At 63.5% G+C, this 43,163-nt stretch carries 36 protein-coding genes and 1 tRNA gene; 18 read left to right on the forward strand and 19 right to left on the reverse strand.

Annotation, left to right across the window (positions count from 1 at the left end; all coding sequences use genetic code 11):
• The first annotated feature begins 93 nt into the window (after positions 1-93).
• Both fdhD and L981_RS10100 read left to right on the forward strand, forming a co-directional pair.
• A complete protein-coding gene (gene fdhD / locus L981_RS10095; protein ID WP_043614756.1) occupies positions 94-933 on the forward strand; it encodes a formate dehydrogenase accessory sulfurtransferase FdhD in 840 nt (279 codons plus the stop codon).
• On the forward strand, positions 923-1,156 hold the full coding sequence (locus tag L981_RS10100) for a formate dehydrogenase subunit delta (protein ID WP_043614759.1): 234 nt from the start codon (positions 923-925) through the stop codon (positions 1,154-1,156). Before fdhD ends, L981_RS10100 begins: the two co-directional genes overlap by 11 nt.
• A gap of 146 nt (positions 1,157-1,302) precedes the next feature.
• Here the strand turns inward: L981_RS10100 and L981_RS10105 are convergent, their stop codons facing one another.
• The 4 genes from L981_RS10105 to rocF all read right to left on the reverse strand — a co-directional run bounded on the left by L981_RS10105 (position 1,303) and on the right by rocF (position 6,441).
• Positions 1,303-3,087, reverse strand: a complete 1,785-nt coding sequence (locus L981_RS10105; RefSeq protein ID WP_043614762.1) for a PAS domain-containing methyl-accepting chemotaxis protein — start codon at positions 3,085-3,087, stop codon at positions 1,303-1,305.
• Positions 3,088-3,508: 421 nt separating this feature from the next.
• On the reverse strand, positions 3,509-3,988 hold the full coding sequence (locus L981_RS10110; protein WP_034803080.1) for a chemotaxis protein CheW: 480 nt from the start codon (positions 3,986-3,988) through the stop codon (positions 3,509-3,511).
• Positions 3,989-4,284: 296 nt separating this feature from the next.
• Positions 4,285-5,490: an ornithine--oxo-acid transaminase gene (gene rocD / locus L981_RS10115; RefSeq protein ID WP_043614764.1), complete on the reverse strand. Its 1,206-nt coding sequence runs from the start codon at positions 5,488-5,490 to the stop codon at positions 4,285-4,287.
• A gap of 27 nt (positions 5,491-5,517) precedes the next feature.
• Positions 5,518-6,441 (reverse strand): arginase, encoded by a 924-nt coding sequence (gene rocF, locus L981_RS10120; protein ID WP_043614767.1) that lies wholly within the window; start codon positions 6,439-6,441, stop codon positions 5,518-5,520.
• 155 nt (positions 6,442-6,596) lie between these two features.
• On the opposite strand from rocF, the gene L981_RS10125 reads away from it, so the two are divergent.
• Together L981_RS10125 and L981_RS10130 are read left to right on the forward strand one after the other, a co-directional pair.
• Positions 6,597-7,031: an Lrp/AsnC family transcriptional regulator gene (locus L981_RS10125; protein WP_043614769.1), complete on the forward strand. Its 435-nt coding sequence runs from the start codon at positions 6,597-6,599 to the stop codon at positions 7,029-7,031.
• Between the two features lie 111 nt (positions 7,032-7,142).
• Positions 7,143-7,625 (forward strand): VOC family protein, encoded by a 483-nt coding sequence (locus tag L981_RS10130; RefSeq protein ID WP_043614772.1) that lies wholly within the window; start codon positions 7,143-7,145, stop codon positions 7,623-7,625.
• A 38-nt stretch (positions 7,626-7,663) separates the two neighbouring features.
• Here the strand turns inward: L981_RS10130 and L981_RS10135 are convergent, their stop codons facing one another.
• Complete coding sequence (locus L981_RS10135; RefSeq protein ID WP_052201711.1) at positions 7,664-8,455, reverse strand: APH(3') family aminoglycoside O-phosphotransferase; 792 nt, start codon at positions 8,453-8,455, stop codon at positions 7,664-7,666.
• 233 nt (positions 8,456-8,688) lie between these two features.
• Here L981_RS10135 and L981_RS10140 point away from each other — a divergent pair, with 233 nt between their 5' ends.
• Entirely contained in the window at positions 8,689-9,183 is a 495-nt protein-coding gene (locus L981_RS10140) for a MerR family transcriptional regulator (protein ID WP_052201710.1), read from the forward strand.
• 212 nt (positions 9,184-9,395) lie between these two features.
• On the opposite strand, the gene L981_RS10145 is transcribed toward L981_RS10140, so the two are convergent.
• The 4 genes from L981_RS10145 to L981_RS10160 form a co-directional block, all read right to left on the reverse strand.
• On the reverse strand, positions 9,396-13,574 hold the full coding sequence (locus L981_RS10145; RefSeq protein WP_043614775.1) for a translocation/assembly module TamB domain-containing protein: 4,179 nt from the start codon (positions 13,572-13,574) through the stop codon (positions 9,396-9,398).
• A 103-nt stretch (positions 13,575-13,677) separates the two neighbouring features.
• Positions 13,678-15,591 (reverse strand): autotransporter assembly complex family protein, encoded by a 1,914-nt coding sequence (locus L981_RS10150; protein ID WP_082005962.1) that lies wholly within the window; start codon positions 15,589-15,591, stop codon positions 13,678-13,680.
• Positions 15,592-15,855: 264 nt separating this feature from the next.
• A complete protein-coding gene (locus tag L981_RS10155; RefSeq protein WP_043614781.1) occupies positions 15,856-17,085 on the reverse strand; it encodes an MFS transporter in 1,230 nt (409 codons plus the stop codon).
• A 214-nt stretch (positions 17,086-17,299) separates the two neighbouring features.
• Positions 17,300-17,557 carry a glycine zipper domain-containing protein gene (locus L981_RS10160; RefSeq protein WP_034802400.1) on the reverse strand — a complete coding sequence of 86 codons (258 nt, stop codon included), beginning with the start codon at positions 17,555-17,557 and terminating at the stop codon, positions 17,300-17,302.
• A gap of 431 nt (positions 17,558-17,988) precedes the next feature.
• Between L981_RS10160 and L981_RS10165 the strand changes: the two genes are divergently transcribed.
• The 4 genes from L981_RS10165 to hemA all read left to right on the forward strand — a co-directional run bounded on the left by L981_RS10165 (position 17,989) and on the right by hemA (position 23,279).
• Positions 17,989-18,477, forward strand: a complete 489-nt coding sequence (locus L981_RS10165; RefSeq protein WP_043614785.1) for a (2Fe-2S)-binding protein — start codon at positions 17,989-17,991, stop codon at positions 18,475-18,477.
• A 100-nt stretch (positions 18,478-18,577) separates the two neighbouring features.
• A complete protein-coding gene (locus tag L981_RS10170; RefSeq protein WP_043614787.1) occupies positions 18,578-20,923 on the forward strand; it encodes a xanthine dehydrogenase family protein molybdopterin-binding subunit in 2,346 nt (781 codons plus the stop codon).
• 15 nt (positions 20,924-20,938) lie between these two features.
• Positions 20,939-21,736, forward strand: coding sequence for a xanthine dehydrogenase family protein subunit M (locus L981_RS10175; RefSeq protein WP_043614790.1), 798 nt, complete (start codon positions 20,939-20,941; stop codon positions 21,734-21,736).
• Positions 21,737-22,064: 328 nt separating this feature from the next.
• Positions 22,065-23,279, forward strand: a complete 1,215-nt coding sequence (hemA, locus tag L981_RS10180; protein ID WP_043614792.1) for a 5-aminolevulinate synthase — start codon at positions 22,065-22,067, stop codon at positions 23,277-23,279.
• 45 nt (positions 23,280-23,324) lie between these two features.
• On the opposite strand, the gene dxr is transcribed toward hemA, so the two are convergent.
• Complete coding sequence (dxr, locus tag L981_RS10185; protein WP_043614843.1) at positions 23,325-24,500, reverse strand: 1-deoxy-D-xylulose-5-phosphate reductoisomerase; 1,176 nt, start codon at positions 24,498-24,500, stop codon at positions 23,325-23,327.
• A gap of 207 nt (positions 24,501-24,707) precedes the next feature.
• On the opposite strand from dxr, the gene L981_RS10190 reads away from it, so the two are divergent.
• The 3 genes from L981_RS10190 to L981_RS10195 all read left to right on the forward strand — a co-directional run bounded on the left by L981_RS10190 (position 24,708) and on the right by L981_RS10195 (position 26,241).
• On the forward strand, positions 24,708-25,430 hold the full coding sequence (locus tag L981_RS10190; protein ID WP_043614794.1) for an META domain-containing protein: 723 nt from the start codon (positions 24,708-24,710) through the stop codon (positions 25,428-25,430).
• A 155-nt stretch (positions 25,431-25,585) separates the two neighbouring features.
• Positions 25,586-25,747 carry a Thivi_2564 family membrane protein gene (locus tag L981_RS34450; protein WP_089044368.1) on the forward strand — a complete coding sequence of 54 codons (162 nt, stop codon included), beginning with the start codon at positions 25,586-25,588 and terminating at the stop codon, positions 25,745-25,747.
• A 125-nt stretch (positions 25,748-25,872) separates the two neighbouring features.
• Positions 25,873-26,241 (forward strand): VOC family protein, encoded by a 369-nt coding sequence (locus L981_RS10195; protein WP_043614796.1) that lies wholly within the window; start codon positions 25,873-25,875, stop codon positions 26,239-26,241.
• A 41-nt stretch (positions 26,242-26,282) separates the two neighbouring features.
• Here L981_RS10195 and L981_RS10200 read toward each other — a convergent pair whose 3' ends face one another.
• On the reverse strand, positions 26,283-26,552 hold the full coding sequence (locus tag L981_RS10200; protein WP_043614800.1) for a hypothetical protein: 270 nt from the start codon (positions 26,550-26,552) through the stop codon (positions 26,283-26,285).
• Between the two features lie 284 nt (positions 26,553-26,836).
• Entirely contained in the window at positions 26,837-27,559 is a 723-nt protein-coding gene (locus tag L981_RS10205; protein ID WP_043614802.1) for an SDR family NAD(P)-dependent oxidoreductase, read from the reverse strand.
• A gap of 112 nt (positions 27,560-27,671) precedes the next feature.
• Here L981_RS10205 and L981_RS10210 point away from each other — a divergent pair, with 112 nt between their 5' ends.
• Complete coding sequence (locus L981_RS10210) at positions 27,672-28,574, forward strand: LysR family transcriptional regulator (protein WP_043614805.1); 903 nt, start codon at positions 27,672-27,674, stop codon at positions 28,572-28,574.
• 7 nt (positions 28,575-28,581) lie between these two features.
• On the opposite strand, the gene L981_RS10215 is transcribed toward L981_RS10210, so the two are convergent.
• Both L981_RS10215 and L981_RS10220 read right to left on the reverse strand, forming a co-directional pair.
• Positions 28,582-29,118 carry a GNAT family N-acetyltransferase gene (locus L981_RS10215; protein WP_245281613.1) on the reverse strand — a complete coding sequence of 179 codons (537 nt, stop codon included), beginning with the start codon at positions 29,116-29,118 and terminating at the stop codon, positions 28,582-28,584.
• A 54-nt stretch (positions 29,119-29,172) separates the two neighbouring features.
• Positions 29,173-29,249 (reverse strand) — tRNA-Arg (locus tag L981_RS10220).
• 241 nt (positions 29,250-29,490) lie between these two features.
• Between L981_RS10220 and L981_RS10225 the strand changes: the two genes are divergently transcribed.
• From L981_RS10225 to metH, 4 genes are all read left to right on the forward strand, one after another.
• Positions 29,491-30,387 (forward strand): ROK family protein, encoded by an 897-nt coding sequence (locus tag L981_RS10225; protein ID WP_043614809.1) that lies wholly within the window; start codon positions 29,491-29,493, stop codon positions 30,385-30,387.
• A gap of 5 nt (positions 30,388-30,392) precedes the next feature.
• Positions 30,393-30,887: a heme-degrading domain-containing protein gene (locus L981_RS10230; protein ID WP_043614812.1), complete on the forward strand. Its 495-nt coding sequence runs from the start codon at positions 30,393-30,395 to the stop codon at positions 30,885-30,887.
• A 9-nt stretch (positions 30,888-30,896) separates the two neighbouring features.
• Positions 30,897-32,051, forward strand: a complete 1,155-nt coding sequence (locus L981_RS10235) for an AGE family epimerase/isomerase (RefSeq protein WP_043614815.1) — start codon at positions 30,897-30,899, stop codon at positions 32,049-32,051.
• A gap of 166 nt (positions 32,052-32,217) precedes the next feature.
• Positions 32,218-35,988, forward strand: a complete 3,771-nt coding sequence (gene metH / locus L981_RS10240; protein ID WP_043614817.1) for a methionine synthase — start codon at positions 32,218-32,220, stop codon at positions 35,986-35,988.
• A 48-nt stretch (positions 35,989-36,036) separates the two neighbouring features.
• Here the strand turns inward: metH and L981_RS10245 are convergent, their stop codons facing one another.
• The 3 genes from L981_RS10245 to L981_RS10255 are packed head-to-tail and all read right to left on the reverse strand — an operon-like array spanning position 36,037 to position 39,363.
• Positions 36,037-36,864: an alpha/beta fold hydrolase gene (locus tag L981_RS10245; RefSeq protein WP_043614820.1), complete on the reverse strand. Its 828-nt coding sequence runs from the start codon at positions 36,862-36,864 to the stop codon at positions 36,037-36,039.
• Between the two features lie 38 nt (positions 36,865-36,902).
• Positions 36,903-37,928: a DUF1254 domain-containing protein gene (locus L981_RS10250; protein WP_043614823.1), complete on the reverse strand. Its 1,026-nt coding sequence runs from the start codon at positions 37,926-37,928 to the stop codon at positions 36,903-36,905.
• 16 nt (positions 37,929-37,944) lie between these two features.
• Complete coding sequence (locus tag L981_RS10255; RefSeq protein WP_082005963.1) at positions 37,945-39,363, reverse strand: DUF1254 domain-containing protein; 1,419 nt, start codon at positions 39,361-39,363, stop codon at positions 37,945-37,947.
• Between the two features lie 187 nt (positions 39,364-39,550).
• On the opposite strand from L981_RS10255, the gene L981_RS10260 reads away from it, so the two are divergent.
• Complete coding sequence (locus tag L981_RS10260; RefSeq protein ID WP_043614827.1) at positions 39,551-41,770, forward strand: adenylate/guanylate cyclase domain-containing protein; 2,220 nt, start codon at positions 39,551-39,553, stop codon at positions 41,768-41,770.
• 27 nt (positions 41,771-41,797) lie between these two features.
• Here L981_RS10260 and L981_RS10265 read toward each other — a convergent pair whose 3' ends face one another.
• Both L981_RS10265 and L981_RS10270 read right to left on the reverse strand, forming a co-directional pair.
• Positions 41,798-42,301, reverse strand: coding sequence for a YHS domain-containing (seleno)protein (locus L981_RS10265; RefSeq protein ID WP_043614829.1), 504 nt, complete (start codon positions 42,299-42,301; stop codon positions 41,798-41,800).
• A 27-nt stretch (positions 42,302-42,328) separates the two neighbouring features.
• The gene (locus L981_RS10270; RefSeq protein ID WP_043614832.1) at positions 42,329-42,919 is read right to left on the reverse strand and encodes an ankyrin repeat domain-containing protein; all 591 of its coding nucleotides are present in this window, start codon (positions 42,917-42,919) and stop codon (positions 42,329-42,331) included.
• Positions 42,920-43,163 lie beyond the last annotated feature (244 nt).

The following is a 43,163-nucleotide window of genomic DNA, read 5'->3' on the forward strand; positions in this document are numbered from 1 at the left end:
TGGCAGGTGGACTATGACGAGCAGGCCCGCCAGTCGCGCCGGATTTCCGGCAAGCTGGAGGCGGCGGAGTGATGGCCCGCACTGCGATCGATCATGGCGACATTTAAGACATCCAAGACCGTTCCCGAGGCCGCCCGCCGCAACGGCGCGCTTCGGGATGGTGCGCGCGCTGTGCCGGAGGAGACGCCGGTCGCGTTCAGCTATGGCGGCTCGACCCATGCGGTGATGATGGCGACACCCGGCGATCTAGAGGATTTCGCCGTCGGCTTCAGCCTGACCGAGGGCATTATCACCGATCCCGGCCAGATCGAAACGGTGGAGATCGTCTCGGAGACGGTCGCCGGCAATCTCGGCATCGACCTGCAGATCGTGCTTCAGGACGAAGAGAACGACATGCTGCGCCGGCGCCGACGGCACATGGCAGGGCCGGTCGGCTGCGGCCTTTGCGGCATCGAATCGATCGAACAGGCGGTACGGCCGACGCCGGACGTTTCCGGCTCCAAGCTGACTCTTTCTGAAGAGGACGTGGTCTCGGCCGTGGCGCTGCTCAACGGCCAGCAGCCGCTGCATTTCGAAACGCGCGCCGTGCACGGCGCCGCCTTCTACGTGCCGGGTCGCGGCCTGATCGCGGTGCGCGAGGATGTCGGCCGCCACAATGCGCTCGACAAGTTGATCGGTGCTTCGGCACGCGCCGGTTTTAAGGGCAGCGAGGGCGCCGTCGTCGTCACCAGCCGAGTCTCCGTCGAGATGGTGCAGAAGACGGCGGTTGTCGGCAGCCCCGTCATTATCGCCATTTCGGCGCCTACGGCCCTTGCCATCCGTACGGCGGAGGCTGCGGGCATGACGCTGATCGCCCTTGTGCGCGGCGACGAATTCGAGATCTTCACCCATGCCGAACGCATCAAGTCCGGAGCTGCCGTCGATGTCGCATGACAACACCAACGCCAAGCTGATCTACATGGCGAACCAGATCGCCACCTTCTTCAAGAGCCAGCCGTCGAGCGAGGCGGCGCAGGGCGTTGCCACCCATATCAACAGGTACTGGGAGCCGCGCATGCGGCGCAAGTTGTTCGAGCATATCGACAATGGCGGCGAGGGCCTGACGCCGCTGGTGCTGGAGGCGGCAGCGAAGATCAAACGTCCGGAAGCAGCGTAACCGGCCTTCATCACCCGCCGCAACTTCTTCGCATCTCGCGGACGGCGCGTTTCCCTAAGCAAGCATCTCTCTCAAAAAATTAAAGGGAAGGCGGCTACCGGTCGCCGCCTTCCCCATTCCCGAGCGCGGGGTGCAGGGATGTGCGCTCAGAAATTCTGCCAGCCATCCGCGGCCGGTGCCGCAGCGAGGCTCGTCCGTTGGCCGCCGCGTAAGGCGCGGGCGGTGGCGTGCAGGCGTGACGGCTGCGCGCGATCTTCGATACGGCGGTTTGCGTCGACGACCTGGACCTGCTCGCCGTAGCGGAACTGGCGGAGCAGTTCGTGCAGCGCTTCGGCCTCGCGGGCCATGGCGTGGCTGGCCGCCGTGCTTTCCTCGACCATCGCGGCGTTCTGCTGGGTCGCCTGGTCCATTGAGTTGACCGCCTGGTTGATCTCCTTGAGGCCGGTCGATTGTTCGCGGGCGGCTTCGACGATCGCCGAGACGTTGGCGTTGATCTCCTGGACCTGGACGAGGATTTCTTCGAGCGCTGCCCCCGTCTGGCCGACCAGCGACACGCCGTTCTTGACGTGTTCGGTGGAGGTGCCGATCAGCGCCTTGATGTCCTTGGCGGCACTGGCCGAGCGTTGCGCCAGTTCGCGCACCTCCTGGGCGACAACCGCGAAGCCCTTACCGGCTTCACCAGCCCGCGCCGCTTCGACGCCGGCGTTCAGCGCCAAGAGGTTCGTCTGGAAGGCGATGTCGTCGATCACGCCGATGATGTTGGAGATTTCGCGGGACGACTGTTCGATCTGGTCCATGGCGCCGATCGCGCTCTTGACCACATTGCCGGAGCGTTCGGCACCCGCCTTGGTCTTGGCGACCAGGCCTCCCGCCTCCTCGGCGCGGCGGCTGGAGTCCGAGACGGTCGTGGTAATCTCGTCGAGCGCCGCGGCGGTCTCTTCCACGGACGCGGCCTGCTGTTCGGTGCGCTTCGACAGGTCGTCGGCGGCGGCCCGGATTTCGCGGGCGCCGGAGGCGATCGCGCTGGCATTGTCGCCGACGGTTCGCATCGCCCCGCGCAGCTTGGCGGTCGCATCGTTGAAGTCGGTGCGCACCGCTTCCATGCTCGGCACGAAGGGCGTGTCGAGGTTGCGCGTCAGATCGCCTTCGGCGAGCGCCCGCAGGCCGGCTCCGAGGCTGTTGATGGCACTCATGCGCTCGCTGACATCGGTCGCGAACTTGACGACCTTGTAGACCTTGCCGCTGAAGTCGCGGATCGGGTTATAGGCTGCCTGGATCCAGATTTCCTTGCCACCCTTGCCGTAGCGCACGAACTCGTTGGAGAAGAACTCGCCGGCGGCGAGCCGCTTCCAGAAGTCGGCATATTCGGCGGTGCGGGCATAGTTCGGCTCGCAGAACATGCTGTGGTGCTTGCCCTGGATTTCCTGGAGGCTGTAGCCGAGCGCGGCGCAGAAGTTTTCGTTGGCGGTCAGGATCTCGCCCGATGGCGTGAACTCGATCACGGCCTGGGAGCGGGAGATCGCATCCAGCTTGCCGGCATCTTCCGTGGCCCTTGCCTTGGCGGCGGTGATGTCGCTGGCGAACTTGACCACCTTGTAGGGCTTGCCGCCCCGAAGCACCGGGTTGTAGGTCGCCTGGATCCAGATTTCGCGGCCGCCCTTGGCGACGCGCTTGTAGGCGTTGGCGTCGAATTCGCCGCGGCCGAGCCGGGCCCAGAAGTCGCGGTATTCCTGCGTCTGTGCGTAGTCGGCGGAGCAGAACATGCGGTGGTGCTGGCCGACGATTTCGCTGAGGCTGTAACCAAGGGCCTGGCAGAAATTCTCATTGGCAGTCAAGATCTTGCCGGTCAGGTCGAACTGGATGATGGCCTGCGACTTCGAGAGCGCGGCGATGATCTGGTTCGCGTCTGCAATTTTTCCGAGAGCGAACATTGTAACCCTCTTCTCGTTTGTTGGCTCAAGCCGGGGGCTTCGTGCCTTCTTTGACAGGGCTTGCGGGGCCGAAGCGGCGCAACGCCCGGACTAAGACAAATGCCGGCCTGCCGAAAAATGTCTGGTCGTCCCGCGCCGGCCCGCCGGGTCAGCGATTTCGTGCTTCGTGAGGGGAGTTCGAACTGTCGGGCTTCATGCCCAAGGCGCCGTGTCTATGCAATCTAGGTTAGTGATAGGACTATTAAGCAGGTGTTAAAATAGCAACTATCAAATTTCAGTTGTAAGAACTCATAGATCCCAATTTTAGTTGAATTAGTTTCTCCTGTTTTTCTAAAGTATTGCCCTCTGGTTGAGCAAATAACCAACAAAAAGCCGCCCGACGAGACGTCGGACGGCCTTGAATGTCGCTTGACCTGTTGCTTTAGGCGGCCAGTTCCTCGACCTCGCGTTCCTTGAACATGCGGGCGAGGTTCAGGAAGCAGATCATGCCGGTTTCGTTGGCAATGATGCCTTCGGCGAAGCTCTTGTCGAAGGAGGCCGTGACTTCCGGCACCGGCTGCACCTGGCTGCCCTGGACCGTGAGGATGTCCGACACGCGGTCGACGACGAGGCCGATCACCATGTTGTGCACTTCGGCGACGACGATGGCGCTGCGCTCGTTGGCGGTGGTCGATTTCATGCCGAGCTTGTGGGCGAGGTCGATGATCGGGATCACCGTGCCGCGCAGGTTCATGACGCCGATCACTTCCGGCGGCGAATGCGGGATGGGCGTCGAGGGCGCCCAGCCGCGGATTTCACGGATCGTCGTCGTCTTGACGCAGAATTCCTGATCGTGGAGGCGGAACGCAATGATTTCCAGCGTCTCGCCGTCGAACCCGGCCGTCCTGAGTGTGCTTGTCATCGAAGGTCCTTCCAGCTTTCCGGTCGACGCCTCTGGGCGCGACATCGCCAAACTCCAGATCTCTCCGCATGGCTCACGGCGCGTGAGGCGCGGCCAATGATCCGTAAAGGAGAGATCCTTCCAGTCCGCCGATCACATCCGGCAGGGCGCAGCTGCATCATGCGCGGAGGAACCGCTTTGCGCTTTGGGAAAGGACTATAGGCCGGGATTCGTTAAGACTTGCTTTTGCAAGAGCTTAAAGACATTGCGCCCCGGTTGAAGCCGGGGCGCGATTGAAGGCGTCGGAACCACGACGATCAGGCGGAAGCGAGAACCTTGGCGAACTGCTCGACCGCCCAATCCACCTGCTCGGCAGTGATGACGAGCGGCGGCGCGATGCGGATGGTGTCGCCGTGGGTGTCCTTGGCAAGGATGCCGAGCCCTTTCAGCGCTTCGCAATACTTGCGGGCGCCGCCGGCTTCCGGCACCAGCTCCACGGCCAGCATCAGGCCGCGACCGCGCACTTCCTTGATGATGTTGGAACGGATGTCGGTGAGGCCCTTCTGGAAGCGTTCACCCATCTTTGCCGAGTTCTCGATCATGCCTTCCTCGGTCAGCGCCTTCAGCGCCGCGCGGGCAATGGCGCAGGCGAGCGGATTGCCGCCGAAGGTCGACCCATGCTGGCCGGGCTTCAGGACACCGAGCACTTCGGAATTCGAAAGCACGGCCGAGACCGGGTAGAAACCGCCTGATAGAGCCTTGCCGATCAGCGTCACGTCGGCTTCAATCGCCTCATGCTCTTCGGCAAGCAGCTTGCCGGTGCGGCCGAGACCGGTCTGGATCTCGTCGAGGATCAGCGTGATGCCGTGCTTGGTGCAGAGCTCGCGCACCGTCGTGAAGTAGCCGACCGGCGGTACGATGACGCCGGCTTCGCCCTGGATCGGCTCGACGAGGAAGGCAACGGTGTTTTCGTTGATCGCCGCGCGGAAGGCGTCGATGTCACCGAAGGGCACGACGCGGAAGCCGGGCGCGAACGGGCCGAAGCCGGTGCGGGCGTCCGGGTCGGTGGAGAAGCCGACGATGCCCATGGTGCGGCCGTGGAAGTTGTTGGAGCAGACGATGATCTCGGCCTTGTTCTCGGCAACGCCCTTGACCTCGTAGCCCCACTTGCGCACCGCCTTGACGGCGGTCTCGACGGCTTCCGCGCCGGAGTTCATCGGCAGCACCTTGTGCGAGCCGGTGAGCGCTGCGATCTCTTCGTAGAAATGCGCCAGCTGGTCGTTGCGGAAGGCGCGGGAGGTCAGCGTCAGCTTCTGCGCCTGCTCCATCATCGCCTGCAGGATCTTCGGGTGGCAATGGCCCTGGTTCACGGCGGAGTAGGCCGAGAGACAATCGAGGTAGCGATTGCCCTCCATGTCCCAGACATAGACGCCTTCGCCGCGCGAGAGCACCACGTCGAGCGGCTTGTAGTTATGGGCGCCGAGCCGGTATTCGGTTTCGATCAGGGCTGCCGTCGTGTTCATATATCGTCCTCCGTTTGTCTTTTTTTCTCAGGCGCTGCGGGTCGGCCGGTCGAGAACGCGGCGGCCGAAGAGGCTTGCCGTCAGTTCGACCAGGACGCGCGCGCTCTTGCCGCGGTCGTCGAGGAAGGGGTTGAGCTCGACGACGTCGAGCGAGGAAACAAGCCCGCTTTCCCAGAGCATTTCCATGATCAGGTGCGCTTCGCGGAAGGTGGCGCCGCCGGGAACGGTGGTGCCGACGCCGGGCGCAAGGTCTGGATCCATGAAATCGACGTCGAGGCTGACATGCAGCAGGCCGTTGGCGGCGCGAACCTCTTCGAGGATCTGGCGCATGATATGGGCCATTCCGAGTTCGTCGACGGCGCGCATGTCATAAACGCGGACGCCATGCTCGGCGATCTCTTCACGCTCGCGGTCGTCGACCGAGCGGATGCCGACCTGGAAGACCTTGGTCGGATCGACGAGCGGACGGTCGGACGGCAGGATCGGGGCGAATTCCGCCTGGCCGCAGAAGAAGGCGACCGGCATGCCGTGCATGTTTCCGGAGGGCGAGGTCGACGGCGAGTTGAAGTCGGCATGGGCGTCGAGCCAGAGCACGAAGAGCGGCCGGCCGACGTCGGCGGCGTAGCGCGCCATGCCGGAGACGCTGCCCATGGAGAGCGCGTGGTCGCCACCCAGGATGATCGGGAAGTGGCCCTTGCGTACCGTGTCGTGCACCGAATCGTGCAGCGCACGGGCGAAGGCTGCGACGATCTGCAGGTTGTTGGCGCCCGGATGGTTGGCAAGGTCGCGGGCCGGCAGCGGCTTGACGTCGCCTTCGTCGTGGACGGTATGGCCGAGGTCGCGCAGCACCGTGTCGATGCCGGCGATGCGCAGGGCCGTCGGGCCCATGGCCGCGCCGCGCCGTCCAGAACCTTCCTCGATGGGTGCGCCGATCAGCGTGATGGTCGTCATGTCCGCCCAATTCCTTCTCAAGATAATTCTCATCTGATCCCGTTCGGGATGCGTGGATTATGGCGAAAATGGGCGTCAGCAAAAAGATGGAAAACTGCCGATTAGTGAGCTAAATTCGACAGATTGATAAGCCCCATTTTACAAAGTGACAGGTAATGGATGATCTCGACCAGGCGCTCATCAGCGCGCTGCGCCAGAATGCGCGCATTCCCGTTTCGACGCTATCGGAAATGACGGGCGTGTCGCGGGCGACGGTCGCTGCCCGCATCGACAGGCTGGTCGCCAACGGCACGATCGCCGCCTTTACCATCCGCACCGGTGCGGAAATCCCGGCTTCGGGGGTTCGTGCCGTGGTCATGATCGAGGTGCACGGCAAGATGGCCGACCGTGTCGCCGAGCAGTTGCGCGGCCTGCCGCAGGTGCGGGCGCTGCACAGCACCAATGGCCGCTGGGACTTTATCGCCGAGCTTCAGGATCGCGATCTCGTCTCCTTCGACGAGACGCTGCGGCGCATCCGTTTGATCGACGGCATCACCGTCACGGAGACGAATATTCTGTTGAAAACCAGCAAGATGACCGGCGCCTTCTGAAGGTTTCGGGCGGCTCGAACCGGCGAGGAAAATGCCTCTCGGAGTCGAATTGTTCTTGATTTGTTCTCATGTTCCGCTATGATGGCCGCCTCACCCAAGATGGAGGATGTCATGGTTGCCAATGGCGGCAGGCTTGCCGATCGGCAGATCTGTGTGAAGCTGTTCGTCAGGCATGGCGACGAGGATCGCGCCATCGCCTTCTATCGCGAAGCGCTCGGCGCCGAACTGCTGCAGCGGCATGAATGGCCGAGCGGCATTCTGACGAGTGCGGACTTGAGGATCGGGGAATCGGTGTTTCGGATTGCCGGCGCCAACCCGCGCCGCGATGCCGAGCCCAAGCTTGGCGGGCCGCGCTCGCCGCACGCGCTCGGCACGACGGCGGTGATCCTGGAACTGCATGTGCGCGACGTCGATCGCGTCATCGGCCGGGCGATCGGCGCCGGAGCAAGCCTTCGCAATGCGGCCGAAACCTTGTCGACGGGCGACCGCGTCGGCGCCTTCATCGATCCGTTCGGCCATATCTGGGCGTTGTTCAACGCCATGGAAGATGCCGATATCGTCGACCTGAGCATCGAGGCCCGCAACGCCGCCTGAGGCGTTGCGGGCCTTTCGCTATCTGCGCATCTACGCGATCAGAAGAACTCGTCGAGCAGGCAGTAGAAGTCGCGTTTCTCGGGATCGTCCTTGTCGATACCGTAGCGGGTCAGAAACGGCTGAACCCATTCCTCGCCGAGATTGTAGGCGACGCTGCGGCAGGCGAGTGCGATGTCCTGATAGGGGTCGGCGACGCCCAACCGGCTGCAATCGATGAAGCCGGAAAACCGGCCGTTCTTCTCGATGATGTTCGGCAGGCAGGCGTCGCCATGGGTGACGACGAGCTTGCCGGCTTGGGGCATGCGCGCCTGCAGTTCGGCAAAGAGATCCGCCGCCGTGCGACCGAGACGCGTTTCGTCGAAGTCGCTCTCGTCGATCATGCCGGCCTGGGTGCGTGCTTTCGCGATGGCGACGCGCTTTTCGATCCGATGATCGAAGGGGCAGTTGGCGAAATCCAGCGCATGCAGTCGCTTCAGGGCGTCGGCAAGGATGACGATCTGGTCCTTGGGCGACAATGTCGTGGAGGCGAGGTCTGTCCCTTCCACGGCCTGCAGCAGCAGCCAGTTGGTTTGCGCGCCGAAGGCGCGGGCGATCACTCGCGGGCAGGGCACGTCCTTTGATGCCAGCCAGTCAAGCCGCGCCGCCTCGTCGACGAACTCGTTGAACGGGCCGGCTTCCTCGAGCTTCAGAACCAGCATGGGACGATCGGGCGCCTTGAGGAGAAAGATGCTCGAGTCGGATTGCCCGAGCAGATCACGGTTCCACTGATAGCCGGCGACGAAGGGGTGGAATTGGGCGGGCAGTTCGGGATGCGGAAAAGAAGAGGGCAAGGCAATCACCTGAAAAAGGAATGAAACAAATGGGGCGTGCGGTCGCGCGCCGACACTGATGTAGGTTCGGCAAAGTGGCAATTCCACGGAGCGATCCCGGAAGCTTTCGACAGCGCCTGATCGCAAATCGCCTTTCACGGTGCGTCTTCGCCAAATCTCCATCAAAGCTTCGCAAAGCCCGCTTGGGCTGACCGCAAAGTCATCTTTTTTGAACGTGTTTCGAAGAGGTGCTCATGGGCGTGAACCACGATGAACTGCTGTCGGCTGCCGAATGCGCCGACCGCCTTGGCCTAACCATCCGCGCTCTCAAGGTCTATGAGGATCGCGGCCTGATCTCGCCGCGGCGGACGGAAAAGAAGTGGCGGCTTTATGGTGCGGTCGAAATCGCGCGGCTGACCGAAATCCTGGCGCTGCGGCGGCTTGGCCTCAGCCTCACCCGGATTACCGAGATGCTTGCCGGTACCGCGCCGGCCCTCGGGCAAACGCTTGCCGTCCAGCAATCGGCATTCTTGGACCTGCGCGACCGTGTCGAACACGGCCTGTCCTTGATCGATGCGGCGCTCCGGAAGATCGAGCGCGACGATGCCCTCTCTATCGACGAACTCGTCGCGCTTGCCCGAAAGACCGAGATGACCGGCCTGTCGCCTGACGCCGTCGCATGGAACCGCTACGAGCAGACGCGCCCGCGCCGCGAAGCCTCCTTCGTTCCCGAGAGCGGCTGGGCCTGAAACAGGTCGTGCAGGAATGCGCGCGGTTCTGCGCTGATGACATGCGGCAGAGCCCAAGCTCGAAACGCGGCTGGTGCATTTGAAGGATTGCGGCGGACCTCGCCGTCGAGGCGGTCTTCGTGAAGAGAGATGAGCCCGCGGATCGCGACCGATCCGCGGGCTTTCTCATGCTCACTGCTGAGCAGGGCAGGCGTATTTTCGCCGGGCGCCGCTCAATATTCCTTTTCGAAGAAGACACCGCCCGAGGCCGAACCGTCGCCGGCGGCCGAGCCCTTGAGCTTTACGCCCTTGCCGACATCGAGATTGATGACCGCCTTGCTGGAGGCGGAATCGGAGCCCTGCTGCAGCTCGATATAGGTGCGGTCGTTGAGATACTTGCCGGCGCGCACGGACGCGCCGCCATTCTCGTCGGTGGTGACGTCGAGATCGTCGACGCCGAGCTTGTTGCGCAGGCCGTCGAGCAGCGAGGTCGAACCGCCGCCGGCAAGCTGGCTGACGGCGGAGGCGAGCTGCGCGATCTGGAAGGCCGAGAGGTTCGACAGCGACCGGTTGAAGATCAGCTGCGCCAGGATTTCGTCCTGCGGCAGGGCCGGGGAGGACGAGAAGGCGATCTGCGGATTGTTGGCGAGGCCCGCAACCGAGACGGTGATGGTGGTCGCGCCGACGCTGGACGTGGCCTTGAGATCGAGCGTCGGGATCAGGTCGCCGCCAAAGCCGATATTGCCGTCGGTGAAGGTCAGGCGCTTGCCGAGGATTTCAAGCCGTCCGCGGCGCATCTCGAAGCCACCGGAAATGACCGGCTGCACGGCGGTGCCGCGGATCGTCAGGTCGCCGCCGAGTTCCGCGTCGATGCCGCGGCCGCGCACGAAGATCTGGTGCGCATTGACGCCGAGATCGAAGGCGATGACGCCGCTGGCATTGGCGCCGGCGGCCGGCACTTCATCCTTGCGCAGGTCCTTGACCATCTTCTGCACCTTGGGCGGCGCATTCTTGTGCTTGATGTCGATCGCCGACAGCGAGGTCGGCAGCTTCTCGGGAATGGTGATCGAGGCCTTGCGGATCGTCACCTTGCCGCCGAGCGTCGGGGTCGCGACCAGGGGGCCGGTCAGCGTCATCTCGCCGGCGACATTGGCGTTGAACAGCGTGCCGTCGACGTAGGTCGCGTTGTTCAGCTTGATCGTCAGGTTGGCCGGGAAGCCTGAACCCGGCACGGTGCCGACGGTGCCGCTGGCTTCGACCGAGCCGCCGGTCGCGAGTTTGGCCGAGAGCCTGGAGATCGTCGCCTGCTTGCCGTCGAGCGCGACGTTGGCGGTCAGGTCGTTGAGCGCCAGGTTGCGGCGCACGTCGACGAGGCGCCCGCCTGACGTGGCGATCGTGCCGGCGATCTGCGGCGCTTTGGCGGAACCGGAGATCGCCACATCGACATTCGCCTGGCCTGTCAGCGTGAAGCCCTTCTCCGCCATCAGGTTGGCGATGAGCGCGAAGGGGACGTTGCCGTTGAACTTCATCGCGATCGGCATGTTGCCGCCGATATCGACATTGCCGCCACCCTTGAAGGAAAGGCCGCCGGCGCCCGAAAGCGTCGTATCGAGCGTCACCTTGTTGTTGGCGAACTTGCCGTCCGCCGTCATGTCAAAAGCCGCAACGCCGGCCGTGCGGGCTGCTGCGAGCGAGGCGCCCGACCATTTGAGATCGTAGGCGACGACCGGTGCAGACGCGGCACCCTCGACATCGACGGTGCCGGCGATCGTGCCCTCGGCGCCGAGATCCGGCGCAAAGGCGTTGACCAGTGCTGCGGGCAGGGCGTTGAGCTTCGCCGTGATGTCGAGCTTTTCGCCAGCGGTGCCGTTGACGGCGATCGTGCCTTTCGACGCCTGGATCGTCAGCGCATTGAGACGGACGGTGCCGTTTTCGATCGCGATCACCGTCGGCTGCGCCAGTTTGAGGGCAATGCCTTTCGGCGTTGCGCCAAAGGATGCGAGGCGGATTTCCGTGCGGCCTTTGGCGCTGGCAAGGTCGCCCTTCACCGTCAGCGGTCCGCCGTCATATTTGCCGTCGACGGAAAAGCCGGTGCGGCCGGCCTGTTGCTCGAAATCGACGGCAAGTCCGGAAACACGGTTTTCGCCCTGCGCCACGGTTTCGGCGCGGATGCTGCCCTTGATCGCAAGGGCCGCAAGGTCGGCGATGGTGATGTCGGCGGTCGGCTTGGAAATCGTCAGCTGATCGCGCTTGATGCCGCTGCCGCCGGCCTTGACGACGACGGAGGTGATGCCGTTCGCGGTCTTGATGGCAGCGGAACCGTTGAGGTCGCCGGATGCCTTCTGCCCGGCCATGGCGGCAAGCAGGCCTAGATCGGGCAGGTCGAAACTGACCGTGCCGTCCGGCTTGAAATCGGGGGTGAAGCTGATCGCTCCGGTCAGCTTGTTCTCGCCGATCCTGGCTTCGAGCACCGGGATTGCGGTCTGGCCGTCCTTCGAGACGACGTCGGCCTTGACGTCGATCGCCTGGCCGTCGAGCGCACCGGTTGCCGTCAGGCTTGCCTGCGGGCTCGATGGGTTGGCCTTGGCGTCGGCCTTGACGTTGAGGTCGCTGAGCGTGCGCCCGGCCAGTGTCGCGCCGCTCGAGGTCAACTCGGCCTTGATTCCAAGTTCGGCGAGCGGGCCGGTCACGGCGGCGGTGAATTCGGCCTTGCCCTTGGCATCGGCAAGCACCTTGCCGAGATCGGGCAGGGTGCCCTTGAGATCGGCCGTCAAGTTGCTCTGCGCGAGTGCAACGGTGCCGGCCGCCTCGATCGTGCCCGACTTGAGCTCGATACCCTCCACGGTGACGCCGCCGTCGCTTGCCGTCTTCACCTCGCCCGAGAGTGCGATCGTGCCGTCGAACTTCGCTGCGGCTGCCGGCGGTAGCGCGCCCGGAACGGCAAAAAGCTTGAAGGCGGCGGAAACGGTATTCTCGTCGCGATAGAAGGCGCCGGTGAGCGAACCGCCAACGCCTGGGCTCTCGATCGTTACCGGATTGAAGGCAATGCTTTCCTTCGTCACGGACAGGTTGGCGTCGATCTTCATCGGCACCTGGACCAGGCGGGCGAGGTTTGCATCGTTGAAGCCGGCTTCGCCCACTTCGATCGCCGCCTTCACCAGACCGGATTGCGCCTGGACATTGAAGCCGTCGCTGCGCGCCGAAAGCTTGACTGCGCCGAGCGCCACGTCGGGCAACGCCACGGAGGTGACGTCTGCGGCGAGATCGAGGATCGCGGCTTGCGCGTCGCCGATCAGCGAGAAGTCGACGGCATTGATCTTGGCCTGTGCCTCACCCTTCTGCAGCGGCCAGCGGAAGTCGACCGGGCCGTTGGTGCCGGCAAGCCTGGCCTTGAGGTTGTTCTCGCCCTTGCTGTCGTAGGTTCCGAAAGCGGCAAAGGAGAGCGCGCCGGTCGTCACATGAGCCTTGTCGACCTGAACCAGCCCCTGGTCGTTGAACGCGGCGGCGATATCGATCCTGGTCTCGCCCTCGAACATCGGACGCAGCGCCGGCGGCATCAACGAGCCGAAACCGCCGCCGCCGTCGACCGTCAGCCGGTGCATGCCGTCAGGCGTCTGGACGTGGCGGCCGTCGAGCTTGAGAATTTCGCTGCCGTCGAGTGCTGCCGTAGCGCTGCCGCTCCAGTCGGAAAGCGGGCCTTCACCGGTCAGCTTGATGTTGACCGAAGGCTCGTTCGGCAAGCGAAGCAGCTTTGCCAGCACGCCGTTGTTGGGTTCGTCCACGGTCGCTTCGAGTTTCAGCTCGTTGCCCGCCGGATTGAAGACGATATCGGCGACCGCGCGTGCTTCCGGCCGGTCGCGCTGGGCGGCCGCAAGCTGAAGGGCGATGCTTTCGTTGGTCGCGTTCACCTTGCCGCTGGCGGTCAGGAACTGGTCCTCGCCGGCGATCGCCTTGCCGATGATGATCTCCTTGAGATCGATCGCGTCGATCTTGACGTCGACGGGAAGCGCAAAGGTCGAGCGGACTTCCTTGGTCTCGGTGGAGGGGATCGGCAGGCGCTCGACGCGGATCGAGCCGGCCGAGAGCGCTGCGGCTTCGAAGCGGAAGGAGAGGAGGGCAGCGGGCGACCAGTCGAGATTGACGTCGCGCACTTCGGCATAGATGCCCTCGCCATCGAACAGCGTGATGCTTCCGGCCGTGAACTTGCCGGTCAAAAGGGCGCTCGGATCGGCGATCCGCACGATCTGGTCGGGGGTTGCCGCATATTTCTCGATTGCCCAGGCGACGAGCCGGGCGCCGGGTGTGGTGAAGCCCACGAAGGCGACGAGAAGGAGGGCAACGACCGCAAGCACGCCAAGCACACGAAGGCCATAGCGCAGCGTCGCGCGAAGGAAACGGACGACCTGATTCATGATCTACCCATAACGCAAGTTGCGCGGCAGCGGAATCGCCGCGGGAAGAAACTATCGCGCAATGACGGCAATTTGCCGATTCCTGCGGGAGAAACGGCCTGGATCAGAAGGATTGGCCGATGCCGGCATAGATGCCGTATTTCGTTCCGTTCGGATATTTGTTCAGCGGTACGGCGAAGTCGAGGCGGATCGGACCGAAGGGCGTGGCATAGCGCAGGCCGATGCCGGCGCCGGCGCGAATGTCGGAGAAATCGGGTGTGGTCTTGGCCGAGACGGTACCTGCGTCGATGAAGGGCACGACGCCGATGGTGTCGGTGACCGCGATGCGGGCTTCGAGCGAGGCGTTGACATAGGAGCGCCCGCCGGTCTCGCGGTCGTCGGAATTGCGCGGGCCGATTTCCTGGTAGGAATAGCCGCGCACCGAGCCGCCACCACCGAGATAGAAGCGGCGGTTGGCCGGGATGTCCTCAAGCCCGCTGCCGCCGACGAGCACGCCCGCGCCGATCTTGCCGGCAAGGACGAAGCGCTTCTCGTCGCCAAGCGCATGGTAGCCGGACGCCGACGCTTCGAAGGACGAGAAGAAGGTCTGTCCCTTGATCTCGTAGCTCGGCTTGGCGTTGATCATCGCCCGGTAGCCTTCGGTCGCGTTCAGCTTGTCGTTGCGGGTATCGCGCACATATTCGAGCGGGACCGCGGCCGTCAGATAGGAATTGGAGCCGAAGGCGTCGTCGATGTTGGCCCAGCTCAATTCGCCGCCGCCCGAGAAGGTGTCGGTCGGCGAGAGTTCGAAGGTCGCGCCGGCGGCACCCGTCAGGATCTTGGCGCGATAGGCGTCCGGGTCCTGGATGTTGGCCTTGAGGCTGGCGGTAAAGGTCGAGGCGGGGCCGAAGGCGCCCGGCTTTGCAAAGAGAATGCCCACCGAATAGTCGAGCTTGTCCAGTTCCTTGGTCTCGCCGATGCGGTCGACCGAGCCCTCGATGCGCAGCGATTCGGCGCGGCCGAAAAGATTGCGGTGTCCCCAATAGCCCGACAGTCCGAGGCCGTCGGTCGTCGAGACCTGGGCGCCGAAGCCGAAATACTTGTGCTTGCCTTCGGAGACCTCGATCTTCATCGGGATCGATCCATCAGGCGAAAGCGTGTTGGCTTCCTTGATCGTCACGCTTGAGAAGACACCGAGCTGGCGCAGCCGCTCGGAGGCCTTGCGGATGTCCTCCGGCGAATAGGGACGGCCCTCGTTAAGGCGCGAATAGTCGCGCACGAAACCGGGATCGACGGTCTTCGTCCCGCCGACGGTGACCTCGCCGACCGGGGCGACGGGGCCGCCGCTGGCGCCGATGACGATGTCGACGGTCGAATTGGCGTGGTTGGCGACGGCGCTGCGTTCGGTGAGCTTGGCCATCGGCCGGCCCTGCTCGCGCAGGTCGTTCACGACCTTTTCACCGGCTTTGATGATCAGGGTGGAATCGGCGCGCGCGCCGGCGGGCAGGCCGTAATCGGCGGGACTGAAGCTTGCCGCGTCGCCTTCGAACTTGACGGAACCGACGTTGAAGACTGGACCCGGGGTCACGGTGACGGTGACCGGGATAGGCTTGCCATCCGGGAAAGACGGATCCGGCGGCAGGCTGTCGATGTCCTGGCCGTTGACGCGGATCGCGATGGTGCCGCCGTAGCGGGCCTTTTCGTAGAGTGCGGCCAGCAGCCGGTCGCGGTCGTCGCGGGCCCGGATGGCGAGCCCAAGATCGCCGGAGACCGGCTTTTCCTGGCCCTGCACGAGCTGCGAGCTGTTTTCCAGCGCTTCCTTCAGTTCATCGTCGTCGGTGCCGGCGTCGAAAGTGAGGGTATAGTTGACCGGGTCGATGACCGGTGCCTCTTCCTCGTCGCTCTCGAAAAACTTCATGCCGAAGAGCTTGAAGGCGTAGGCCTTCTCGGCGGAAAGCGGGCCGAGCGCGCACGTAAAGGCAACAGCAAGCGCAGTCGCTGCCTTCCAGTACGCAATACTCGACCGTGGTGGGGACATTCGCTTCCGCATCCCGTCTTCAGGCGACCCAATACAAACTGCCTGCTTATGCGGCCGGGTCACTATTGCATGCCTAAGGTTTTCCATCTGTTAACGATGACGATCCGTTGCATCCACCCCTGATGCCGAATTTCGGTGTCGATTTCGTCGAAAAAGCGCGGAAATGTTGTCGGCGCAGCACAACCGCCGGCTCTGTGGTGTCGACAACCAGGTACGCGCCCGGCTTTCGCCGGAGCCACAGGCCTCGCCCGACCTGCCGTATTGCTAGGCTGCCTCGGGCAGTTCCCGCAGCTGCGGCACGGCGGAAGCGATGATCACGAGGAACTGAATCAGGAAGCCGACGGCTGCGACGGCAAGGCATGCCTCGACGCCGAAGCGCGTGGCGACGACGGCGCCGAGCGCCGCGCCGATCGGCCGTGCGCCGAAGGTGGCGGTGGTGATGAAGGCCGAGACGCGCCCGAGCATTGCATTGGGCGTGACGGCCTGTCGCAAGGTGAGGGTGGCGATCGACCAGAGCACCGGGCCGGCGCCGAACAGGAAGAAGCTGAGGCCGGCGAGGAGACCGGAGGGAACCCAGATGGTGGAGAGCATGACGGCCGCGGCAGTCAGCCCGCCCAGCGGGCCAAGGGCGATCATCACGCCGAAAGGGATATTGCGGGCAATGGCGGGTGCTGCGAGGGCGCCGATCATCATGCCGGCACCATAGATGCCGAGCGTGACGCCGACACCGGTCGCCGTCAGGCCAAGGGTCTGAACGGCATAGGCGACGTAGACCGCCTGCAGCACGAACCAGGCCGTGTTGAAGACGATGGCGGTCACCAGAATGGGCCTCAACAGCGCGTGGCCGGCTAGGAAACGGGCACCTTCGGCGAGATCCTGGAGAAGCTTGCGCTTGGGGGTGCTCGGCTGGTGGTGATCGCCGAGGCCGGCGAGCAGGACGACGGAGAGAAGCGACAGGGAGGTGGCGGCGACATAGGCGAGCGAAGCGCCCGTCCATGCGACGATCGCGCCGCCGATCGCCGGCCCGCCGGAATAGGCGAGGCTGCGGGCAAGCTCCATCCAGCGGTTGGCATCGGCCAGTTGCGCACGCGGAACGATTGCCGGGATCAGGGCAGGTGCGGCGACATTGTAACAGACGGTGCCGATGGCGCCGACGAAGCCCATGACGGCCAGCAACGGCAGCGACAGCAGGCCGCTGAGCATCAGCAACAGCGTGGCGACCAGCGACAGCGCGCGCAGCATTTCCGAGCTGACCATCAGCCCGCGCCGCGATGCGCGGTCAGCAACGAGACCGGCTGGAATGGAGAGCAGAAGGAACGGCAGCGTCTGCGCCATCTGCAGCCATCCGGTTTCGGCGGGGCCTGCGGCGAGCAGAAGCACGGCGGCCAGAGGAGCGGCGGCCAGCGCCATCTGCTCGGAAAACTGCGCAAAGAGGTTGGACCAGCCGATCCGCTTGAAGGCCGGGGGAAGGGGCGTGTTTTCTGGTTTCGACATGGGAAGCCTCGATCATGATAGGTCGAGGCCACGAAACGGAATTGCGTGACGCAGAGCCACCCGGTTTGCGCGCGCCCTGTCATTTTGGTCAGGCGTGCATCGTTTTTCTCGCTGCCTGCTGCAACGAAAAACCCCCTCAGGGCGATTGCCATGAGGGGGAACCATTCCGTCGACGCGCTTGCGCGACGCCGAGGGACGATCTTCTTGCTGCGGCTTAGCGCGGGCAGGAGTCGATGTAGCGGCGGCCGTAGCGGTCGCGGTAGTAGCACTGGCCCGGCTGTTCGGTGACGTTGCCGATGACCGCGCCGGATACGCCGCCGATGGCCGCGCCGACCGCTGCGCCACGGACGTCGCCGGTGACAGCGCCGCCGATGATCGCGCCGGAAACGGCACCGATGCCGGCGCCTTTTTCCGTCTGGGTGCAGCTTGCGACCGCCAGGGCGACCAGCACAAGTGCGATGGCTTTCTTCATGTTGTTCTCTCCGATCTCTACGGATCTCAAGCCTTGCGCTCAGTCCGTCCCGTGGATGATGGCGGAGCCGGGAACATCCCGCTCCACCTGAACTTGCGGTTCGGAAAATACGCGGTCCCCATCGAAAGTCTACGGGAGCGCTGCGGTTTCTTCCTGGCGGCAAGATAATGATATCGTTCCTGAACGGGACATGAAGGCTCAGTTCCCCGCGATACAACCGGTGTAGAAAAATTTTATCGTCCGGCGGGCGGGGGCGGTTGCGGCATTCCAAAAAAAGACAAATGATACAAACAAGCCTGCAAAATCCGGAGGAGCGGATCCGTGGGCGAAGGGCATCGATATCAGTTGGCGCGTACCTCAGTCGCGTGAACCATCTCACCCGACTTTCCGGCCGCGCTCGTGTTGGCATTGACCGACCCCGGAGGAGCGAAATGGCGAAAGTAACAATGACGGTCAACGGCCGTCAGGTGAGCGGTCATTGCGACGACCGCACATTGCTGGTGCAATTCATACGCGAGAATCTCGGACTGACCGGCACCCATGTCGGCTGCGACACCTCGCAGTGCGGCGCCTGCGTCATCCATATGGACGGAAAATCGGTCAAGAGCTGTTCCATCCTCGCCGCCCAGGCGGCAGGCTCCACGATCACCACCATCGAAGGCTTGGCGGCCGACGGCGAACTGCATCCGGTGCAGGTGGCCTTCAAGGCCAATCACGGCCTGCAATGCGGCTTCTGCACGCCCGGCATGGTGATGACGGCCGTCGACATGATCCGAAGGCATCAGGGCCAGCTGGACGAGGCGACGGTGCGCGCCGAGCTCGAAGGCAACATCTGTCGTTGCACCGGTTACCACAACATCGTGAAAGCGATCCTTGCCGCCGCCGCCGAGATGAGCGGCGCCCGCGTGGCCGCAGAATAGCGGTAGATCGAGGGGCGGGACCTCGCCCCTGACGCATGTCACCCAGAACCGACGCATGGCCGTCGGGACTGTCGCTGGATATCTCGGGAGGAGATAGGCAATGGGCGTTGAAGGCATTGGCGCGCGCGTGGCGCGCAAGGAGGACAAGCGGTTCCTGACCGGCAAGGGCCGCTATACGGACGACATGTCCGTGCCGGGAATGAAATATGCAGTCTTCGTGCGCAGCCCGCACGCGCATGCGAAGATCGTGAAGATAGACGCGTCGGCGGCCAAGGGCATGCCGGGTGTGCTCGGCGTGCTCGACGGTAAGCAGCTGCTCGCCGATGGTATCGGCAACCTGATCTGCGGCTGGATGATCCATTCCAAGGACGGATCGCCGATGAAGATGGGCGCCTGGCGGCCGCTCGCGCACGAGACCGTGCGCTATGTCGGCGATGCGGTGGCGATCGTCGTTGCCGACAGCGTCGCCGAGGCGCGTGACGCGGCCGAGGCCGTTGTCGTCGAGTACCAGGAGCTTGCCGTCGTCATCGACGCCTCCAAGGCGCTGGAGGCGGGACAGCCGCAGCTTCATCCGGAAGCGCCGAACAACCTGATCTTCGATTGGCAGATCGGCGACGAGGCGGCAACCGACAAGGCAATCGGCGCGGCGGCGCATGTCACCGAGATCAGCATCCACAACAACCGGCTCTCGCCAAACCCGATGGAGCCGCGCGCGGCGCTCGGCATCTACGACGCCGGCGACGATCACTACACCTGCTACACGACCAGCCAGAACCCGCACGTGGCCCGGCTGGTGATGAGCGCCTTCTATAATGTCGCGCCGGAAAACAAGCTGAGGGTGATCGCACCCGATGTCGGCGGCGGCTTCGGCTCGAAGATCTACATCTATCCGGAGGAGATCGTCTGTCTCTGGGCGTCGAAGCGCACGGGCGTTCCGGTCAAGTGGACGTCCGATCGCACCGAAGCGTTCCTCACCGATGCGCATGGTCGCGACCACGTGTCGAAGGTGAAGATGGCTTTCGACGCCAACAACCGCATCATCGGGCTCAAGGTCGACACGGTCGCCAATCTCGGCGCCTATATGTCGCTCTTCTCCTCGGCGGTGCCGACCTATCTCTATGCGACGCTGCTGTCGGGGCAGTACGATATCCCTGCGATCCACGCGAACGTCCGCACGGTCTACACCAACACGGCGCCGGTCGATGCCTATCGCGGTGCCGGACGGCCGGAGGCAACGTACCTGCTCGAACGCACGATGGAGACGGCGGCACGCGAACTCGGCGTCTCGCCTGCGGAATTGCGTCGGATCAATTTCATCCGCTCCTTCCCGCACCAGACGCCTGTCATCATGAACTATGACGCCGGCGATTACGACGCTTCGCTCGAAGCGGCGATGAAGGCGGCCGACTGGAACGGCTTTGCCGCCCGCAAGGCGGAAGCGGCCGGCCGCGGCATGAAGCGCGGCATCGGCATGAGCTGCTACATCGAGGCCTGCGGCATCGCGCCGTCGGCAGCCGTGGGGTCGCTCGGCGCCGGCGTCGGCCTTTGGGAATCGGCCGAGGTGCGCGTCAATGCCGTCGGCACGATCGAGGTGCTGACCGGTTCGCACAGCCATGGCCAGGGGCACGAGACGACCTTTGCCCAGCTCGTCGCCGACCGCTTCGGCGTGCCGCTCGACAGCGTCAACATCGTGCATGGCGACACCGACAAGGTGCAGATGGGCATGGGCACCTATGGTTCGCGCTCCGGTGCCGTCGGCATGTCGGCTGTCGTCAAGGCGCTCGACAAGGTCGAAGCCAAGGCGAAGAAGATCGCCGCCCATTTGATGGAGGCGGACGAGAGCGACATCGTCATCGAGAACGGCGAGCTGAAGGTCGCCGGCACCGACAAGGCGGTGCCCTGGTTCCAGATGGCGCTCGCCGCCTATACCGCTCACAATCTGCCTGCCGGCATGGAGCCGGGGCTGAAGGAAGGGGCCTTCTACGACCCGGCCAACTTCACCTTCCCGGCCGGCTGCTACATCTGCGAGGTGGAGGTCGATCCGGAAACGGGCCGGACCAAGATCATCCAATTCGTCGCCGCCGACGACTTCGGCAACATCATCAACCCGATGATCGTCGAGGGACAGGTGCATGGCGGGCTCGCGCAGGGCATCGGCCAGGCGCTGCTCGAAGGCGTGCACTACGATGCCTCGGGCCAGCTTTTGACGGCGAGCTACATGGACTACGCCATGCCGCGCGCCGACGATCTCCCGTCGTTCCAGGTCTCGACCTCAAACACGCCCTGCCCGAACAATCCGTTGGGCATCAAGGGCTGCGGCGAGGCCGGCGCGATCGGCTCGCCACCGGCGCTGATCAACGCCATCACCGACGCCATCGGCAACAACGCGCTCACCATGCCGGCAACACCGCACAAGGTGTGGGCGGCGGCGCACGCGGCCAAGTGAACAGGAGGACACCTCATGTACGAGACCCAATATCACCGGGCGTCCTCGGTTCAGGACGCCGTCAGCCGAATGGAAGCGGCCGGCGAAGGCAAATATGTCTCCGGCGGCATGACGTTGATCCCGACGATGAAACAGCGGCTGGCGTCGCCGAGCGACCTGATCGACCTTCGCCATATCGCCGAGATGCAGGGCATCTCGGTCAACGGCCGATCGGTGCGGATCGGGGCGGCGACCACCCACTACGAGGTGGCCTCGTCGGCCGCACTCAAAGCTGTCTGTCCGGCAATCTGCAGCCTTGCCAGCCATATCGGCGATCCGCATGTGCGGCACATGGGCACAATCGGCGGATCAATCGCCAACAACGACCCGGCCGCCGATTATCCGGCGGCGATGCTCGGGCTCGGTGCGACGATCGTCACCAACCGGCGGGAGATCGCCGCTGACGATTTCTTCACCGGTCTGTTCGAAACGGCGCTGGAAGACAGCGAGATCATCGTCGCCGTTACCTTCGACGCGCCTGCCAAGGCCGCCTACCAGAAGTTCGCCAACCCGGCCTCGCGTTACGCCATGACCGGTGTCTTCGTCGCCAAGCGCGACAATGGCGAGGTCCGGGTCGCGGTCACCGGTGCGGGCGCAGACGGCGTTTTCCGTCAGGCGGAGATGGAGGCCGCACTTTCCGCCAACTGGTCGCCGGACGCGCTCGCTGGCATCAATGTCAGCGCGTCGGACCTGCTCTCCGACCTTCACGCGGATGCGGCCTATCGCGCCAACCTGGTGAAGGTCATGGCCAAACGCGCCGTGGCTGCGGCATGACCGGCCTTTGCCGCCACACAAATATCGAAAAAGGGCGGCCTCGGCCGTCCTTTTTTCATCCTTGCTTGACTTCGATCAAGCTTGACGTGATGAACATGCACTAAGGCTTTCTTTGGAATGTTTCAAAACTAGGGCTGTTCCCGTTGAAACGGTTTCAGTGAAAGCAGCGAAGATGCTCAGGCTCAAAAATGCTAGATCATCTCGGATGCACTTACTGGGCAGGCAGCGCTTCAAGGGCCTTTTGCCGCAGTTGGCAGATGCCGGGCATTCCGAGGTTGACCCCAGGTCGCTTTGATTGAAGAAAAGCGGCCGGGCACTGGAGAAAATGATGGATTTCGAAAATTTCTTTAAGAACGAGCTGGACGGGCTGCATCAGGAAGGCCGTTACCGGGTTTTCGCAGACCTCGCGCGTCATCGCGGCCAATTCCCGAAGGCCGCGCGCCACACGGCTCAGGGCGTTCAGGACGTCACCGTCTGGTGTTCGAACGACTATCTCGGCATGGGCCAGCATTCCGTCGTCACCGAGGCGATGAAGCGCGCCATCGACGAATGCGGCGCCGGCGCCGGCGGCACCCGCAACATCTCCGGTACCAACCACTACCACGTCCTGCTTGAGCGCGAGCTCGCGGACCTGCACGGCAAGGAATCGGCGCTTCTGTTCACCTCGGGCTACGTGTCCAACTGGGCAGCGCTCGGCACGCTCTGTTCGAAGATTCCTGGCGTCATCGTCTTCTCGGACGCCGGGAATCACGCTTCGATGATCGAGGGGATCCGTCACTCCAAGTGCGAACGCGTCATCTTCAAACACAATTCGGTCGCTGACCTCGAAGCCAAGCTCGCCGCTGCCGATCCGCGCGCGCCGAAGCTGATCGCCTTCGAATCCGTTTATTCGATGGACGGCGATATCGCGCCGATCAAGGAATTCTGCGACCTCGCCGACAAGTACGGCGCCATGACCTATCTCGACGAAGTGCATGCTGTCGGCATGTACGGCCCGCGCGGCGGCGGCATTGCCGAGCGCGAAGGCCTGATGCACCGCCTGACGGTGATCGAAGGCACGCTCGGCAAGGCCTTCGGCGTCATGGGCGGCTACATCACCGGCTCGGCAGCACTTTGCGATTTCATCCGCTCGTTCGCATCCGGCTTCATCTTCACGACGGCCCTGCCGCCGACGCTCGCCGCCGGCGCGCTTGCCTCGATCCGTCACCTGAAGGAAAGCCAGGTCGAACGCTTCGCGCACCAGGAGCGCGTGCGTCGTCTGCGCTCGCTGCTCGACCAGCGCGGCATTCCGCACATGCCGAACCCGAGCCATATCGTCCCGGTCATGGTGGGCGATGCCGCCAAGTGCAAGTGGATCTCCGACCTCTTGCTCGACAATTTCGGCGTCTACGTCCAGCCGATCAACTATCCGACTGTGCCGAAGAAGACCGAGCGTCTGCGCATCACGCCGACGCCGCTGCATTCGGACGCCGACATCGACCATCTCGTCGGTGCGCTGCATTCGCTGTGGTCGCGCTGTGCGCTGGCTCGCGCTGTCGCGTAAGGCCATTTTTGCCGGCGCCATGCGCGCCGGTTGGAAAGCTCCGAATTACTGAAGCAGCCCGGCCGCCAAGTGCCGGGCTTTTTCGTCGGCGGCAAAGACGTCGTCCATCGTCGCGGCGGCCGGCAGGTCCGCGAGCTTGTCCATCACCTTTTCGACGATCTCGGCCATGGCAAGAAAGCCGGTGCGGCCGGCGATGAACGCGTCGAGCGCCGTTTCCTTGGCACCATTGAGCACCGCGCCCTGCACGCCACCCTCGACCATCGCCCGGCGGGCAAGCCGGATCGCCGGGAAGCGCACTTCGTCCGGCGCCTCAAAATCGAGGCGCGACAGCTTGGCGAAATCGAGCCGCTCGATCGGTAGGCTGCAGCGGCTCGGATAGGAGAGCGCATAACCGATGGCGGTGCGCATATCCGGGTAGCCGAGCTGGGCCAGCACCGAGCCGTCGGTGTAGCCGACCATCGAGTGGATCACCGACTGCGGGTGCACGATCACTTCGACCTGCTCGGGCCTGAGTGCGAAGAGGTGCTTCGCCTCGATCATCTCCAGCGCCTTGTTGAACATCGAGGCGCTGTCGATCGAGATCTTCAGGCCCATCGACCAGTTGGGGTGGGCGCGCGCCACGTCGGCCGTGACGTGACGCATCTCTTCGAGCGTCTTGGTGCGGAACGGACCGCCGGACGCCGTCAGGATGATGCGCTCGACCGCATGGCGCTGATGCTCTTCCAGCACCTGGAAGATGGCGTTGTGTTCGCTGTCGACCGGCAGCAACCGACCGCCGCCTTTTTTCACCGCATCGATGAACAGGCTGCCGGCGGAAACCAGGCACTCCTTGTTGGCGAGCGCGATGTCGGCGCCGCGGCGGGCGGCAGCAAGCGTCGGGGCGAGACCGGCATTGCCGACGATCGCGGCCATCACCCAGTCAGCGTCCCGCTCGGCCGCCTCGATCAGACCGCTCTTGCCCGCGGCAACCGCAATGCCGGTGCCGACGAGCGCCGCTTTGAGGTTTTCATACTGGCTCTCGTTGGCGGTGACGGCGAGTTCGGCGCCGGCCTTCACGGCCTGCTCGGCAAGCAGGGGAATGTTGCCGTTGCCGGTGACGGCGACGACGTCGAAGCGCTCGCGACCACCCAGTCGCTCGATGACGTCGAGCGTGTTGGTGCCGATCGAGCCGGTCGAGCCGAGGATCGTCAGTCGGCGCTTCGCACTGTCGCGGGATGCCATGCCAATACCCATGTTCTTCTTTTCGGACGGGATGCCCGGCTGAGACTTTGCCGCGGGCGCATGATCTGCACGAGATCGATCCGAGTTTTTTATGTTGTTTGCTAGGCTCTACAGGCGAAATCCGCCGGCAACAAGGGCGCGGTCTTCATTCCGTCTCGTCCGCGGGCTAAGAATCAGGTGCCTTGAGTCGGGCCGAAGGAGTTCGCGATGCTGAAAATCATGACCGCCGTTTCCTGCGCCTGCGTGGCGATCGAGATGGCCTCGATGCAGCCGGTCGCGGCCGAGAACGTGCCGCAGCAGATCGTCGGCACCTGGCTTGCCGAAGATATCGGTGGAGGTGGGGTCATCGACAATCTTCAATCGACCTTGGAGATCCGCGAGGACGGCACCTATGGCGGCATGGCTGGCTGCAACCATTTCACCGGTACTTTCAGTCTCTCTGGCTCGAAGATCACCTTCGGCCCGGCGGCATCGACACGCAAGATGTGCGTGCCGGCGGTGATGAACCAGGAGCAGAAGTTCCTGGAAGCGCTGCGTTCAGAGCTTTCCTGGTCGGTGGAAGGATCGAAGCTCGTGCTTGACAAGGGGGGTGGTGGCACTGCCGTGAAGCTGGCATCGATGGCGGCAGCGTCGGAAGGCGCTGACGTGACGATCCGCATTCCGGGAGCCGATACGGTGGATCGGCAATCGGTCCGCTACGATTGCGGCGGCAAGGCGATCGAGGCGGAGTACATCAACGCCGGCCCGGTTTCACTGGTGACCTTCACCATCGACGGCACGTTCGTCGTCGCCTCAAACGTGATGGCTGCGTCCGGAGCCAAATATGCCGGCGGGCAATATGTCTGGTGGACGAAGGGCGAAGAGGCGACGCTTTTCGACGCGACGAAAGGTGACCAGGATCAGGGCATCGCCTGCAAGCCGGCATCCTGAGCCGGCTTTTCGCCTGATCGGAAGCACAAGGCGCGGCCAGCGCCCGGGTGGACCAGTGGCATAAGTTGTCGCCTCGATTGGAACTTTTTCCTTCGCGTCCTAGTTACAATCCCGACGCCATCGCGGCGCTGTTGTGTGCAAAATGGGAGTGTTCCATGGGGCTGCTTATCGGAATTCTGATTACCTTCCTCGTCATCGTGCTGGTGCTCTATCTCGTCCAGCGGCTGCCGCTCGACGCGCGCGCCAAGCAGATCGTCCAGATCATCGTCATCATCATCGGCATCATCTCTCTGTTGAAATACCTGGCCGTCTTCTGACGCGCCGCCTTCCAGCCAAAGGCCGCCGGATCGCAAGACCCGGCGGCCTTTGGCTGTCTGATCGATGCTGACAGGATCTGACAGCGGCAGTGCCTAGGGTCGGGCATCGAAATGGAGACCCGACGATGCTGTCACCGAACCTCATCCTGTTCTATGTCGAAGACCCGGCAAAAAGCGCCGCGTTCTATACCGACCTCTTTGGACGCGAACCCGTTGCCTCCTTCCCGACCTATGTCGCCTTCGAACTCGAAAACGGGCTGACGTTCAGTCTGTGGTCCACGGGCGCGAGGGATTTCGTCTCGTCCGGTACCGGCCATCGCTCGGAAATCGCCTTCATGGTGAAGGACGATGCTGAGGTCGAGCGCCTTTACGCGGAGTGGCGCAGCAAAGGGATCACGATCGAGCAGGAGCTGAAGACCGCCGTCTTTGGCCGTACCTTCGTCGCGCTCGATCCCGATGGTCATCGCCTGCGCGTATGCAGGCCCGATGATTGAAATTTTCAGGTTTCGGCGGGCCGATCGCGGAATAGCAGCGCTTATTGCGCGGCGGTCGGCGCCCTGCGGTCAAGGATGGCCTGGAACAGGGCGGCCTGATGCTCGGTCGCGGCGCGGATTGCGCTGAGCTGGCGCAGCATCGAGCCAAAAGCCGCGAGAAGGATGCCGCTCAGGATCGCGCTCAAGGCCCAAGGGAGCACGACCAGCGCCCGAAGCTGCGCCGTTGCCGGATCGGTAGCGAGTAGCGCGATCGCAGCGGCCAGTGCGGCCAGGATGATGACGATGCCGATGATTTGCAGAAGCTTACCCATGGTGTCCTCCCGTCATGCGCGCACCGTCAGGCAGACTGCATCTCCTGTCAAGCAGGCGGCTTCGGCAAGGCAATCTTGCGATCATGACTGAGGGAGCAAAACCCGGCCCAACAAAAAAGGCCGGGGCAAACCCGACCTTCCTCATCACCTTCCGTCGATGCCAGTTCATCCGTGGTCATCAGGAAGATGTGAGTGTTGTTTAGCTGGGGTTCGTGACAGGCGCATGACGTCAGCGCAGTTCTTTTCCCCTCCGCTGCTCTGCGCCAGCCGCGGGTGCTGCCGCCTTACCATTTGCCCAGATGCGCGCCGCCGTCGACGTTCAGCACTTCCCCGGTGATGCGCGGCGCCCGGATCAGGAACAGGACCGCATCCACGATCTCTTCGACGCTGGAAATGCTGTGCATCGGCGAAAGCGTGTTGAGGAAATCCCGCGGATTGTCCTTGTGAAGCGGCGTGTCGACGACACCGGGCGCGACGACGTTGACGCGAATTCCGTCCCTTGCGTATTCCATGGCGATGTTCTTCGAGATGGCGTTGATGCCGCCCTTGGTCAGCATGGCGACCGAGGCGTTCATGCCTGCGATCGGGCGATCGGCAAGCGGAGTCGTGATGCTGACGATGCTGCCGCCTCTTTTCTGGGCCAGCATTTGCTTGATGACGAGTTGGGTCGTGTGGAGGAACCCCTCGATGTTGGTGGCACTCAGGTGCCGGTAGTCGTCAGCGGTATACTCGACGAAGGGCTTGGTGAAGAAGATGCCGGCATTGTTGACCAGCGCGTCGATCGAGCCGAAGCGGTCGATCGCCGTTTCCACCACGCGTTTCGCCGTCTCCGGATCGGCGATATCGCCGTCGACCCGCGCCAGCCGGTCCGATTCGGTGATTTCGCGCGATCGGCTGACATTGCGCGAGGTTGCGACGACGCTATAGCCCTCTGCCAGAAAAGCGTTTGTGAGGCCCGCGCCGATGCCCTGGGATGCACCGGTGATGATGGCGACTTTGTTTGTCATATGATCTCTCCGTGGTTGTACGGTTTCGGTGAGATCAATATGGCTGCCGCTGGATTGTGCGATTAGACGGAAATATCTGGAATTACTTTTCCAGTGATGCAAAAATTATCGCATGGTCGATCTGAACGATATCGCGGTCTTTGCCGCCGTTGCCCAATTCGAGAGTTTCAGCCGGGCGGCACGTTCGCTCGGCATGCCGGTCTCCACCGTCAGCCGCAAGGTTACGGCCCTTGAGGCGCAACTGGGCGTCACGCTCATCCAGCGCACGACGCGCAAGCTCAGTCTCACGGCGCAGGGCCGCGCCTATTATGCGGAATGCGGCGAACCACTGAAGCAGCTTCGCGATGCGGAGCGGGTGCTGAGCGAGGCGCAGAGAAGGCCGGAAGGGTTGCTGCGGGTCACCGTCCCCATGACCCTCGGGCAGCCGCCTTTCTTCGATTTCCTGTCCGCATTTCTGAAGACCTATCCCGAGATCGAGGTCGATCTGCTCGTCACCAACATGTTCATGGACCTCGTTGCCGAAAACATCGACGTCGCGGTGCGGTTCGGTGAATTGCGCGATTCGTCGCTTGTCGCGCAGCGCCTGGGCCGAAGCACCCATTTCCTAGTGGCCGCGCCCGACTATCTCGACCAACATGGCACCCCATCGCGCCCCGAAGACCTGAGCGGCCATCGCTGCGTCCTGGTCAATGCTCGGGGCAACGAGGCAGAATGGCATCTGGTCAAAGGTGGCGAAACGGCTAGCCTGCGCGTGACCGGCGCGGTGTCGGTCCACGATATCCAATCGGCGAGCGCCATGACCGAGCGTGGCCACGGCATAGGCCGGTTGCCGCCGATCTTCTGCGACGGTCTGCTTGCGAGCGGCAAGCTCGTGCGCGTGCTTCCGGGATGGTCGGCGCCGGATGTTTTCGTGCACGCGGTCTATCCGACGCGGCGCTTCCTGCCATCACGACTGCAGGTGTTTCTGCAGGAACTCAAAGCCTGGCGCGGCCCGGCGTGGCAGCCGCTTCGGTGAGCATGCGCTAGGGCACGATCTCTTCGAGCTTTTGCGCGAAGATGCTGAACCCAGCACGGCGATAGGTCGCCTGCGCCTTCGGATGGTCCCATTCGTCGGTATGCAACCAGATCCGGTTTGCACCACGGTTCCAGACGGCGCGTCGCGCATTGTCGAGGAGAAATGGCCCCAGCCTTTGGCCGTAAACGTCCGGGATCAGGCCGAAATGGGTGAGTTCGACATCGTGCGTATCGACGCGGTCGAATTCGCAGAGCCCGACCGCCCGGCCATCCAGGCGCAGAATGTAAAGGCCCGTCGAAAGGTTGCCGAGAAAATCGTCGAGATCTGCTCTGGGCATGCGTAGTCGCTGATCCCAGCGCAATGGTTCGCCGACGGCGCGATAGAGCGAAAGAAACGCGGCGGCATCCGGACGTTCGGACGTAACCACCGCGTGCGCGATCGGTGCCGGAAACGCATCGCCCGCCGGGCGTTCGAGCATTTCCATATAGGTCACAAGCAGCTGGACCGTGTTTTCTCCGGAGGGGGTAGCTTTAATGTCATCCACGGCGTCAGCACGGCGCGCGCCGCGTCCAGTTCGATTAACAGGGGTCTTGGAGAATGGTGATCCCGCCGCGATTCGAACGCGGGACCCCCAGATTAGGAATCTGGTGCTCTATCCTGCTGAGCTACGGGACCACTTGGATAGCACCCATACAAAAGCAAGGGCTCTTCGCCAAGTGTTTTTGCGTGCATGCCCGAGGAAATGCGGGCGGCCCCGTCTCGTCGGGGCGGGGTGTTGCCACAGATCGGCAGGCTTGAAAACGACGATGAAACGGGGGCTGGTCTTCCACGTCTTCCGAATGCTAAGCAAAGCAAGCGCCGGCCCGAGGAAGCTGGCGCTCCCCATTGAGACCTTCATCAGAGACCTGATCCAGATATGTTCATCGGAATAGATTGGGGCGGCACGAAAATGGAAGTCATCGCGCTCGGCCGCGATGGCGGAACGCGCGCCCGTCATCGCGTCTCGACCCCGACCAGCGGCTATGACGATTGCATTCGCGCCGTTCTCGATCTCGTTGCCGCCGCCGAGCAGACGGCGGGCGAACAGAGCTCGGTCGGCATCGGCATTCCCGGCAGCCCCAATCCGCGCACCGGCATCGTGCGCAATTCCAATGCGGTGCTGATCAATGGCAAGCCGCTTGGGCGTGACCTCGAAACGGCGCTTGGCCGTCCGGTCCGGCTTGCCAACGACGCCAATTGCCTGGCGGTCTCGGAGGCGGTCGATGGCGCCGGCAAGAATGAGCACGTGGTCTTTGGCGTTATCGTCGGCACCGGCCATGGCGGCGGCCTTGCGATCGACAAGAAGGTGCATGCCGGCTACCAGGGCGTTGCCGCCGAGATCGGCCACTATCCGCTGCCCTGGATGACGAAGGACGAATATCCCGGCCACAAATGCTGGTGCGGCAAGCACGGCTGTCTCGACATGTATGCCTGCGGTACTGGCGTCGAACTGGACTACCGTCTCACGACCGGTGTTGAAAAGCGCGGGCGCGACATCATCGAGGCAAAGCGGGCGGGCGACCCGGTGGCAACGGGCGTCTATGAGCGCTTCGTCGACCGGCTGGCGCGCAGCCTGGCGCTGCTGACCAATATCGTCGACCCGGACGTCTACGTGCTTGGCGGCGGCATGTCGAATGTCGACGAGATCTATCAGGACGTTCCGCCGCGCGTGGTCAATTACCTCTTCGGCGACACGTTCGAAACGCCCATTCGCAAGGCCTTGCACGGCGACAGCTCCGGCGTGCGCGGCGCGGCCTGGCTCTGGAAGGACTGAACCCCATGAATATCGACAAGGACCTCGCCCGCATCGCGCGGCAGGAACAGGAATTGCAGTTCGAGCGCTTCGATCTGGATACGGCCTGGGAGCTTGGCACGCTGCTGCGCAAGATGGCGGCCGAGCGCAAGCTTGGCGTCGTCATCGACATCACGCTCTTCTCGATGCAGGTGTTTTATGCCGCGCTCGACGGGGCGACGCCTGACAATCCGAACTGGGTGCGCCGCAAGCGCAATACCGTGTTCCGGCTGTTCAAGAGCAGCTACGCCACCGGTCGCGAGCTTGCCAAGGCACAGACCAATCTGCAGGCGAAGCTCGGATTGGCCGATGCCGATTATGCAGCGCATGGCGGCAGCTTCCCGATCGTCGTCAAGGGCACCGGCTGTATCGGTGCCGTCACCGTATCCGGCCTGCCGCAACGCGAGGACCACAACATGGTGGTCGAAGCGCTCTCGGCCTTGCTCGGCAAGGATCACGGCGCATTGAAGCTCGAGGACTGAGAATTGGCATTGGATATTCTTTCGCAATCACGCGTGCTGTCTGATTGGCTGGCAGACAAGGCGCTGCCGCTCTGGCGCGACAAGGGCGTCGATCATTCAGGCGGTTTCGTCGAGACGATCGATATGGCGGGCGAGCCGACCCGCGCCAACCGGCGTGCGCGCGTTCAGCCCCGGCAGGTTTACTGCTTCGCGGAAGCCGGCCGGCGCGGCTGGACAGGCGACTGGCGGGGTGCCGCCGAAGGCGGGCTCGCCTATTTCGATCGCATTTTCAAGCAGCCAAGCGGCTTTTACGGTGCGCTCGCCGATGCCGATGGCAATCTGCTCGATCCATCCTTCGACCTCTACAACCAGGCCTTCGCGCTGCTTGCCTTCGCCTATCTGGGCGAGGTCGTGCCGGCCCGCAAGGCCGAGATGATCGAGCGCAGCAATGACCTTCGCGCGCGGATCGAGGCGCATGCCAAGCATCCGGTCGCCGGCTTCGAGGAAGACAATCCTTCGCGCCTGCCGCTCTGCTCCAATCCGCATATGCATCTCTTCGAGGCATGCCTGGCGAGCGAGACGGTCGAGGGCTTCGATCGGGTTGGCTGGGCGAACCTTGCCGATGAAATTGCGCATCTGGCGATGGATTATTTCATCGATGCCGAGAGCGGTGTTTTGCGCGAATTCTTCGATCACGACTGGGCGCCGATGGCAGGCGAAAAGGGCCGGATCGTCGAGCCCGGACATCTGTTCGAATGGGCGTGGCTGCTTTTGCGCTGGGCGGAGCGGCGCGGCAGCGCCGAGGCGATCGTCAAGGCCCGGCGGCTGTTCGATATCGGTGAGGCCCACGGCATCTGCGCGAACCGCAACGTCGCGATCATGACGCTTCTCGACGATCTGTCGGTGGCCGATCCGATCGCGAGGCTTTGGCCGCAGACCGAGTGGCTGAAGGCGGCCGTGCGCTTTGCCGCACTCACCAATGGTGCCGAGCGCGAGCGTTATCTTGCTTCGGCCGCGCGGGCAGCGGCGGCCCTTCAGACGTTCCTGGCGACGCCGGTCGCGGGCCTTTGGCGCGACAAGCAGCAGGCCGACGGCAGCTTCGTCGAGGAGTCGGCGCCGGCGAGCAGCTTCTACCACATCCTTTGCGCCATTTATGAAACCGAGGACTGCCTGGCCCGGCTCTGATTTGCCGATCCAGAGTATCCGCTTTTGTTATGGCCCGTCGCAATTGCGGCGGGCCATTTTCTTTGCTCTGAGGGGCAAATGTGATTGCCGCATATGTTGACATAAAGATATCTTTATGTGATTGACTTGGCTTCGTGTTTGTCGTTTTCAGAACGGGAGATTTCCCATGTCCGCCATCGACGCCCTTTTCGGCGATGTTTCCTCCAAGCCGGATGGCTCCGAGATCAAGCGGGCGCTGGCCCAGGCTGCGCGCGAACGCATCCTGATCATGGATGGCGCGATGGGTACGGAGATCCAGCAGCTCGGCTTCATCGAGCAGCATTTCCGGGGCGACCGATTCGGCGGCTGCGCCTGTCACCAGCAGGGCAACAACGATCTTCTGACGCTGACCCAGCCGAAGGCGATCGAGGACATTCACTACGCCTATGCGATCGCCGGCGCCGATATCCTCGAAACCAACACCTTCTCCTCGACCCGCATCGCCCAGGCCGATTACGGCATGGAGGACATGGTCTATGAGCTCAACCGTGACGGCGCCCGGCTGGCGCGCCGTGCCGCCAAGCGCGCAGAGACCGAGGATGGCCGGCGTCGCTTCGTCGCCGGTGCGCTCGGGCCGACGAACCGCACGGCGTCGATTTCGCCCGACGTCAACAATCCCGGCTATCGCGCCGTCACCTTCGACGATTTGCGCGTCGCCTATGCCGAGCAGATCCGCGGCCTGATCGACGGCGGCGCCGACATCATCCTGATCGAGACGATCTTCGACACGCTGAATGCCAAGGCGGCGATCTTTGCGACCAAGGAAGTCTTCGCGGAGAAGGGCATCGACCTGCCGGTCATGATCTCCGGCACGATCACCGATCTCTCGGGCCGCACGCTGTCGGGCCAGACGCCGACCGCTTTCTGGCACTCGGTGCGCCACGCCGAACCCTTCACCATCGGGCTCAACTGTGCGCTCGGCGCCAATGCCATGCGCGCCCATATCGACGAACTCTCGGGCGTTGCCGATACCTTCGTCTGCGCCTATCCCAATGCCGGCCTGCCGAACGAGTTCGGCCAGTATGACGAGACGCCGGAGCAGATGGCGGCGCAGGTGGAAGCGTTTGCGCGCGATGGGCTGCTGAACATCGTCGGCGGCTGCTGCGGCTCGACGCCCGCCCATATCAGCGCGATCGCCAGGGCGGTTGCCAAGCATCCGCCGCGCGAGATCCCCAAGGTCGAGCCGCTGATGCGGCTCTCCGGCCTGGAGCCGTTCACGCTCACCTCTGACATTCCCTTCGTCAACGTCGGCGAGCGCACCAACGTCACCGGCTCGGCGAAGTTCCGCAAGCTGATCACTGCCGGCGACTACTCGGCAGCGCTCGATGTCGCGCGCGACCAGGTCGCAAACGGCGCCCAGATCATCGACATCAACATGGACGAAGGCCTGATCGATTCGAAGCAGGCGATGGTCGAGTTCCTGAACCTCGTCGCCTCCGAGCCGGATATCGCCCGCGTGCCCGTGATGATCGATTCGTCGAAATGGGAGGTGATCGAGGCGGGCCTGAAATGCGTTCAGGGCAAGCCGCTGGTCAATTCCATTTCCATGAAGGAAGGCGAAGAGGCGTTCCTGCACCACGCCCGGCTTTGCCGCGCCTATGGCGCCGCCGTCGTCATCATGGCCTTCGACGAGGTCGGCCAGGCCGATACGCAGGCGCGCAAGGTCGAGATCTGCACCCGCGCCTACAAGCTGCTGACGGAGCAGGCCGGTTTCCCGCCGGAAGACATCATCTTCGATCCGAACATCTTTGCTGTTGCGACGGGTATCGAGGAACACAACAACTACGGCGTCGACTTCATCGAGGCGACGCGCGAGATCATCAAGACCCTGCCGCATGTGCATGTGTCGGGCGGCGTCTCGAACCTCTCCTTCTCGTTCCGCGGCAACGAGCCGGTGCGCGAGGCGATGCACGCGGTGTTCCTCTACCATGCCATCCAGGCGGGCATGGACATGGGCATCGTCAATGCCGGCCAGCTGGCCGTCTACGACGCGATCGATCCGGATCTGCGCGAGGCCTGCGAGGACGTGGTGCTCAACCGCCGCGCCGATTCGACCGAGCGCATGCTTGAGATCGCCGAGCGCTATCGCGGCCAGGGCGGGGCTCAAGGCCGCGAGAAGGATCTCTCCTGGCGCGAATGGTCGGTGGAGAAGCGCCTCGAACACGCACTCGTCAACGGCATCACCGAGTACATCGAGGCCGATACCGAAGAAGCGCGGCTTGCGGCCGCCCGGCCGCTGCACGTCATCGAAGGCCCGTTGATGGCCGGCATGAACGTCGTCGGCGATCTCTTCGGGTCCGGCAAGATGTTCCTGCCGCAGGTGGTGAAATCCGCGCGCGTCATGAAGCAGGCGGTTGCCGTTCTGTTGCCGCACATGGAGGCGGAGAAGCTTGCCAATGGCGGCGAGGCGCGCCAGAGCGCCGGCAAGATCCTGATGGCCACAGTCAAGGGCGACGTGCACGACATCGGCAAGAACATCGTCGGCGTCGTGCTTGCCTGCAACAATTACGAGATCATCGATCTCGGCGTCATGGTGCCTTCGGCGAAAATCCTCGAAGTGGCGCGCGAGCAGAAGGTGGATATCATCGGCCTTTCCGGCCTGATCACCCCGTCGCTCGACGAGATGGTGCATGTCGCCTCCGAGCTCGAGCGCGAAGGTTTCGACGTGCCGCTTCTGATCGGCGGCGCGACCACCAGCCGCGTGCATACGGCGGTCAAGATCAATCCGCGTTACGACCGCGGCCAGACGGTCTACGTCACCGATGCCAGCCGCGCCGTCGGCGTCGTTTCGAGCCTGCTGTCGCCGGAAGCGCGCGACAGCTACATGGAGACGGTGCGAGCCGAGTACCGCAAGGTTGCCGACGCCCATGCCCGCAACGAGGCGGAAAAGCGCCGACTGCCGCTGTCGCAGGCGCGCGCCAACCAGCATCGGATCGACTGGTCGAGCTACCAGGCGAAGGCGCCGTCCTTCCTCGGCACGCGTGTGTTCGAAAGCTGGGATCTCGCCGAACTCGCCCGCTATATCGACTGGACGCCGTTCTTCCAGACCTGGGAGCTGAAGGGCGTCTACCCGAAGATCCTCGACGACGAGGCACAAGGGGCGGCCGCCCGGCAGCTGTTCGATGATGCGCAGGCGATGCTCAAGAAGATCATCGACGAAAACTGGTTCGCACCGAAGGCGGTCGTCGGCTTCTGGCCGGCTGGCACGGTTGGCGACGACATCCGGCTCTTTACCGGCGAGGATCGCGTGTCAGAGCTTGCGACCTTCTTTACGCTCCGCCAGCAGCTTTCGAAGCGCGACGGCCGCCCGAACGTGGCGCTCTCCGACTTCGTCGCGCCTGCCGATAGCGGCTCCAACGACTATGTCGGCGGCTTCGTGGTGACGGCCGGCATCGAGGAAGTGGCGATCGCCGAGCGCTTCGAGCGCGCCAACGACGATTATTCCTCGATCATGGTGAAGGCGCTGGCCGACCGGTTTGCCGAGGCCTTTGCCGAGCGCATGCATGAATATGTGCGCACCGAACTCTGGGGCTATGCGGCCGACGAGACGTTTACGCCGGTGGAGCTGATCGCGGAGCCCTATGCCGGCATCCGCCCAGCGCCGGGCTATCCGGCCCAGCCCGATCACACGGAAAAGGCGACGCTGTTCCGGCTGCTCGACGCGGAAGCAACGATCGGCGTCAGCCTGACCGAGAGCTATGCGATGTGGCCGGGTTCGTCGGTTTCCGGCCTCTATATCGGCCATCCCGAAGCCTATTACTTCGGTGTCGCCAAGGTCGAGCGCGATCAGGTCGAAGACTATGCGGAGCGCAAGCGTATGCCGGTGCGCGAGGTCGAGCGCTGGTTGTCGCCGATCCTCAACTATGTGCCGATGCCGGAGACCGAAGCGGCTGAATAACGCCGCTGGAGTGAGTGATGACGAGCCGACAAGGGCTCGTCATTGCTGTCATTGCGCGTCGTCTTCGGGCTCGTCATCGAGCGCGGCAAGGAAAGCCGTGAGCGCGGCGTTGAAGCGGTCGGGCCGCTGCAGCGGAGCGAAGTGGCTGACGTCATCAAGAAGGATGAATGCGGCGCCGGGAATGCTGCTGGCGAGATGGTCTGCATGCTCGTACCGGATGAACTCGTCGTTTTCGCTTTGGACGATCACGACCGGCACATGGATCTTGCCGAGATCTTCCGCCGTGTAGTTCGGCTCGGTCCTCTGCATCGTGCTGACGGCATCGACGAAGGCGCTGAAATCGCCGGGCGTTGCCGACAGCGCGCGGTAGTCTTCAGCATGGCGGCTGAAGCAACGGTCGAGCATTGGGCTCGGCTCGATGTCCTTGGTGCCGCTTGGATCCATGTTGCAGGCAAAGAAGAAGACGCCGGTTACGCGCTCCGGCGCCATGGAGGCGAGAACGAGCGCGATACAGGCGCCGTCGCTCCAGCCCGCAAAGGCGGCCTTCTGAAGATCCAGCCTGTCCATGACGGAAAACACGTCCGAGGCCATCAGCTGATAGGAATAGGGCCTTTCATCGCGGGTGCTGCGGCCATGGCCGCGGCTGTCGATCAGGATGACACGGTGGCCGGCTTGAAGCAGTGCCGGGACCTGAAAGCCCCAGTTGCCGCTGTGGCCAAGACCGCCATGCAGCAGGATGACGGGCCTGCCCGATCCATAGGTTGCGAACCAGATGCGCGCGCCATTGTTCTCGACATGGCCCGTGACAACGGCTGCCGGCAGGGGCGTCGCGCCGTGCTCGGCGAAAACCGCAAGGTCGTCATCCCTGAATTCCATGCGCGGGCCTCCGCAGCCTGTTCCGCGAGACGGGAAGCCTAGTTCACCGGTTGCGGCTCGGGGAAGTGCCAGGAGCCATCGAGGATCTCCTTGCGCGGCCGGTAGAGCCGCACGGTGTAGTTCCAGCCGTCGACCACGGGCAGGCAGTTGACGATCTCTCGGTCGCAGCCGCCGAACTGGATCGAGACGCTGCCGTCGTCCGCCTTCTTCGCCGTGACATTGTTGATTGCATAGGCGTCGTAGGCGTTCTTCTCGTAGAAGCCTTGCGCATCGTAGACGCTGACCGACCAGAACGCATCGACCGGCACGTCCTTGACGGCAAGCTTGTAGACCGTCTTGCCGTCGTTCTTGGCTGGCGTGACGTTGAGATAGGTCGCGTCCTTGTCCGGGTTGCCGCCCCAGCCGGTCGCGGTGCCGATCAGGTGGCGGATCGGATCGACCTCCTCCTTGGTGCCGAAGGCCTTCTTGAAGTCCGGCATCGTCGCGCCAAGTGCGAGCAGCGCCTCGCGCACCTTCTTCTGGCTGGCTGGATCCCAGGCCGGAACCTCGAATTTGCCTGCATCTTTCTGGCTGACCTTGATCGCGTCCTGCAGCGCATGGACTTCGGCGATATCTTTCTTGTCGGCGGGATCGACCAGCGTGCGGATACCGACGACGACGTAGCGCGTGCCGGCCTTTTCCTTCGTCAGCGTCGTTTCGCCGGCACCGTAGACCACCTCGGGCACATAGTGATCCTCGTTGATCACCTGCATCGACATGAAGCGCTTACCCGCGTCCGGCAGGGTGATGGTAACAGGCCCGGCGTCCAGATCGAACACGGCCGACGAATAGAGTGTGTCGCGGTTGAGGCGGATAACGGTCTGATTGTCGATCGAGGCTGGTTCGCGCCGGTGCAGGAATTTGCCGAAGGCGCCGTCCTTGACCATGCTTGCCGCATACATGTCGCTCTCGGCGCGAATGAAGTTGTCGACGCCGACGGTCACGGGCTCGGCGGCGCTTGCCGTCAGCGGGCTGATGCCGACAAGGGCCGCGGTCAGGGCGATGGCGATACTGGATTTGGTCATGTCAGGTCCTCGGCGATCAATTGACGTGGTGCAGGGCTGGCGCTTTCCATTTGCCGTCGAGCGCATCGGCTTTCGGCCAGTAGAGGCGCATCGCCATGAAAAACGGGCCAGTGGGGGCGGGCAACCAGTTGGCCTCCTTGTCGGGGCCCGGGTTCTGGTTCTGAATGTGGAGCGTCACGCCGCCGTCGGCGTCCTTCTTCAGGTCCGGCAGCATCGGCGAGTTGATCAGGTAGCGGTTGAGCGGATTGGCGTAGAGCAGGCTCGCCGGTAGTTCGTAGAGCGTCAGCGACCAGAAGGCATTGACCGGTGGCAGTTGCCCCGGCTCGAAGCGCAGCGTGTAGCGATTCTCACCCGAAAGCGGCTTCTTGTCGTCGCTGGTGAAGTAGGCGGGATAGATCGCCTCGTCCTTGGAGTTGCCGTAGATGCCAAGCACGGCGCCCGACATGCGGTCGAGATAGCGGCCGTTCAAGTCTTCCCGCGTGCCGAAGCTGTCGGCGCTCGTTCGTTTTCCGGTATCGAGTTCGGTTTCCTTGAATTCCTTGAAAGCCGCCCAGGCGTCGGCGATTCCACCTTCGATCGCCTGCTGCATATCAGGAGAAAACCTGTCGAAGTCGAAGCGCTTGCCGCCGCCGACATTGATCCTGGCGAAGCGCTCCATCAGGTCGGTTTCTGACGGGCTGGTCGGGCAAAAACCGAGCACGAAATTGAGGATACTGAAGAACTCCGGCGAGCTCTTCTCCTCCTCGGCACTGAGCGGGTTCACGAAATCGACGGCCACGGCCGGCGCTGGTGCCGGCTGACCAAGGAATGTCGACAGCGGCTCGACCTTGTAGCCGGCCTGGATCTTCTTGACGTTCTCGATGTCGCCGGGGTTGAAGAGCTGCGTGCGGTAAAGCACGAAGGCGAATTCAGTTTCCGAGCGGATCACTGTCTTGATGCCGGGAGGCGTTTCGCCCTTCCAGCCCGGTCCCGCCAGCAGAAAGCTGCCGGCCTCGCTGCCCGTCGCGCGGCTGCCGACATAGGCGAAATTGAAGGTGTACATGTCGACGAACTGGAGCGAGTAGTACCGCTCCTTCTCGACCGCAGGCACTGTCAGGACCAGCGGCTCGGCGCGCAGGTCGGCGCCGAGGAAGGAGTAGGGCGTATCGGAATTTGGCGTCTGGATCGCCTTGTCCTCGGGCGTGTAAACCCGTGCGGTGTTGTTCAGCGTGTTCCAGCCGCTCTTGAACTCCGCACCGCCGCGATCGACGAAATAGGAATGCTGCACCCGATAGCTGTCGACGAGCGGGAAACCGTAGATATAGGCATCCTTGGCGATGGCGCGCGCCTCTTCGGCCGTGAGGCCGCTATCGGCAGCGCCCGCATCTGTCATTCTGAGTGCCGGCAGTGCCGTTGCAAGCGCGCCGAGCATCAGTAGTGACCGTCTTTTGAGCATGGCATATTCCCTCGGATGATCGCCTGTAATCGTGGCACTTCAGCGAGGTCCTGCAAGTACGTAACGGTTACGGCCTGGTCGATGCGTCTCGCCACGTCGATGCGTCTCGCCACGCGCGCCGATGGCGCCGCCCGCCAAGCTGCGGTAACATTGTCGCTGGAGTACGTCGTACGCTGAGAGCTCGTCGATGGAGCGCCGTCTCGCTGCCGTCCTGATCGCGGATGTCGTCGGTTACAGCCGCTTGAGCCGGCTGGACGAGGAAGGCACGCGCCTTCGTTTCCAGTCGGACCTTTCCAATATCCTGGAACCGCTTTTCCGCGAGCATCACGGGCGTCTGGTGAAGACGATGGGCGATGGCCTGCTCGTCGAATTCCGCAGCGTTGTCGATGCAACCCAATGCGCGGTCGAGATCCAGCGGCGCAAGGCGGAGGTGGACGCTGACAAGGCGCCAAACGGCGAGAGGCTGGACTTCCGCATCGGCATCAATCTCGGCGACATCATCGTCGAGGGGGACGACATCCATGGTGACGGCGTCAACATCGCCGATCGGGTCCAGGGGCTCGCCGAGCCGGGCGGCATTGCGATTTCGGGCACGGCCTATGATCAGGTGGGCTCCAAACTGAGAGTCGGCTTTGCCTCGTTTGGGCGCCAGTCGGTCAAGGGGCTTTCCGAACCTATTCGCGTCTATCGCGTGCTTCTCGATCCCGACGCGGCCGGCAAGACCATCGTCGCGAAGAGCGGGCGCAACGGTTCCTGGTTGAGGAGCCTGCTGCTTGGGCTCGTGGTGCTTGCGCTGGCCGCCGCGGCCGCCTGGTGGCAGCCTTGGACCTTGATCCCTTCGCCAGGTCCGGCGCAACGTTTCGCCTACCCGTTGCCGGATCAGCCTTCGGTTGCCGTGCTTCCCTTCATCAATGTCAGCGGCGACAGCGACCACGACCACTTGGCCGAGGGGCTGACGGACGATCTCATCACAGAACTCTCGAAAGTGTCCGGCCTCTTTGTCATCGCGCGTCATTCGGTGTTCGCGCTGAAGGGCAGTACCGACAAGATCCAGGACGTTGCTGCCGAACTCGGCGTGCACTACGTGCTGGAGGGCACGTTGCAGCGGGCCGATCAGCGGCTGCGCATCAACGTCAAGCTCATCGATGCGATGAGCGGTCTTTCGCTCTGGGCGGAGCGCTACGACCGGCAATATGCCGATCTCTTTGCGGTTCAGGACGACGTGATCGGCAAGATCATCGCAGCGCTCGAGGTCAAGCTCAGTGAGGGCGAACGTGATCAGCTGGCGCGCATACCGACAGACAATCTCGAGGCCTACGACAATTACATGCGGGCAGAACAGCAGGGGCTGATCTGGCGAGACGTCGACACCTATCGGCAGACACTTTCCTTTTATCAGCGGGCGATCGATCTCGATCCGAAGTTCGCCGACGCGCATGCCGGTATCGCCCGGGTCGCCGTCGACGTCTGGCGCAACGACTACAACTATCTCTGGTCGGCGGCCGTGGCGCGCAAGATCGCCTATGACGCGGCGGGCGAGGCGCTGAAGCTCGATGCCAACAACGCCCGCGCCCATACCGTTCTGGCGCTGCTGCAACTCGTCGACGGCCGTCCGCTCGAGGCCAAGGAATCGGCGCTTCGGGCCGTCTCGGCGCAACCGAACGACGCGGAGGCACTGGCCAATCTGGCGCTCGTGCTGGCCCAGACCGGCGAACACGAGCAGGCGGTCGATGATATCGCGCGGGCGCTGCGGCTCGATCCGTCGCCTTCGTCAAGTTTGCAGTTGCTCGCTGGCATCGTCTACTACACCGCGCGCCACCTGGAGAAGGCAATCCCGCTGATCGAAGCGGCCGGCGCATCGTTGCCGAAGGTCGAAGCGGTGCGGGAGTATCTGGCGTCGGCCTATGCCCAGCGCGGTGATCAGCAGAGTGCGGCGGCTGAGGCGGCTGAACTGCTGAAGCTCTTCCCGGACACCAACCTCACCTACTACGGTTATCTCTATGACTATTGGCCCCAGGAGGATCTCTATCGCCACCTCTTCGGCCTGCGCGTGGCCGGCATTCCCGAATGGCCCTTCGGCTTTATCGGTGCCGGTGGCGACCGGCTTGGGCCGGCCGAACTCAAGCAACTGACCAGCGACAAGACCTGGGTCGGCGTGCACAAGAACGGCACGAGTTTTGCACAGTTCTTCGACAGGGACGGCAACACCGCCTACCGCACGAGCAACACCAACATCACCGGCCGCATCGAGGTGAAGGGCAACCAGCTCTGCGAGAAATACGACGGCTATTTCCTCGACCGCATGGTCTGCGGCTACGTCTACCGCAATACGGCCAAGGGCGAGCGCCCGGCGGACTACATCAATGTCACGCCGCAGTCGCTGAAGTTCTTCTCGATCGAGAAGTGACGGTTGTCATCGTCGAGCCGCCGGCCTTCAGGGCCGGGGCTGCGTCCAGTTGATGTTGGCCTTTTCGGTGAGCAGCGTCTGCTCGACCTCGGACCAGTGCTTGCGCGAATCGACCACCTTGTTCGGGTTCTTCACCAGCCCGTCGGCCGCACCCGGATCGTAGCTGAGATAGAGCTTGTCCTCGATAATGCGCCAGGCCTTGGGATCGATGTTGGTCGTGACCGTGCCGAAGGAAACGCCATCGGCGCAGTAACCGCCATATTGTGGTGCGTAGCGGGTCGGCTCTTTGATGAACTGGTCGCGATGTTCGGCGCTCGCAAACTGCCAGGTGGCGCCGAGCCAGCGATAGCTGAACTCGGGTGATCCTTCGACCGCCTTGTTCTCGGTGAAGTAGGCGACGGGATCGTAGCCCTTGATTGCGACGTCACCGAAGTAGCCGGTGTTGACGGGCTCTTCCGCCAGCGACGGCATGGCGGAGCCAAGCAGGACCGCCGTCGCCGCGATTGCAAATCGTATGGAGTGTCGAGACATGCCGTTTCCTCCGTTTCCGGATCTGATCTATTGCCGTTTCGTGCATTCGCCGTAGAGCCAGTCGCCGACCAGTTCGGCCTTCTGGCAGGTGGCGCCGGCCTTCAGCAGAAGTTCGGCGGCCGGCCAATAGGATCGCCAGCCGGCTTGGGTGAGCGGCGTGTAGCCGTTGCGCTCCTTGGCTTCGATGTCGGCCTTGTTGGCCAAGAGGAAGGCGACCACTTCGGCGTGGCCCTCTTCGGCTGCAGCGTGCAGCGGCGACATCTTGTAGAAATTGGAGACGTCGTTGACTGCAGCACCCTTGGCGACGAGCAGTTTGACGGTTTCGAGATTGCCGCCATAGGCCGCGGCGTGCAGTGCGGTGAGACCGCCCTTGTTGCGGATCTCGATGTCGTTGCCGCGGTCGATGAGAAGGGCGACGACCTCGGCGCGCCCCTTGAGAGCGGCAATCAACAGTGCCGGTTCACCGGCCGCATCGGGCTCGGTAATGTCGGTTCCCTGATCGAGCAACTGTTTGACGCGTTCCGTGTCGCCGTCCCGTGCCGCGTCATGCAAGGGACCCGCGTTCGCCGCCGCGGCGAAGAACGCCACCGCGGCCAGCGAAGCAAAGAGAGATTTCATCGCGTAACCTCCGCCCCAGCTTCGGTCTCGCCAATTAGGAAGGGCGAAAATACCACAGCGAGGCCGGCGGAAACAGGCATTAGCGCCGCCCGATCCATACTCCTTTTGGGTGTCTGCGGGGAGGAATGCCTGTCAGGCGGCGACCTGCATCAGGTCGAGCATGCGGCCGATCGCGCTCGGAATGGGCGCGATGATCGGCGTGGAGAACATCGGCTGGAGCGCGTCGGCCGCCTGGCCGAGCGGG

Origin of the sequence: Ensifer sp. ZNC0028, assembly GCF_000799055.1 — a bacterium.
GTDB lineage: Bacteria > Pseudomonadota > Alphaproteobacteria > Rhizobiales > Rhizobiaceae > Ensifer.

What these genes read in the sequence shown, in the direction of transcription:
- rocD (WP_043614764.1), bottom strand. Translation starts at nt 5,490, where the DNA reads ATGAACACGACGGCAGCCCTGATCGAAACCGAATACCGGCTCGGCGCC.
- L981_RS10145 (WP_043614775.1), bottom strand. Translation starts at nt 13,574, where the DNA reads ATGAATCAGGTCGTCCGTTTCCTTCGCGCGACGCTGCGCTATGGCCTT.
- L981_RS10140 (WP_052201710.1), top strand. Translation starts at nt 8,689, where the DNA reads ATGGGCGTGAACCACGATGAACTGCTGTCGGCTGCCGAATGCGCCGAC.
- L981_RS10255 (WP_082005963.1), bottom strand. Translation starts at nt 39,363, where the DNA reads ATGCTCAAAAGACGGTCACTACTGATGCTCGGCGCGCTTGCAACGGCA.
- L981_RS10195 (WP_043614796.1), top strand. Translation starts at nt 25,873, where the DNA reads ATGCTGTCACCGAACCTCATCCTGTTCTATGTCGAAGACCCGGCAAAA.
- L981_RS10165 (WP_043614785.1), top strand. Translation starts at nt 17,989, where the DNA reads ATGGCGAAAGTAACAATGACGGTCAACGGCCGTCAGGTGAGCGGTCAT.
- L981_RS10190 (WP_043614794.1), top strand. Translation starts at nt 24,708, where the DNA reads ATGCTGAAAATCATGACCGCCGTTTCCTGCGCCTGCGTGGCGATCGAG.
- L981_RS10245 (WP_043614820.1), bottom strand. Translation starts at nt 36,864, where the DNA reads ATGGAATTCAGGGATGACGACCTTGCGGTTTTCGCCGAGCACGGCGCG.
- L981_RS10170 (WP_043614787.1), top strand. Translation starts at nt 18,578, where the DNA reads ATGGGCGTTGAAGGCATTGGCGCGCGCGTGGCGCGCAAGGAGGACAAG.
- dxr (WP_043614843.1), bottom strand. Translation starts at nt 24,500, where the DNA reads ATGGCATCCCGCGACAGTGCGAAGCGCCGACTGACGATCCTCGGCTCG.
- L981_RS10230 (WP_043614812.1), top strand. Translation starts at nt 30,393, where the DNA reads ATGAATATCGACAAGGACCTCGCCCGCATCGCGCGGCAGGAACAGGAA.
- L981_RS10125 (WP_043614769.1), top strand. Translation starts at nt 6,597, where the DNA reads ATGGATGATCTCGACCAGGCGCTCATCAGCGCGCTGCGCCAGAATGCG.
- L981_RS10265 (WP_043614829.1), bottom strand. Translation starts at nt 42,301, where the DNA reads ATGTCTCGACACTCCATACGATTTGCAATCGCGGCGACGGCGGTCCTG.
- L981_RS10105 (WP_043614762.1), bottom strand. Translation starts at nt 3,087, where the DNA reads ATGTTCGCTCTCGGAAAAATTGCAGACGCGAACCAGATCATCGCCGCG.
- L981_RS10210 (WP_043614805.1), top strand. Translation starts at nt 27,672, where the DNA reads ATGGTCGATCTGAACGATATCGCGGTCTTTGCCGCCGTTGCCCAATTC.
- L981_RS10270 (WP_043614832.1), bottom strand. Translation starts at nt 42,919, where the DNA reads ATGAAATCTCTCTTTGCTTCGCTGGCCGCGGTGGCGTTCTTCGCCGCG.
- L981_RS10100 (WP_043614759.1), top strand. Translation starts at nt 923, where the DNA reads ATGTCGCATGACAACACCAACGCCAAGCTGATCTACATGGCGAACCAG.
- L981_RS10250 (WP_043614823.1), bottom strand. Translation starts at nt 37,928, where the DNA reads ATGACCAAATCCAGTATCGCCATCGCCCTGACCGCGGCCCTTGTCGGC.
- L981_RS34450 (WP_089044368.1), top strand. Translation starts at nt 25,586, where the DNA reads ATGGGGCTGCTTATCGGAATTCTGATTACCTTCCTCGTCATCGTGCTG.
- rocF (WP_043614767.1), bottom strand. Translation starts at nt 6,441, where the DNA reads ATGACGACCATCACGCTGATCGGCGCACCCATCGAGGAAGGTTCTGGA.
- fdhD (WP_043614756.1), top strand. Translation starts at nt 94, where the DNA reads ATGGCGACATTTAAGACATCCAAGACCGTTCCCGAGGCCGCCCGCCGC.
- L981_RS10110 (WP_034803080.1), bottom strand. Translation starts at nt 3,988, where the DNA reads ATGACAAGCACACTCAGGACGGCCGGGTTCGACGGCGAGACGCTGGAA.
- L981_RS10200 (WP_043614800.1), bottom strand. Translation starts at nt 26,552, where the DNA reads ATGGGTAAGCTTCTGCAAATCATCGGCATCGTCATCATCCTGGCCGCA.
- L981_RS10130 (WP_043614772.1), top strand. Translation starts at nt 7,143, where the DNA reads ATGGTTGCCAATGGCGGCAGGCTTGCCGATCGGCAGATCTGTGTGAAG.
- L981_RS10150 (WP_082005962.1), bottom strand. Translation starts at nt 15,591, where the DNA reads ATGTCCCCACCACGGTCGAGTATTGCGTACTGGAAGGCAGCGACTGCG.
- L981_RS10225 (WP_043614809.1), top strand. Translation starts at nt 29,491, where the DNA reads ATGTTCATCGGAATAGATTGGGGCGGCACGAAAATGGAAGTCATCGCG.
- metH (WP_043614817.1), top strand. Translation starts at nt 32,218, where the DNA reads ATGTCCGCCATCGACGCCCTTTTCGGCGATGTTTCCTCCAAGCCGGAT.
- L981_RS10160 (WP_034802400.1), bottom strand. Translation starts at nt 17,557, where the DNA reads ATGAAGAAAGCCATCGCACTTGTGCTGGTCGCCCTGGCGGTCGCAAGC.
- L981_RS10205 (WP_043614802.1), bottom strand. Translation starts at nt 27,559, where the DNA reads ATGACAAACAAAGTCGCCATCATCACCGGTGCATCCCAGGGCATCGGC.
- hemA (WP_043614792.1), top strand. Translation starts at nt 22,065, where the DNA reads ATGGATTTCGAAAATTTCTTTAAGAACGAGCTGGACGGGCTGCATCAG.
- L981_RS10155 (WP_043614781.1), bottom strand. Translation starts at nt 17,085, where the DNA reads ATGTCGAAACCAGAAAACACGCCCCTTCCCCCGGCCTTCAAGCGGATC.
- L981_RS10260 (WP_043614827.1), top strand. Translation starts at nt 39,551, where the DNA reads ATGGAGCGCCGTCTCGCTGCCGTCCTGATCGCGGATGTCGTCGGTTAC.
- L981_RS10175 (WP_043614790.1), top strand. Translation starts at nt 20,939, where the DNA reads ATGTACGAGACCCAATATCACCGGGCGTCCTCGGTTCAGGACGCCGTC.